The 56,362-nt window shown below is 62.4% G+C and carries 52 protein-coding genes, 2 pseudogenes and 1 riboswitch (2 of these 55 running past the window's edge); of the genes and pseudogenes, 20 read left to right on the top strand and 34 right to left on the bottom strand.

What is annotated here, in order from left to right; genetic code table 11:
- A protein-coding gene (locus ACN6NG_RS13680) for an aldo/keto reductase (protein ID WP_063424218.1) crosses the window boundary here: on the bottom strand, window positions 1–18 show its start. Its footprint begins 894 nt before the window's first position; the window shows 18 of its 912 coding nt (coding positions 1–18); the start codon lies at window positions 16–18; its stop codon lies beyond the left edge, outside the window.
- Between the two features lie 89 nt (window positions 19–107).
- On the bottom strand, window positions 108–968 hold the full coding sequence (locus ACN6NG_RS13675; protein ID WP_063424217.1) for a Dyp-type peroxidase: 861 nt from the start codon (window positions 966–968) through the stop codon (window positions 108–110).
- Between the two features lie 184 nt (window positions 969–1,152).
- On the opposite strand from ACN6NG_RS13675, the gene ACN6NG_RS13670 reads away from it, so the two are divergent.
- The gene (locus ACN6NG_RS13670) at window positions 1,153–2,046 is read left to right on the top strand and encodes a bile acid:sodium symporter family protein (protein WP_063424216.1); all 894 of its coding nucleotides are present in this window, start codon (window positions 1,153–1,155) and stop codon (window positions 2,044–2,046) included.
- Between the two features lie 116 nt (window positions 2,047–2,162).
- On the opposite strand, the gene ACN6NG_RS13665 is transcribed toward ACN6NG_RS13670, so the two are convergent.
- Complete coding sequence (locus tag ACN6NG_RS13665) at window positions 2,163–2,627, bottom strand: sterol desaturase family protein (RefSeq protein ID WP_063424215.1); 465 nt, start codon at window positions 2,625–2,627, stop codon at window positions 2,163–2,165.
- Window positions 2,628–3,025: 398 nt separating this feature from the next.
- On the opposite strand from ACN6NG_RS13665, the gene ACN6NG_RS13660 reads away from it, so the two are divergent.
- Together ACN6NG_RS13660 and ACN6NG_RS13655 are read left to right on the top strand one after the other, a co-directional pair.
- On the top strand, window positions 3,026–3,739 hold the full coding sequence (locus ACN6NG_RS13660; RefSeq protein WP_016499648.1) for an MgtC/SapB family protein: 714 nt from the start codon (window positions 3,026–3,028) through the stop codon (window positions 3,737–3,739).
- A gap of 17 nt (window positions 3,740–3,756) precedes the next feature.
- A complete protein-coding gene (locus ACN6NG_RS13655; RefSeq protein WP_353455392.1) occupies window positions 3,757–4,266 on the top strand; it encodes a GNAT family N-acetyltransferase in 510 nt (169 codons plus the stop codon).
- A 22-nt stretch (window positions 4,267–4,288) separates the two neighbouring features.
- Here the strand turns inward: ACN6NG_RS13655 and ACN6NG_RS13650 are convergent, their stop codons facing one another.
- Window positions 4,289–5,857 (bottom strand): sensor domain-containing diguanylate cyclase, encoded by a 1,569-nt coding sequence (locus ACN6NG_RS13650; RefSeq protein ID WP_474314456.1) that lies wholly within the window; start codon window positions 5,855–5,857, stop codon window positions 4,289–4,291.
- A gap of 152 nt (window positions 5,858–6,009) precedes the next feature.
- Between ACN6NG_RS13650 and ACN6NG_RS13645 the strand changes: the two genes are divergently transcribed.
- Together ACN6NG_RS13645 and ACN6NG_RS13640 are read left to right on the top strand one after the other, a co-directional pair.
- Entirely contained in the window at window positions 6,010–6,510 is a 501-nt protein-coding gene (locus ACN6NG_RS13645; RefSeq protein ID WP_028614005.1) for a DUF4142 domain-containing protein, read from the top strand.
- Between the two features lie 8 nt (window positions 6,511–6,518).
- The gene (locus ACN6NG_RS13640; RefSeq protein ID WP_063424211.1) at window positions 6,519–6,770 is read left to right on the top strand and encodes a hypothetical protein; all 252 of its coding nucleotides are present in this window, start codon (window positions 6,519–6,521) and stop codon (window positions 6,768–6,770) included.
- 95 nt (window positions 6,771–6,865) lie between these two features.
- On the opposite strand, the gene ACN6NG_RS13635 is transcribed toward ACN6NG_RS13640, so the two are convergent.
- Window positions 6,866–7,030, bottom strand: coding sequence for a DUF6021 family protein (locus tag ACN6NG_RS13635; protein WP_172439592.1), 165 nt, complete (start codon window positions 7,028–7,030; stop codon window positions 6,866–6,868).
- 55 nt (window positions 7,031–7,085) lie between these two features.
- Window positions 7,086–8,072, bottom strand: coding sequence for a DNA-binding protein (locus tag ACN6NG_RS13630; RefSeq protein ID WP_474314453.1), 987 nt, complete (start codon window positions 8,070–8,072; stop codon window positions 7,086–7,088).
- Window positions 8,073–8,311: 239 nt separating this feature from the next.
- On the opposite strand from ACN6NG_RS13630, the gene ACN6NG_RS13625 reads away from it, so the two are divergent.
- The 3 genes from ACN6NG_RS13625 (at window position 8,312) to ACN6NG_RS13615 (ending at window position 10,969) form a co-directional block, all read left to right on the top strand.
- Entirely contained in the window at window positions 8,312–8,917 is a 606-nt protein-coding gene (locus ACN6NG_RS13625) for a helix-turn-helix transcriptional regulator (protein WP_063424209.1), read from the top strand.
- 106 nt (window positions 8,918–9,023) lie between these two features.
- Window positions 9,024–10,025, top strand: a complete 1,002-nt coding sequence (locus ACN6NG_RS13620) for a threonine/serine dehydratase (RefSeq protein ID WP_474314450.1) — start codon at window positions 9,024–9,026, stop codon at window positions 10,023–10,025.
- Window positions 10,022–10,969: an ornithine cyclodeaminase family protein gene (locus ACN6NG_RS13615; protein ID WP_474314448.1), complete on the top strand. Its 948-nt coding sequence runs from the start codon at window positions 10,022–10,024 to the stop codon at window positions 10,967–10,969. The genes ACN6NG_RS13620 and ACN6NG_RS13615 overlap by 4 nt, the downstream gene beginning before the upstream one ends.
- Window positions 10,970–10,982: 13 nt before the next feature.
- Here ACN6NG_RS13615 and codA read toward each other — a convergent pair whose 3' ends face one another.
- The 5 genes from codA to ACN6NG_RS13590 form a co-directional block, all read right to left on the bottom strand.
- Window positions 10,983–12,224: a cytosine deaminase gene (gene codA, locus ACN6NG_RS13610; RefSeq protein ID WP_474314446.1), complete on the bottom strand. Its 1,242-nt coding sequence runs from the start codon at window positions 12,222–12,224 to the stop codon at window positions 10,983–10,985.
- Window positions 12,225–12,228: 4 nt separating this feature from the next.
- On the bottom strand, window positions 12,229–13,446 hold the full coding sequence (locus ACN6NG_RS13605; protein WP_474314443.1) for a PucR family transcriptional regulator: 1,218 nt from the start codon (window positions 13,444–13,446) through the stop codon (window positions 12,229–12,231).
- Window positions 13,443–14,708, bottom strand: a complete 1,266-nt coding sequence (codB, locus tag ACN6NG_RS13600) for a cytosine permease (RefSeq protein ID WP_474314441.1) — start codon at window positions 14,706–14,708, stop codon at window positions 13,443–13,445. Before codB ends, ACN6NG_RS13605 begins: the two co-directional genes overlap by 4 nt.
- Window positions 14,709–15,068: 360 nt before the next feature.
- Entirely contained in the window at window positions 15,069–15,734 is a 666-nt protein-coding gene (gene tenA, locus ACN6NG_RS13595) for a thiaminase II (RefSeq protein WP_368974563.1), read from the bottom strand.
- Window positions 15,731–16,378 carry a TenA family protein gene (locus tag ACN6NG_RS13590; protein WP_474314439.1) on the bottom strand — a complete coding sequence of 216 codons (648 nt, stop codon included), beginning with the start codon at window positions 16,376–16,378 and terminating at the stop codon, window positions 15,731–15,733. The genes tenA and ACN6NG_RS13590 overlap by 4 nt, the downstream gene beginning before the upstream one ends.
- 78 nt (window positions 16,379–16,456) lie before the next feature.
- A riboswitch (TPP riboswitch) is annotated at window positions 16,457–16,571 on the bottom strand.
- A 250-nt stretch (window positions 16,572–16,821) separates the two neighbouring features.
- On the opposite strand from ACN6NG_RS13590, the gene ACN6NG_RS13585 reads away from it, so the two are divergent.
- The 4 genes from ACN6NG_RS13585 (at window position 16,822) to ACN6NG_RS13570 (ending at window position 24,814) form a co-directional block, all read left to right on the top strand.
- Window positions 16,822–20,217, top strand: a complete 3,396-nt coding sequence (locus ACN6NG_RS13585; protein ID WP_474314438.1) for an Ig-like domain-containing protein — start codon at window positions 16,822–16,824, stop codon at window positions 20,215–20,217.
- A 100-nt stretch (window positions 20,218–20,317) separates the two neighbouring features.
- The gene (locus tag ACN6NG_RS13580) at window positions 20,318–21,301 is read left to right on the top strand and encodes an SCO family protein (RefSeq protein WP_353455378.1); all 984 of its coding nucleotides are present in this window, start codon (window positions 20,318–20,320) and stop codon (window positions 21,299–21,301) included.
- Between the two features lie 81 nt (window positions 21,302–21,382).
- Window positions 21,383–23,707, top strand: a complete 2,325-nt coding sequence (locus tag ACN6NG_RS13575; RefSeq protein WP_474314435.1) for a putative bifunctional diguanylate cyclase/phosphodiesterase — start codon at window positions 21,383–21,385, stop codon at window positions 23,705–23,707.
- Between the two features lie 156 nt (window positions 23,708–23,863).
- Window positions 23,864–24,814, top strand: coding sequence for a site-specific integrase (locus ACN6NG_RS13570; RefSeq protein WP_041168023.1), 951 nt, complete (start codon window positions 23,864–23,866; stop codon window positions 24,812–24,814).
- Here the strand turns inward: ACN6NG_RS13570 and ACN6NG_RS13565 are convergent.
- Window positions 24,804–25,913: an SMP-30/gluconolactonase/LRE family protein gene (locus tag ACN6NG_RS13565; protein WP_229608984.1), complete on the bottom strand. Its 1,110-nt coding sequence runs from the start codon at window positions 25,911–25,913 to the stop codon at window positions 24,804–24,806. The genes ACN6NG_RS13570 and ACN6NG_RS13565 overlap by 11 nt on opposite strands.
- Before the next feature lie 45 nt (window positions 25,914–25,958).
- Window positions 25,959–26,450 (bottom strand): annotated as a pseudogene (locus ACN6NG_RS13560) (SDR family NAD(P)-dependent oxidoreductase); the annotation flags it as partial.
- A 203-nt stretch (window positions 26,451–26,653) separates the two neighbouring features.
- Between ACN6NG_RS13560 and ACN6NG_RS13555 the strand changes: the two are divergent.
- On the top strand, window positions 26,654–27,562 hold the full coding sequence (locus ACN6NG_RS13555; RefSeq protein WP_474314431.1) for a LysR family transcriptional regulator: 909 nt from the start codon (window positions 26,654–26,656) through the stop codon (window positions 27,560–27,562).
- 45 nt (window positions 27,563–27,607) lie between these two features.
- Here ACN6NG_RS13555 and ACN6NG_RS13550 read toward each other — a convergent pair whose 3' ends face one another.
- Window positions 27,608–28,747, bottom strand: coding sequence for a glycerate kinase (locus ACN6NG_RS13550; protein WP_063424196.1), 1,140 nt, complete (start codon window positions 28,745–28,747; stop codon window positions 27,608–27,610).
- A 224-nt stretch (window positions 28,748–28,971) separates the two neighbouring features.
- Window positions 28,972–30,069 (bottom strand): sugar diacid recognition domain-containing protein, encoded by a 1,098-nt coding sequence (locus ACN6NG_RS13545; protein ID WP_063424195.1) that lies wholly within the window; start codon window positions 30,067–30,069, stop codon window positions 28,972–28,974.
- Window positions 30,070–30,232: 163 nt separating this feature from the next.
- Here ACN6NG_RS13545 and ACN6NG_RS13540 point away from each other — a divergent pair, with 163 nt between their 5' ends.
- From ACN6NG_RS13540 to nemA, 4 genes are all read left to right on the top strand, one after another.
- Window positions 30,233–31,561 carry an MFS transporter gene (locus ACN6NG_RS13540; protein ID WP_063424194.1) on the top strand — a complete coding sequence of 443 codons (1,329 nt, stop codon included), beginning with the start codon at window positions 30,233–30,235 and terminating at the stop codon, window positions 31,559–31,561.
- Window positions 31,562–31,757: 196 nt separating this feature from the next.
- Window positions 31,758–33,278, top strand: coding sequence for an FAD-dependent oxidoreductase (locus tag ACN6NG_RS13535; protein ID WP_474314428.1), 1,521 nt, complete (start codon window positions 31,758–31,760; stop codon window positions 33,276–33,278).
- Window positions 33,279–33,350: 72 nt separating this feature from the next.
- Window positions 33,351–34,361 (top strand): aldo/keto reductase, encoded by a 1,011-nt coding sequence (locus ACN6NG_RS13530; protein WP_474314425.1) that lies wholly within the window; start codon window positions 33,351–33,353, stop codon window positions 34,359–34,361.
- Window positions 34,362–34,531: 170 nt separating this feature from the next.
- Window positions 34,532–35,659: an alkene reductase gene (gene nemA / locus ACN6NG_RS13525; RefSeq protein WP_197897440.1), complete on the top strand. Its 1,128-nt coding sequence runs from the start codon at window positions 34,532–34,534 to the stop codon at window positions 35,657–35,659.
- Window positions 35,660–35,785: 126 nt separating this feature from the next.
- Here the strand turns inward: nemA and ACN6NG_RS13520 are convergent, their stop codons facing one another.
- The 13 genes from ACN6NG_RS13520 to benR form a co-directional block, all read right to left on the bottom strand.
- Complete coding sequence (locus tag ACN6NG_RS13520; RefSeq protein WP_086979498.1) at window positions 35,786–35,998, bottom strand: cold-shock protein; 213 nt, start codon at window positions 35,996–35,998, stop codon at window positions 35,786–35,788.
- Window positions 35,999–36,203: 205 nt separating this feature from the next.
- The gene (locus ACN6NG_RS13515; protein WP_197897439.1) at window positions 36,204–37,109 is read right to left on the bottom strand and encodes a LysR family transcriptional regulator; all 906 of its coding nucleotides are present in this window, start codon (window positions 37,107–37,109) and stop codon (window positions 36,204–36,206) included.
- Window positions 37,110–37,186: 77 nt separating this feature from the next.
- Entirely contained in the window at window positions 37,187–37,879 is a 693-nt protein-coding gene (locus tag ACN6NG_RS13510) for a TraX family protein (RefSeq protein WP_061202834.1), read from the bottom strand.
- A gap of 3 nt (window positions 37,880–37,882) precedes the next feature.
- The gene (locus ACN6NG_RS13505; protein WP_474314421.1) at window positions 37,883–38,959 is read right to left on the bottom strand and encodes a metal-dependent hydrolase; all 1,077 of its coding nucleotides are present in this window, start codon (window positions 38,957–38,959) and stop codon (window positions 37,883–37,885) included.
- Between the two features lie 105 nt (window positions 38,960–39,064).
- On the bottom strand, window positions 39,065–40,315 hold the full coding sequence (locus ACN6NG_RS13500; protein WP_474314420.1) for an OprD family porin: 1,251 nt from the start codon (window positions 40,313–40,315) through the stop codon (window positions 39,065–39,067).
- Window positions 40,316–40,369: 54 nt separating this feature from the next.
- Window positions 40,370–41,569, bottom strand: a complete 1,200-nt coding sequence (locus ACN6NG_RS13495) for a benzoate/H(+) symporter BenE family transporter (RefSeq protein ID WP_197897436.1) — start codon at window positions 41,567–41,569, stop codon at window positions 40,370–40,372.
- A 181-nt stretch (window positions 41,570–41,750) separates the two neighbouring features.
- Entirely contained in the window at window positions 41,751–43,082 is a 1,332-nt protein-coding gene (locus ACN6NG_RS13490) for an MFS transporter (RefSeq protein WP_063424187.1), read from the bottom strand.
- Window positions 43,083–43,138: 56 nt separating this feature from the next.
- The gene (locus ACN6NG_RS13485) at window positions 43,139–43,900 is read right to left on the bottom strand and encodes a 1,6-dihydroxycyclohexa-2,4-diene-1-carboxylate dehydrogenase (RefSeq protein ID WP_028613974.1); all 762 of its coding nucleotides are present in this window, start codon (window positions 43,898–43,900) and stop codon (window positions 43,139–43,141) included.
- Window positions 43,901–44,045: 145 nt separating this feature from the next.
- Window positions 44,046–45,056 carry a benzoate 1,2-dioxygenase electron transfer component BenC gene (gene benC, locus ACN6NG_RS13480; RefSeq protein WP_059394918.1) on the bottom strand — a complete coding sequence of 337 codons (1,011 nt, stop codon included), beginning with the start codon at window positions 45,054–45,056 and terminating at the stop codon, window positions 44,046–44,048.
- Window positions 45,057–45,128: 72 nt separating this feature from the next.
- Entirely contained in the window at window positions 45,129–45,614 is a 486-nt protein-coding gene (gene benB / locus ACN6NG_RS13475) for a benzoate 1,2-dioxygenase small subunit (protein ID WP_004374327.1), read from the bottom strand.
- Complete coding sequence (gene benA, locus ACN6NG_RS13470) at window positions 45,611–46,969, bottom strand: benzoate 1,2-dioxygenase large subunit (protein ID WP_041168021.1); 1,359 nt, start codon at window positions 46,967–46,969, stop codon at window positions 45,611–45,613. The genes benB and benA overlap by 4 nt, the downstream gene beginning before the upstream one ends.
- A gap of 83 nt (window positions 46,970–47,052) precedes the next feature.
- Complete coding sequence (locus ACN6NG_RS13465) at window positions 47,053–47,778, bottom strand: RHS repeat-associated core domain-containing protein (protein ID WP_081237937.1); 726 nt, start codon at window positions 47,776–47,778, stop codon at window positions 47,053–47,055.
- A gap of 94 nt (window positions 47,779–47,872) precedes the next feature.
- A complete protein-coding gene (gene benR, locus ACN6NG_RS13460; protein ID WP_063424186.1) occupies window positions 47,873–48,829 on the bottom strand; it encodes a benABC operon transcriptional activator BenR in 957 nt (318 codons plus the stop codon).
- Between the two features lie 380 nt (window positions 48,830–49,209).
- On the opposite strand from benR, the gene ACN6NG_RS13455 reads away from it, so the two are divergent.
- Window positions 49,210–50,094: an alpha/beta hydrolase gene (locus tag ACN6NG_RS13455; RefSeq protein WP_063424185.1), complete on the top strand. Its 885-nt coding sequence runs from the start codon at window positions 49,210–49,212 to the stop codon at window positions 50,092–50,094.
- Between the two features lie 99 nt (window positions 50,095–50,193).
- On the opposite strand, the gene ACN6NG_RS13450 is transcribed toward ACN6NG_RS13455, so the two are convergent.
- Both ACN6NG_RS13450 and hisN read right to left on the bottom strand, forming a co-directional pair.
- The gene (locus tag ACN6NG_RS13450; RefSeq protein WP_063424366.1) at window positions 50,194–50,925 is read right to left on the bottom strand and encodes a hypothetical protein; all 732 of its coding nucleotides are present in this window, start codon (window positions 50,923–50,925) and stop codon (window positions 50,194–50,196) included.
- Between the two features lie 103 nt (window positions 50,926–51,028).
- Window positions 51,029–51,820: a histidinol-phosphatase gene (gene hisN, locus ACN6NG_RS13445; RefSeq protein ID WP_063424184.1), complete on the bottom strand. Its 792-nt coding sequence runs from the start codon at window positions 51,818–51,820 to the stop codon at window positions 51,029–51,031.
- Between the two features lie 169 nt (window positions 51,821–51,989).
- Here hisN and ACN6NG_RS13440 point away from each other — a divergent pair, with 169 nt between their 5' ends.
- Window positions 51,990–52,880, top strand: coding sequence for a universal stress protein (locus tag ACN6NG_RS13440; protein WP_474314414.1), 891 nt, complete (start codon window positions 51,990–51,992; stop codon window positions 52,878–52,880).
- Window positions 52,881–53,036: 156 nt separating this feature from the next.
- Here the strand turns inward: ACN6NG_RS13440 and ACN6NG_RS13435 are convergent, their stop codons facing one another.
- The 4 genes and pseudogenes from ACN6NG_RS13435 to ptrR all read right to left on the bottom strand — a co-directional run bounded on the left by ACN6NG_RS13435 (window position 53,037) and on the right by ptrR (window position 55,673).
- Window positions 53,037–53,558, bottom strand: coding sequence for an acyloxyacyl hydrolase (locus tag ACN6NG_RS13435; RefSeq protein WP_474314412.1), 522 nt, complete (start codon window positions 53,556–53,558; stop codon window positions 53,037–53,039).
- Between the two features lie 196 nt (window positions 53,559–53,754).
- Window positions 53,755–53,973, bottom strand: a pseudogene (locus ACN6NG_RS13430) (phytanoyl-CoA dioxygenase family protein); the annotation flags it as partial.
- Between the two features lie 253 nt (window positions 53,974–54,226).
- On the bottom strand, window positions 54,227–54,670 hold the full coding sequence (locus ACN6NG_RS13425) for a carboxypeptidase regulatory-like domain-containing protein (protein WP_229608909.1): 444 nt from the start codon (window positions 54,668–54,670) through the stop codon (window positions 54,227–54,229).
- A gap of 133 nt (window positions 54,671–54,803) precedes the next feature.
- Entirely contained in the window at window positions 54,804–55,673 is an 870-nt protein-coding gene (ptrR, locus tag ACN6NG_RS13420) for a putrescine utilization regulator PtrR (RefSeq protein WP_474314409.1), read from the bottom strand.
- Window positions 55,674–55,780: 107 nt separating this feature from the next.
- On the opposite strand from ptrR, the gene ACN6NG_RS13415 reads away from it, so the two are divergent.
- On the top strand, window positions 55,781–56,362 hold the 5' end (the start) of the coding sequence (locus ACN6NG_RS13415) for an aldehyde dehydrogenase family protein (protein WP_474314407.1). It continues 804 nt past the right edge of the window; 582 of the gene's 1,386 nt are visible here — the first part of the coding sequence; its start codon is at window positions 55,781–55,783; the stop codon falls past the right edge of the window.

The following is a 56,362-nucleotide window of genomic DNA, read 5'->3' as shown; positions in this document are numbered from 1 at the left end:
ATCACGACGTGCGTACATGGAAAAGCTCCCGTCATGAATCGGAAACTTTCAATGCTAGCCGCACTATCCCGTGCCGGCAGGTGTTTCTGTATCTGGATGTTTAGTGATCAGGCCAGCAGCAGGCTCAGGTCAACACCCGTCTCGCCCATCGGCGGGCACCAGTAATAGCCACCGGTCAGTGGCCGGCTGAAGCGGTACAGGCCGTCGATGATGCCGTCCTCCAGGCCGCTCATGCGCCGCAGCTGTACTTCAAATGCATCGAAGCTGTGGCCCAGGGCAACGAAGGCAAGGCCGGCGCCACGCTGGTCTGCCCAGGCCACCGAGCGACGGACCATGAATGCTTCGGGCTCAAAGCTTTCCTGGGCGGTGCGTTTGACGTGCGCAGACTCGGGCGCATCATCCAGCTCTTCGTTGTCGCTCAGGCGGCGGCCGATGATGTTGTCCTGGTCAGCCTGGGGCAGCGACTTGAAGTACTCCAGGTCGTGCTTCCACAGCTGAAACGCCGCAAAGCTGGCGCCGTCGGCAGCAATGGCCGCCTGCACAGCGTCTTCGTCCACCGGGTTTTCGGTGCCGTCTTCATAGCCGGTCAGGTCATGGCCGCCACGGTGCAGGAAGCCGTCAACGCTGTCCGTCAGGCGCAGGGCTGGTGCCAGCGCGTGCTCCAGGGCCTGGGCGCGCAGTAGCAGATCGCCGCGCTCGTTACCGCGCAGCCACAGCCACAGCGCGTGCTGGGTGCTGGGGTTCTCCACGGCGGCGTCCAGCATCGGGAAAGCTCGCAGGCCAGGCACGGCACGGCCCAGGGCCTTGGCCAGCGGTGCACCGACACCCAGGATCAGCTGGTCGCCATCGACCAGTGGCAGCAAGGCATCCAGAGCGGCAGGCAGCGCCTCGGGCGATTGCAGGGTGAAAAACAGGTGACGGGCATGGGCCGGCACCGGGGTGGCAAGCAGCCCTTTCTGGAACGGCATGACAGGCTAATCCTCGGATAAAAGCGGAATGCTACTGCGCCTGCAGGCCTGCTGCAATGCGGCATGCAGCCTCGCCAATTGCCGCAGTTGGTAACAAACGGTTACCAATAGCTGGCCCTTTGCGATTAGCTATCAATCAGGGCCGACCTACACTGCTCGAGATCCTTCGCCCGAGAGACTGCCCATGACCGCCTCGCCCTTGCTCACCGCCTTTCTGCCGCTTGCCTTGGGCATCATCATGCTCGGCCTTGGGCTGTCGCTGACCCTGGCCGACTTCGCTCGCGTGGTGAAGTACCCCAAGCCAGTGGTGGTGGGCCTGGCCTGCCAGATTCTGCTGCTTCCGCTGGTGTGCTTCCTGATCGCCAACGGCTTTGGCCTGGAGTCGGCCCTGGCGGTGGGGCTGATGCTGCTGGCCGCTTCGCCGGGTGGTACCACGGCCAACCTGTTCAGCCATCTGGCCCATGGCGATGTGGCGTTGAACATCACGCTCACGGCCGTCAACTCGCTGATCGCGATTTTGACCATGCCGTTGCTGGTGAACTTGTCGCTGAGCTGGTTCATGGCCTCGGACCAGGCCATTCCACTGCAGTTTGCCAAGGTCTTGCAGGTATTTGCGATTGTCCTGCTGCCGGTCGCCCTGGGTATGCTGATTCGCCGTTACGCCCCTGCTTTTGCCACACGCATGCAGAAGCCTATGAAACTGGTGGCGGCACTGTTCCTGGCCTTTACCATTGTCCTGGCGCTGGCCAAGGATTGGCAGACCGTGGTCGAGTACGCACCAGTGGTGGGCCTGGCGGCGCTGTTGTTCAACCTGCTGAGCCTGGCCGTGGGCTACTGGGTGCCGCGCCTGTTGAACATCCCCAAACGTCAGGCAATTGCCATCGGCATGGAGATTGGTATTCACAACGGCACGCTGGCGATTGCCTTGGCACTGAGCCCGTCATTGCTGAACAACCCGACCATGGCGGTGCCGGCGGCACTTTACAGCCTGATCATGTTCTTCACGGCGGCAGGGTTTGGCTGGTGGGTCAGCCGCGGGCATGTGGCGGCAGAGCCCAAAGGGGAAACGGTTAATTAAAGATGTGATAGCCGCTTCGCGGGTAAACCCGCTCCCACAGGACGGCGGTGCTGTTGGGAGCTGCGCCGAACCTGTGGGAGCGGGTTTACCCGCGAAGCGGCCCGTTCAGGTTGTCACTACTGGCTGCGCTTGCTGCGTAATTGCTGCTTCAACACCTTCAGAGGCGGCGCATAGAAAAACCCGAACGACACACTCCCCGTGCGCCCCTTCACCGCGTGGTGCAACTGGTGCGCACGGTGCAGCCGCTTGAGGTAACGGTTGACCGGCCGCGGCGCGCGCGGCCAATGCCGGTGAAAGAACCCGTCGTGGGCCACGACATACAACATGCCGTACCCCGCCACCCCGCCACCAATCCACTGCAAAGGGGCATAACCACTCTTGCCCAGGGCGACCAGCGCTGTGGCGATCAGCCCCAGCGCCACCAGGTACAGGTCGTTGGTTTCGAGCATGCCCAGGTGTGGCTCATGGTGCGAGCGGTGCAGCCACCAGCCCCAGCCATGCATGATGTACTTGTGAGCCAGCGTGCCAACGCCCTCCATGGCCACCAGGGTGCCGAACAATACGGCGAGATTGAACAGCATGGAACGGTCCGGTGGATGGCAAAGGGAGGCGCAAGGGTACCGGCTGCCCAGGTTTTTTTCCATGCGGGCGTGTCGGGTTGCAGGCCACCCACGGATGAAGCCATTGTCATGTTTTCACCCTTGACCTGCTCTGCCACGCGGCGTATGGTCCGCGACGCAATTTTGCCTTCCTCAACAGGAGACCTGCCTTGGACAGTAGCCCCAGTCGCTTGCGACAGGCCCACGTGGCGCGCTAGCCCGGCAGTGTCCTGCACTGTCTGGCCGCTCTGGCAAGACGGTGGTTTCCTGTAACCCCCGCTTCTTCTCCCCTCCTCGTGGTCCTGCGCATTTTTCTGGTTTTTTAAACCGCGCCAACTGATGGCGTTCATGCGGGCGTGTGCCTGCGGAAGAGGTTTGCTATGGATTGGAAAGTATTTCTGCTGCGCGTCAGCATTGCCCTGCTACTGGGGGCACTGATCGGTGCCGAACGGCAATTGCGCCAACGCCTGACCGGGCTGCGCACCAATGCGCTGGTAAGCACCGGTGCCTGTCTGTTCGTGCTGATGACCCAGGCGGTGCCAGGCATGGCGCCTGCCGATGCGTCGCGCGTCGCCGCCTATGTCGTGTCGGGCATCGGCTTTCTTGGTGGCGGTGTGATCATGCGTGATGGTTTCAACGTGCGTGGCCTGAACACCGCGGCCACCTTGTGGTGCACTGCTGCGGTCGGCGTGCTGTGCAGCTTGGGGCTGTTGCTGGAGGCTGCATTGGGTAGCCTGGTGGTGCTATGCGCCAATATCCTGTTGCGTGACATCGCCCAGCGCCTGGACCGTCAGGACGTGGTGCCGGCCAGCGAAGTGGAACAGCACTTCGAAGTGCGCATCGTCTGCCGCGCCGAGGACGAAATCCAGGTGCGCAGCCTGATGCTGCATAGCCTGGGCGATCCGCAGCTGCGCTTGCAGTCACTGCAAAGCGAAGACCTGGACACCCCTGCGCGCCTGGAAGTGCGCGCCGAACTGCTGGGCACCGCACAGGCACCGGCGCAACTGGAACGGCTGGTCAGCCGGGTCAGCCTGGAAAAAGGCGTAAGCTCGGTACGCTGGCAATTGCAGCCGCAGGTGTTGGCGGCGGACTAGAACGACTGGAGTGATTCATGCTTATCCGCCTTACCCTTGAACACGATGTTCAATCCCTGCCGGACATCGAGCGTTCCGCAGCCCAGGCTTTTGTCGGTTGGCCGGCACTGGCCTGGCTGGCCGAGGGTGACGTGATGGATTGCGCTGAACACAGGGCTTTCGTCGAGGCAGGTGGTAGCTGGGTGGCTGAGGATCCCGCTGGGCGCATTGTGGGGTTTGCATGTGCCCGGCTTGTGGGCCAGGCACTGCACCTTCATGAGATATCGGTGCGCCAAGAGGCCCAAGGGCAAGGTGTCGGGCGCCGATTGCTGCAGCAGGTGGAAAATGCCGCGCGCTGCGCCGGTGTGCGCGAGCTGACGTTGACCACCTTTGTCGATGTGCCCTGGAATGCGCCGTTTTATGCACGGTTCGGATTTGAAATTATCGATGAGGGGCTGCTGGGCGAACGACTCCGGGGCATTCTTGCCAGTGAGCACGTTCACGGTCTGCAAGGGCGATGTGCAATGCGGCTCTGCCTTGCTCGTTAGCCGTTGGGGGCGCAAAGCCAGATCACGAATCCACGCCCAGCACCACACTCCCCGCCACGCAATACCTGTCGCGCCCCTGCTGTTTGGCCTGGTACAACGCCCGATCTGCCGCCGCGACCAGCGCCTCGGCAGTCACGCCCTCCCGCGCCAGGTCGCCCACTGCGATCCCCGCACTGAACGATACCCGTCCCAACGGGCTGGCCGCATGCTCCAGCATCTGCCGGCGTAACAGTTGCTGCAGCTCCTGCACCAGCGCCTCTGCCCCACGGCGATCGGTGTCTGGCAACAACAGCGTGAACTCCTCGCCACCATAACGCACAGCCAGGTCGGCCGGCCGCTTCAAGGCCTGTTTCAGCACTTCGGCAAAGCGCCGCAGGCACTGGTCGCCTGCGGGGTGACCGTAGTGGTCGTTATAGGGTTTGAAGTAATCCAGGTCGAGCATGACCAGCGCCAGGGAATACCCTTGGCGGCGAGCCCGGCGCAGCTCTGATTCGAACACCGCATCCAGCCGGCGTCGGTTACCCAGCCCGGTCAGGCTGTCGGTCAAGGCCAGCGCTTTGAGTGTCTGATGTGCCTGGAGCAGCGCCCGCTCTATGGCAATGCGCTCGCGCAACTGGCGCAGCACCACAGCTGCGAACGCGGCCAGCCCGACCAGTAATAGCAACAGTACCGCCACCGATTTGATTGCATCATGCCGCCAGGGCGCGATGATCGATTCACGCGACAAGCCCGCCTCCACTACCAGCGGGTAGCTGGACAACGCGCGATAGCCATACAGCCGCGGCGTGCCATCGATCACCGCGACCGCCTCGGCTACCCCTTCTGCGGCATACGGCAGGTGGTTTCGGAAAATCTCGCTGTTGGCCAGGCTGCGGCCTACCACCTGCGCCACGAACGGGCGCCGTACCAGGATGGTACCGTCGCGCTTGGCCAGCACCAGCGCACCGCGTTCGTCGATCTTGAAGTCGCCGTAGTAGCGCACGAACCATTCCACTTTGATGGTGCCCAGCAATACACCGGCGAAGCTGCCGTCGGCATATTCCAGGCGCCTGGAAATAGGAATGATCAGATCGCCGGTCGAACGGCTGCGTACCACCGAACCGATACGTACCCCCCGGTCGGTGTGGTTGCGATGGTAAGCAAAGTAGTCGCGGTCGGCGTTATTGGCGTTGGGCGGGATTGCCGGCTGGTCGGTAACGATCCAGCTACCGTCCGGGCCGTAAACGAACAGCCCGTGCAACTGCGGCATGATGCGTTTGTGCTGCACCAGCAAGGCATGCAGGCGCGGCCGGTCGATGTGCTCGAAACCGTCGCCTTCCAGGCGTTCGGCCAAGGCAGCGGTAATGGCGTCGACCTGGCGGATAGCGTCCTCGGCATGCTGCGCCGTGGCCCGGGCCAGGTTGCTGACCATGTTCTCGGCATTGCTGTAGGCGTATCGGTAGTCACGCCAGATGCGCCAGCCTTCCACCAGCACAAATGCCAGCATCACTACCAACATGAACGCCAGTACCAGGCGGAACAGCGCCACGGCGCGGCCCTCGCCTGTTAGCGCGAAAAGTCCTTCGTCATCCTGTTTCCTGGCTGCGCACATTGGAGTCCCTGGCCATACCGCGTTCGCCGCCTTTCACTATAGTTCAGCGTCGTACAGACAAAACCGGCGGCGAAAAAGATTAAACCTTTGCCTCACCCTCACCCTCAACTGTACGCGACACTGAGGTCGCGCCACGGTTTAAGGAGTGAAGCATGAGCAATCTCTTCATCAAGCGCGTTGGTTTCTCCATGGTGTTGGGCCTGGCATCGGTGCACGCACTGGCGGCGAGCTCCGACGACTTCGTCGATGCGGCCACCGAGGCCGGCATTGCTGAAGTGGTCACCGGCAACCTGGCCAAGGAAAAAAGCCAGAATGCCGAGATCAAGACCTTCGCCCAGCAAATGGTCACTGACCACACCCAGGCCAACCAGAAACTCGGCGACATTGCCCGCAAGCTGGACATATCCGTTCCGGACGAGGCAGCCATGACCGACAAGGTCAAGAAGATGATCCTGGAATGGCGTGATGAGTCGTTCGACAAGTCGTACCTCAACAATCAGGTTGACGCTCACGAAAAAGCGGTGGAACTGTTCAAGAAAGAGGCTGCATCCTCCGACAAGGCCGAGCTGAAGGCCTTTGCCAGCGAAACCCTGCCCAAACTCGAACAGCACCTGGAGCATGCCAAGGCGCTTCAGGCCAAGCACGCCAAGTGAGGTCCGCCATGAGTAACGATGCATTGAAAACCGAAGTGCTTACCCGCCTGCTGCATGCGCACCCTGAAGGGCTGGGCAAGGAAGTGCTGGACAACTACCGCGGTGAGAAAGCTGTGGCGGGCATGCTGAAGACATTGCAGGAAGCAGGCCTGATCCACGACGGCAGCGTGGTAGTGGGTAGTGACCACCAGATCAGCGTGCACTACCCGATCAAGCTGTCGGCGTCGGGGGTCGAAGCGGCGCGAAAAGCCGAAGCCTGAATACTCGCCCGTCGGGCCATAAGGCTGCTCTTACGGCAAACCTGCTAGCTCACTGAGCTAGCAGGGCGCTGCTGGAGCGCTGGGCATAGCCGCACTCACTTGTCCTTTTCAATGTCTCTGGGCGCCTTGGCCGGCCCTTGCGGGTCCACCTGTGGGTCGTCAACATCCGGGGAATCAGGGTCGAAACCAAGGTCGTCCGGTTTATCCGACTGCTCCGTCGAGTGAGGCCCCTCTTTGCGTACTGGTTCAGAATCATGCATGGTGTTTTCTCCCGTGAGTGTCAAAGGAAGAACACGCCAGCCACGGAAAGTTTGATTAATCTCCAGCGGGTGCCAGCTGTGCGCGACATTGCGCCAGCGCCTCGTCCCGGTCCTTCAACTGTTCCTCAAAGCGCTGCAATTGCCGCGCTTGTTCGGCGCACAGGTCTCGTCTGGCCTCCAGGCTTTGCGCCTGCACATCCAGCTGCCGGCGCATTTCTTCGCTGGCGCCCTGAGCCTGGGCCAGGATCGTGCGCAAGCCCTGGATCTGCGCATCGCGTTGCTCCAACAACTCGTCCTGCGCCCGGCACTCGCTGGCCGCCTGGCGGTGTTCGCCCAGCAAGCGCTCGTTGTCGCGGTGCAGGCGGGTCAGTTCATCCTGCTTGACGATCATGCCCTGCTGCAACTGGCGCACTTCCACCTGCATCTGCTGCAACTGCGCTTCGTGGCGGCGCTGCTCCTGCTCGCGCTGCTCACGGCTGGCATTGCGGTAGTGCTCCAGAGCATCGCGGGCATGGCGATGCTTGTCTTCCAGCGATTTGACCTGTTCGTCCTTGTCGGCCAGACGCACCTGCATCTCGCCCAGTGACTGGTTGAGGCTGGCACTGCGCAGCTGTTCGGCCTGCAGGGTGCTTTGTGTGGACAGCAGCTTTTCCGTCTCGGCGGCCAATGCCGCTGCATCGATCTTGTGTTGCTGATGCGCTGCCGCCAGCGCCTGCTGGGCAATCTCCAGCTGCGCTTCAAGCGTTTCCCGCTGTTGAGTGAAGGTGCTTTCGGCCTGCTCGATCCTCAGGTCGGCCTCATCCTGCAACTGGGTTGCCAGTTGCCCGACCAGGCGGCTCAGCACATCGCTCAGCGCGGCGCCGCCTTCGGAAGCCACCGGCTGCTGGCCGTTCAACTCCTTCAGGTAACGGTGAATGGTGGTCTTGGAGCCGGTATTACCCAGCTCGATACGTATGGCATCGATGCTGGGGTTCTCGCCCCGTGCAATCAGCGCCTGACGCGCCTGCTGCACTACCACCTTGTTGATACCGCCCCGGGCCATGCTTGCTCCTACGATTTTGTACTGTGTTATGTACCATGTAATTACGTACCAATTATGGCGATATCCAAACGCTCCTGCAAACAGTTCCTGACATGGAATAATCACGGCTTATCGCATGTGATAAGTAAAATGCTGTTGTTTTCGACGTTGGCAGCCGTACAGAACCCGCAGGCGCACGACCTTGTGCCGGTTACGCTTTGCCGCCACCATGGTCGTCCAGCACTGATCACCGATAGAAAATGAACCTGGAAAACTACAAGGCAATCGCCGACAGCATCGCCCTGCTGCTGTACCCGCACGCTGAAATCATCGTCCATGACCTGCGCAGCCAGACGGTGGTGCACATCGCCAACAACTTCTCCCAACGCAAGCTGGGCGATGATTCGGCGATCGATCACGAATTGGGCGATGTGCTTGACGGCGCCAACCTGGGCCCGTACGAGAAGCTCAACTGGAACGGCCAGAAGGTCCGGTCTATCAGTACCGTCCTGCGCAACGCAGAGGGCGAAGCCGAGCACTTGATGTGCATCAATCTGAACGTGTCGGTACTGGAGCAAGCCCGTGTGGCGCTCGATGCGTTCTTCCAGATGGGCCGGCTGGTACCGCAACCTGACTCGTTGTTCCGCAACGATTGGCAGGAACGTATCAACACCTTCCTGCACGCGTGGCTGCAAGCACGCAACCTGTCGCTGCAGACACTGCAGATGAAGGACAAGCGCAGCCTCGTGCAGGCACTGCACGCCGAAGGCGCGTTCGAAGGGCGAAGTGGTGCTGACTATGTCGCCAATGTGCTGAGCATGGGCCGGGCCACCGTGTACAAGTACCTGAAAGAGCTGAAGCCCTAGCAGCGCGACGTTGACCTACAGGGGGTCGCCAAGCGGGCCTGCCCGTGCACTTGTCTGTAATGGATAATTATTCTACTGTGGACAAATATTCCATAAGGAGCACAGCATGCCAGCCATTACAGCTTCACCGACCTTTGCCGACAGCCTTTACCTCGATGCACTCTACGAATCCATCAAGGAAGCACACAGCGCACTGCGCCCAGCCGTCTGCATTACACCACTCACCTACAGCGCTCGGTTGTCGGCATTGAGCGGCTGCGAAGTCTTGCTGAAATGCGAACATCTGCAGCACACGGGGTCGTTCAAGTTCCGTGGCGCCAGCAACAAGATCCGCCTCCTGCCGACCGAAGCACGCAAGCGCGGGGTAATCGCTGCCTCTTCCGGCAACCACGGGCAGGCACTTGCACTGGCCGGCAAAACGGCTGGCGTGCCAGTGACTGTCTACACCGCCACTTCCGCCTCGCCATACAAACTGGAGGCGATGCGGGCGCTGGGCGCCGAAGTGCTTTGCCTGCCCACGGACCCGCTAAGTGCAGAGCTGGAGGCAGCCAGGCAGGCCAAGGCTCATGGTGTACCGTTCGTGTCCCCCTACAACGACCTGCAAGTCATTGCCGGCCAGGGCACCATCGGCATGGAGTTGTTCGAGCAGGCACCCGACCTGGACGCGGTGTTTGTCGCCGTCGGCGGTGGCGGGATGATTGCCGGCATCGGTGCCGCCCTGCGCGTACTCAAGCCGGGTACCGAGATAATCGGCTGCTGGCCGGCGAATGACCCTGCACTGGAGCAATCTCTCAAGGCCGGAGCGATTGTCGAGGTGGACGCCCGCGAAACGCTGTCGGACGGCACAGCTGGCGGCGTCGAGCCCGGCGCTGTCACCTTGCCGCTGTGCCAGGCGTTGCTCACCGATACCGTACTGGTCAGCGAAGACGAGATTCGCGCCGCCATGCGCGTTATCGCCAGCACTGAACGCTGGATCATCGAAGGCGCTGCAGCGGTTGCGGTCGCCGGCATGCAAAAGCTCGCCGAGCGCTATCAGGGCAAGCGTGTCGTAGTGATCCTGTGCGGCCGTAACATCGTGCTGGAAAAATTCCTCGAGGCCGTTCAATGAAAGTCTTCAGCAAGGCGCAGATCACCGCCAGCTTCAACCCGGAGCTGGCGGTTAGCCTGCTGGAAGAAGGCTTCATCGCCTACTCCAGCGGCAAGGTCCAGGTACCGCCCGTGCAGGCCTTCGCATTTCAAGCGGCGAACGGTGACTGCTGCGTGAAATCGGCCTACATCGAAGGCAGCCCTACCTTCACCGTCAAGCTTTCAACCGGTTTTTATGACAACCCTTCCAAGGGCCTGCCGAGCAACGATGGCCTGATGCTGGTCCTCTCGGCGCTCACCGGGCAGCCGCTGGCACTGCTGCAGGACCAGGGCTGGCTGACCGCCATGCGCACCGCGCTGGCCGGGCGTATCGCTGCACGGCTGCTGGCACCGGCCGCGGTCAAGGCCATTGGCATCCTCGGCACCGGCATGCAGGCGCAGATGCAGCTTGAACAGCTGCGCGCCGTTACCCATTGCCGCCAGGTCATTGTCTGGGGCCGGCATGAAAACGGGCTTGCGGCCTATGCAGCATTTGCCCGTGAACTGGGCTTTGAGGTTCGCACCACACGGGATGCGGCAGAGGTCGCAGGCGCGGCAAACCTGATTGTCTGCACCACCCCTTCCCGCCAGGCGCTGCTGCACAGCGAGTGGGTCCGACCGGGTACGCATATCACTGCCGTCGGCGCCGATGCACCCGGCAAGCAGGAGCTGGACCCGGCACTGGTGGCCAGGGCAGACCGCATCATCGTCGACTCGGTCGCCCAGTGCAGCCAGTACGGCGAAGTGGCTCACGCGCTCGAGAGCGGTCAGCTACACGCCAACCAGCTGATCGAGTTGGGTGCGCTGCTGGCCGGGCGCGCCAAAGGGCGCGAGCACGACGGCCAGATCACCCTGGCAGACCTGACCGGCGTGGCTGTGCAGGATGCTCAAGTTGCGAGCTGCGCCCTGGCTGCACTGAGCACCTGAACCCACAGCGAAGTCAGAACAGACGCTGCACCTGCGCCGGCGTACGCTGCATCAGCACCTTGCCATTGCGTACCGACACCAGTGCATGCCCCTGGGTGCGCACCATTTCGTAATCGTCAGGCGCCGACAACAGCAACAGGTTTGCCGGCCGCCCCACCTCGATGCCGTAGCGCTCGCCCAGGTTCAAGGTGCGGGCGCTGTTATCGGTGATCAGGTCAAGGCAACGCTGCAGGTCTTCGTAGCCGAGCATGTGGCAGATGTGCAGGCCGGCCTCAAGAATGCGCAGGATGTTGCCGTTGCCCAGCGGGTACCACGGGTCGACGATGGAGTCCTGGCCAAAGCACACGTTCATCCCGGCACGGTCGATCTCGGCAACACGGGTGACGCCACGGCGTTTGGGGTAGTTGTCAAAGCGCCCCTGTAGGTGAATGCTCTCGGTCGGGCACGACACGAAGTTGATGCCCGACAGCTTGAGCAGGCGGAACAGCTTGTAGCAGTACGCATTGTCATACGAGCCCATGGCCACGGTATGGCTGGCCGTCACCCGGGCACCCATGCCGCGCACCCGGGCCTCTTCGGCCAACACTTCAAGAAAACGTGATTGCGGGTCATCGGTCTCGTCGCAGTGCACGTCCACCAGACAACCGGTACGCTCGGCCAGGTCCATCAGGAACTTCACCGACGACACGCCCTGGTCGCGGGTGTTCTCGAAATGCGGAATGCCGCCGACCACATCGGCGCCGATGGCCACCGCTTCGGTCATCAGCGCCCGGCCGTTGGCGTACGACTCGATCCCCTCCTGCGGGAAGGCGACAATCTGCAGGTCGACCAGCTCGCGTACTTCGTCACGCACCTCGACCATGGCCTTGAGCGCGGTGAGTTTCGGGTCGGTCACATCGACGTGGGTGCGCACATACTGGATTCCGTGGTCCACCAGCATGCCGATGGTCCTTTTCGCCCGTATCTTGATGTCTTCATGGGTGGTGATTTCCTTGCGCTCAGCCCAGCATTCGATGCCTTCGAACAGGGTACCGCTCATGTTCCACCGGGGTTCGCCGGCAGTCAGTGTGGCGTCGAGGTGGATATGCGGCTCGACAAAGGGCGCCACCACCAGGTTTTGCCCTGCGTCCAAGTCATGGGCAGCAACGGGCGCCACCACCTCGGTCTGCGGCACGATGGCGGCAATGCACTCGCCGTTCAGTTCGATGCGGAACAGACCAGGCTTGCCGCGCAGCCGTGCGTTGATGATGTTCATGCTGTTACTCCTTGTCGTGGGCTTCACTCATGCGCCATACCAGCATGGCGACCGAAGCATTCATGCGAAAAAGCGGGTCATCAATGGACTGCCCGCTTAGTTGTTCGATGCGCTGGATGCGCTGATTGATGGTATTGCGGTGCAGCCCCAGGCGCTGTGCGGCCTTTTGCCCGTTGCCGTTTTCCATAATCAAGGCGTCGAGGGTGTGCACCAAGGCATTGGCCTGCTTGCGCCCAGGGGCGATCAACGGGCCGAGCGTACGGCTGACGAAATCGTCGACCAGCGAGCGGTCGATGATGCCTTGCAGCAGGCGCAGCACGCCAAGTTCACTGAAGTTGCAATAGCCGTTGGCTGGGCGCAGGTGCTGCGCGACGTCCAGGGCCTGACGAGCCTCGTTGAGGGCCTGGCGATAGTGCGCGCAATCGTCGGCGACGCTCGACAAACCCATGTGCAAACTCAGTTCAGACGTCGTGGCCTGCAACTGCCGGTAAAGCACAGCCAACGTCCCAGGCAAGTCGTGCGTATCTGCCAGCAGTACCACGAACAGATCACCTGGCAGCTGCGCCATCACGCTGCCTGCCCGTTGGCGGCACCAGGCTTCAAGCTGGTCTTCCAGGGCCTGACAGGTAGCTTGCCAGGTACGCTCGCCGTGGGTCAGCCCATGGCGCTCGAACAAGCCATCCACGCCCGCTAGGCGCAAAGCCAGCAAGCGCCGCGGTTCGTCCAGTGCCAGATGCAGGTGCGCTGCCCGCTGCCGGGCAATGGCCAGGCTCGGGTAGTCACCCGTGAGCAGCTGGCCAAGGATATCGTGACGCGAGCGGCGTACCTGGCTCATCTGCACCAGCGCCGTGCCGATCAGGTGGGTCACCACCACCATCTTCAGCGCATAGGGCTGCTCGATCAGCGGCAGGCCAAGTTGCTCGGCTCGCGCAATGACAGACGCAGGCACGCTCTGGATAAAGCTGCCGCCAGTGAGAATCACCATGCCGGCGATGCCCACTGCGTCGCCATCTTCCACCAGGCTCAGCAGGTTGGCCTCACCGCGCGGGTGGTTGATGCCAGTGACGAACACCAGTTCACCGCCCATTACCCATTCGGCAATGCCTTCGTTTTCCGCCACATACGGCCAGCGCACCCGCCGCTGAAGGTTACGTGCCCCGGCCAGCACACGCATCTCGTGCAGGCCAGGCAAATGCAGGATCTCGTCCAGCGCCAGGCTCACGGCTCCACGCCCGCCTGGCCTGGTGCCCTGTGGCGTGCGCCCAGTTCGAGCAGGGCGATGTAGCACAGGGCCGAGGCGCCGATACCCACCAGCGGCGCGACCCACGGCGAGGCATAGGCCAGCACCGCGCCCACGGCATAGGCAAACAGCCCGATAAGGTTGTAGCGTGGCAGGCGTACCGTGGCCAGTGGCGGGTACTTGCCGCGGTGGCGATACCAGAAGTCAGCCATGATCACCCCGCCCACCGGGGGAATGATCGACCCCAGCAGCACCAGAAACGGGATCAGCATTTCGTACATGCCACCAATCGCCAGCACAATGCCAACCCCGGCCGCCAGCAGGGTTGCCGTGCGCCTGCGCTCGCTGCGCAGCAAATGGCAGGCGGCGGCCGACACGTTGTAGATGGTCGGCCCCTGAATGGTCCACAGGTTCAGGCACAGCATCACCACCGCCGCGAACGACAAGCCCTGCAACATCATCACTTCGACGATGTCGGCCTGCTGGTAAACCATCGCGCACCAGGCACCGGCCACCACCATCAGGCCGTTGCCAAGCAAGAATGCCACCACGCTGGCGATCACCGCCACCCGGCCGCTACGCGACAGCCGTGTCCAGTTGGTGGCTTGGGTGGCTCCACTGGCGAAGGTGCCGAACACCATGGTCACTGCGGCCGAAAAGGTCATGGTTTCGTGCGGTACTACTGCGGCCAGGCCGGCAAAGCCACCGACATCGCGGGTGGCAATGTACATCGAGACCAACAGCAGCACGAACATCAACGGCACCGAGACTCGCGACAGCACGTCCAGGCCCTTGAAGCCGATGATGGCAGTAATGCTGAAGCCCAGGCCAAACAACACCATCAACGGTACGCTGAAACCTTCTGCCAGCCCCAGCAGCTTGACCAGCACGATGGCCACGGTGGCTGTGCCCCAGGCGTACCAGCCCAGTTCAGCAAAACCCAGCAGAAAGTCCGAGAGCCGGCTACCTGCCTCACCGAAACAGAAACGCCCCATCAGTACGGTATTCAGCCCGCTGCGCGAAGCGATGAATGCCAACGCTGCGGCATACATCGCCAGCAAGCTGTTGCCGACGGTGGCCACCCACAACATGTCGACAAAATTGAAAGCCATGCCCAGCTTGCCACCGGCGAACATCGTGCCGGTGAAAAAGGTAAAGCTGAACAAGACCATGGCAATCGGCAGCAGGCCCTTGCGGGCGGATTGCGGGGCTTCGCTGAGGGGGAATTCGCTGGGTGAGCTCATTGCACGGGGCTCCGGGTGGTAGTTGGGAGCTGGAAGAGCAATATGCGGGCCGCTTTTTCGAGGGCCGAAACCCGGAATCAAATCGGGCAGGCAGCCCAGGAGGTGATGTGCACTGTGAACATTAAAGTCGCATTTCGGCGTTATGAAGGTGTGCTGAACGACTTATTTTGAGGCATTCATGCACCAAAGCGGGCTTGGGCTAGGTAGGATTCACCCAGTCGACCAAGCACTTTGGGCCTGCTGCGCAGCCCATCGCCGGCAAGCCGAGCTCCCACAGGTACGGTGCAACCCTTCAATCATTACGCGGTCCCTGTGGGAGCCCGGCTTGCCGGCGATGGGGCGCAAAGCGGCCCCGGGTGGCTACGCCACCCCGTCCAGGCCCATCTGCCAGAAGTCCGCCTCCAGGCTGGACGCCTGGCCAAAAATCCCCACCAACTCGGCAAACCGCTGCTCGGTCATGCTCCGCGCCGCCAGCTCATCCAGGTGCTTGCGCGCAGCTGCCGCCACACCCTGATAGCCTTCCCCGGCATATTCGCCAATCCACTCGCGGTACGGGTGGTTGCTCAAATCGCCAACCCGGTCGGCCAGGGTCCGGCCGATCTCGGCATAGCCGATCACGCAGGGTGCCAGTGCCACGTGCAGCTCCAGCAGGTCGCCGGCAGCGCCGCAGTCCAGCACGTAGCGGGTGTATGCCACCGTGGCCTGATGCTCTGGCGCGGCCTCGATATCGCCCTGGGTCAGCCCCCAGCGGGCGCACAGGCGCAAGTGCAGTTCGGTTTCATCCAGAATCGCCGCCAGCCCGGCCTGTGCCGCGCGGATGTCGGCCGGGCGACGGCTCTTGTAGGCCGCCAGTGCCCAGGCACGGGCGAACTGGATGAGGAACAGGTAATCCTGTACCAGGTAAGTGCGGAACGCTGCCTCACTCAGCGTGCCCTCACCCATCTGCCGCACGAAGTCATGGTCTACGTAGCTGTGCCACTGTGGCGTGGCTGCAGACTTGAGGCGATCGAAGATATCCATGCTCATTTGCCCTCCGGGTAAACGGCATCGAAGAAGGCCAGCTCCAGCGCAACAGTGCGCTGGTAGAAGTCACTGGCCAGTGCGGCGTGCTGCGGGCCGACACGGTCCAGCTCTGCCTGCAGGAATGCAACGAAGCTCTGGAATGCGGGGTTGTCGTGCAGGGTGATCCACTCGGCATGGACAAAGTTGTCCGGCATCGGTTTTGGCGCCTTCAGCGCCCAGTCCAGGTACAGGCCTTCGGCAACGTTGAGTACCGCCAAGGCCGCGGCGTATGAGCGGGTGGCTGCCGCTTCGCGCATGATCGCCTTGAAACCTGCGGTTGGCGCGGTATCAGCCGGCTCAATGCGTTGCGCCGGGCTTACATCCAGGGCTTCGAAAGCGCGCAGGAAGTAGGTGTTCTCATCGCTTGAAATCATCCCGGCAAAGCGGCCAAAGCGCAGGCGCGCCTCGAACGTATCGGCGGTGGCGATGGCCGCGCCGAGCAGGGTCAGGAAGCTGTCGAGAAAGCGATGGTCCTGCACCAGATAGTCGACCATGATCGGGTCCGGTAGGCTGCCGTCGCACAATTGGGTCACGAAACGGTGGCCAACGGCCGCCGACCAGGTCGGCTCGCTTTGGCGGCGCTGGGACTGGCTGAAACGTTCGGTCATGTTGCTGTCCTTGATGAAGGTGACAGCGAGACCTTGGCAGTTGACATGGACGGGCCTCGCAGTGAGGCCGGCAAAAAGGCAGGTAACAAGCCCCATCCCTTCGCCGGCATGATCCGGATCAGGTTCGAAGGGTCACCGCGCTGCAGCCTTCAGCGGTTTCTCAGCCCTCTGCTGGGCTCCCCTTGGTGGCCAACAGATATACCCCAGCGCGCCAGGGGTGTCACGCCCCAATCCCCCCAACCAATGGGCATTGGGTACCCGCTAGTGGGGACTTATACCCATTTTTGACGCCCCGTCATTTCGCGGGCATCAGGCGCCACAAGGATTTGTTTAACAAAGCATTACCGAAATAACTGTTGGCACAGCCGTTGCTCAGGGCCTTTTAACGGGCAAAACGCCATTGATGGCTTGGAGCCATAGAGCCGCGAGCGAGGCACAAGGCAATGAAAAAACCTGCCGTGATCCACCCTACAGGGCACGCATGGATGCTGTCTTCCGTCACTGCGCTAATGGTCAGCCTCGGACTGATCACGGCCATGGCCTCACCCATGGACGACAACAGTCAACCGTCGCCGACCGACCCATCGGCCTACACCGATCAGCCTGCCGACCCGACCCCGGCCTTGCTCAACCTCAACACCTTGCCAGAAGCCAACCAGGGCTCGCTTGAACTGATCAATGGCGCATACGGCGACCGCAATACGGTGCGCATCGACAACGTGCTGCCGCCCGCCCTGCAAACCTCGGACAGGTACCCCACCAACGGCAAGCCCAGCCCGTTGTTCGGTGCGCAGCCCTTCACCCAGCAATTGCTGCTGTTCGAAGAATTCGGGCCAGAGAAGCTGGACCCGACCACGCCGGCGCCCGAGCTGACCTTCCCTGTACCCACCCTCGGCGCGGCCCCCGCCCAAGACCCCAACGTAGTCGCGCGCAGCGGGCCAAGTGGCACGGCACTTGAGGCGTTTCTCAAGCAACCCGGCCTTTACCCGTTCCCGGCCCAGTACGCCAATGTGCTGGACCGCAACCCCTGGAAGGCGCAGATCGAGATGTTCCTCAACCGCCAGCCGGTCGGCTCGCCTGCCGAAGGCCGGCCGCCAGGAAAAGCCTGGTCGCACCAGCGCTGGAACGAGTTCTACCCACAGGCGGCGTTCAAGACCGCCCAAGCCGGTGCGCGCATCAACCTCGGTCTGCGTGACCGTAAACAGCTGCACAATTATGCGGTTGGCGAGTTCGCGCCTGGCGGCCTGTATTACCAGACCTCCGACATCCCGACCACCCTGGGCACCACCAAGGGCATCGACACGCGGTTTCACCCGAACATGCCCTTGCAGAACCATAAATCACTGTGGACATTCGACGGCACCTTCCCGGCCAAGCTGCTGATGGTGCGCTATGGTCAGCCGATCCTGATGCGCCATTACAACGCCTTGCCTATCGACCCCTCTGCCAACGGCGGCTTTGGCCTGCACACCATCTCGACCCACGAGCATAATGGCCACTCCCCGGCTGAGAGCGATGGTTTTGCCAACGCTTACTTCTTCCCCGGCCAGTACTACGACTACCGTTGGCCGGTGCAACTGGCCGGCTACGACACCATCAACACCCGTGCCCAGGATCCGCGTGCGGCCTTCCCCTGCTCGCCGGGTGAAACCTTGTTCGTCAACGACGCCACGCCGGGCCTCAAAACCTGCCAGAACGGCAGTATCAAGATCCGCGGTGACTGGCGTGAAACCATGAGCACGCACTGGTTCCACGACCACATGATGGATTTCACGGCGCAGAACGTCTACAAGGGCAACGCCGTGATGATGAACTACTACAGTGCGCTGGACCGCGGTAACGAGGCCCTGCAGGATGGCGTAAACCTGCGTTTCCCCAGCGGCTCGGGCATGCCGTGGGGCAACCGTGACTATGACGTCAACCTGATGATTGCCGACAAGGCCTGGGATGCCAACGGCCAGCTGTGGTTCAACCCGTTCAACACCGATGGCTTCCTCGGCGACCAGATTCTGGTCAACTGGCAGTATCAGCCCAAGCTAAAGGTACGTGCGCGCAGCTACCGCTTCCGTATCCTCAACGGCTCGGTATCGCGCTACTTCAAGTTTGCCGTGGTGCGGGAAATTGCCGGGACCAGCGGTGAGTTCAAAGGCCCCTCCGGTTCCAACCTTTCATATGCGCGGGTGCCGTTCCACATGATCGCCAACGACGGCAACATCATGGAACACGCCGTGCCATTCGACGGCACCCTGGACCTCAACGGCGACGGCAACCTGCAAGACAACAATGGCATCCTGCCGCTGCAAGCCATCGCCGAGCGCTACGACATCATCATCAACTTTGCCAAGAACGGCATCAAGGCCGGCGACAAGTTGTACTTCGTCAACCTCCAGGAGCACCGCACCGGCAAGGGCCCGGAAGCTGCCATTTCACTGGCCGATGTGCTGTCGGGCAAATACAAGGCGGTGATCAAGCAGACCAGCAAAGGCCCGCAGTGGGACAACGGCGACCCCGCAGTCGGCAAGTTCCTGCAATTGCTGGTGCAGCCTTACACCGGCCAGGACCTGAGCATGGACCCGGTGGCCTACGAGCCAGCCAAGCCAGGCAAGGCCGCAGGCCTGAAAATGCTGCCGCTGCCCATTGACCGCAACTCTGCCGCCGACCTGGCCAAGCTCAAGGATGCCCGCCACCGCGAATTCATCTTTGGCCGCTCCGACGGTACCGACACCAAGCCGTGGACCATCAAGACCGATGGTGGCTTCGGTTACAGCATGGACCCACGACGCATCACTGCTGCACCGCAATTGGCCAATCAGTCTACTGACGGTGGTTTCAGCGGGGACGGCACCCTGGAAGTGTGGAAAATCGTCAACGGTGGCGATGGCTGGAGCCACCCAGTACACGTGCACTTCGAGGAAGGCGTGATTCTCAGCCGCGACGGCAAGGCACCACCTGAATGGGAAAAATGGGCGCGCAAGGACGTGTACCGCATCGGGCCGGAGACTGATTCGTCGGAAGAAGTGGAAATGGCCATTCGCTTCCGCGAGTTCGCGGGTACCTACATGGAGCACTGCCACAACACCCAGCATGAGGACTCGTCGATGCTGCTGCGCTGGGACATTGAGCACCCGGGGCAGTTCCAGGTAATGCCGACCCCGCTGCCAGGGTGGGATGGCGTGCAATACATGGCTTCGGTGGGCCTGCCAACCTTCCGTACCAAAGGCCATGACGACAACGACGACCCGGCCAACAAGCCCCCCGTCGCGGCCAATGACAGTGCAGCAACGACTGCTGGCAAGGCAATTACGCTGAACGTGCTCGCCAACGACACCGACCCGGACGGCAACGTACCGCTAACCGTGACCGGCCTCAGCCAGCCGGACTCCGGCCTGGGCAGCGTCAGCACGGACGGCACCACGGTGACTTACACCCCACCTGCCACGGTCGCCACGCCGTTCACTGCCAGCTTCAACTACACGGCGCGTGATGCCAAGGGGGCCGAGTCGGTGACCCCGGCAACGGTCAGCATCGCTGTGAGCGCGGCGGCGGCGGTCGACCAGATCCAGGTCACCAGTGCCACGGTGCAGGTGCGCAGCGGCAACCGCTTCACCTGGGATGTGCAGGGGACGACCACGGTGGCCACCGGCAACAGCATCAGTGTGACTGCGGCAACCACCGGGGGCCCGGTAAGCCTGGGGAACGCCACGCTGACTGCCGCTACCACAGGTGCCCGCTGGCGGGTCTCGGTGACCACCACCGGCTTCGGCCCGGCCACGCCAGCCACGGTCACGGTGAAATCGACGCTGGGGCAGACGGTGACAGCGCCAGTCAGATATCAGTGAGTGCACCGCTCCCACAGAAATCGCGCAGCTGCGAGCTCTGTGAAGTTCCTGTGGGAGCGGGCGTGCCCGCGAAGGGCTGCACACCATAGAGGACCCTATCATGCCTGGCTCATGGCGTTTCCTGCTGGTACTCGCGGTATTTGCCGCCAGCATCCCGTACTGGCCACTGCAGCCGAAGCAACCGGTGGCCGAGGAAACCGCAAGCCCTTGGGGCGCCGACTACTTCCCCAACATCCCCCTGCTCACCCAGGACGGCGACAAGGTGCGTTTCTTCGACGACCTGATCAAGGACAAGGTGGTCGCCATCAACTTCATCTTCACCGGCTGCACTGACTCATGCCCGGTGGAAACCGCGCGGTTGCGCCAGGTGCAAAAGATTCTCGGTGACCGGGTCGGCAAGGACATATTCCTCTACTCCATCAGCATCGACCCCTACAACGACACCCCCGCCACCCTGAAACGCTACGCCGAAAAGTTCGGCATCGGCCCTGGCTGGACGCTGCTCACCGGCGAGCCCGACGACATCGAGCAATTGCGCCGTAGCCTGGGCTTGTGGATAGACGGCCTGGAAAACGGCCGCTCCAAAGACCACAACCTGAGCCTTATCATCGGCAACCAGGCCACCGGCCGCTGGATGAAGGCCTCGCCCTTCGAAAGCCCGTACATCCTCGCTGACCGGCTGGGCAACAGCTTGCACAACTGGAAGCAGGCCAGCGCCATGAACAATGATTATGCCCAGGCCCCCGAGATACGTTCCCCCAGCAGTGGCGAGCAGATTTTCCGTACGCGTTGCTCTTCCTGCCACACCCTTGGCAACACCGAGCCAGGCCAGCCAGGTATTGGCCCCGACCTCCTGGGCGTAACCCGTCAGCGTGACGCCAGCTGGCTGACCCGCTGGCTGAAGGAGCCCGACCAGATGCTGGCCGAGAAAGACCCACTGGCCATGCTGCTGTATGAGCAATACAACCGCCTGGCCATGCCCAACATGCGCCTGGGCGATGCCGAAGTCAGCGCATTGATGAGCTATATCGAGGAAGAAACCGCGCGCCTGCAAACACCCGTCGCGAATAGGGAAAACCCTTAGAGGCGATTAGCCATTAGTCATCAGCCTGTCATCTCCTTGTCGTATTTTTTGAGCATCACCCAGGGTCGGGAACTGTCAGCAGTGATACGCCGTTCGCTTTCATCCGCCAGCCTCCTGCGACTGCTGATCCTGATGCTCTGTGCGGCCACCCTGGCCTTTCTCTGGGGGCTGCACATCACGCAGAAAGCCGCCGCCCGCCAGGACGCGCTGTCGGCCAAGGCCGCCGAGCACCTGAACCTGGCCAGCATCGTCGGTGAAAGCCTGCGCCAGCTGGTCGACCGCGCCCAGGCCGTTGGCCGGGTCACCCAGGACGACATGAAGGTGCTACGCCAGGGCAACATCAGCCTGGCGCGGATACTGGCCGAGGACCCGGTGTTCAAACGCATGAGCCTGTACGACCGGCAAGGCCGGCTGTTGTCAGCCAGCCATACCGACGAAGCTTCCGCACTGCCCGAGGACTGGTTACGCCAGCTGCAATGGCACGTTGCCCGCTATGGGTTCAAGCCCTTTCTGCCCAGCGTGCAGGCGCCGGACCAGCAGGCCACCCTGCCCAACTGGCGCCTGCCGTTTCTGCTGCCGTTGACCGACCTGCCAGGCCGCGACATCGAAAACATCCTGGTGGTGCAACTGGACATCGGCTACCTCGCGGTACTGTTCCAGCATATCGACCTGGGCAGCAGCGGGCTGGTGCGCCTGCTGCAGGATGACGGGCTGGAGCGGCTGCGCATAGACACCAGCGGCGTGGTGGTGGCCGGCGATGGGTTGCAGCCTGAACTGCCGGATACCGGCAGCGACGCGGGCATGCTGACCCAATACGTGGCCGGCGACGCGTACCAGAGCCTGTACCGACATGTTCCAGAGCGCGGGTTCAGCGTAGTGGTCAGCCAGCGCCAGGATGAAATCCTCGCGCCTTCGACCCTGGCCTATTCCCGGCAATTCTGGTTGAACCTGAGCATGACGCTGATGATCATCGCCAGCCTGCTGTGGACCTTGCGTCTGCTGCGCAAGCGGCAAGAGGCCTTCAGCGCCCTTGAACATGCCCAGCAGGTCAACCAGCAGCTTATCGGCCGCCTTGAGGACGAACACCGGCGCAGCAGCCATGCCGCCGCCACCGACCACCTCAGCGGGCTGCACAACCGCCGCCAGTTCGTCGAGGTGGCCGCCCAGGCGCTGACCCGCCAGCGTGGCAAGCGCCGGTTGATGGCGATTCTGTTCATCGACATGGACCGCTTCAAGTCAATCAACGATTCGCTCGGGCACAAGATCGGCGATCTGCTGTTGCAGGCCGTGGCCGGCCGCATCCAGCGTTTGCTGGAGGCCGGTGACGAGGCTTCGCGCTTTGGCGGCGACGAATTCGTGGTGCTGCTGGCGGGCGAGCGCAGCGAAGACCAGATCAATGCCTGGGTCCATGAACTGGTCCAGCGCTTGTCGGCCACTTATGCCCTGGACGGCCAGGAGGTCAACACCAGCCCGAGTGTGGGCGTGAGCATCTGTCCACGCGACGGCCAGGACATCGACAGCCTGATCCGCAGTGCCGATGCCGCAATGTATTCGGCCAAGCAGGCCGGCCGGGCCCAGTATCGCTTCTTCGACCCCTCGCTAAACACGGCCGACATCCAGGCCTTTACCCTTGAACAGGCGTTCGGCAGCGCCTTGGCCGAGCGCCAGTTCGTGCTGCACTACCAGCCGCAGATCCGCCTCGACACCCAGCAGGTACTGGGCTACGAAGCGCTGGTACGCTGGGACCACCCCGAGTTCGGCCTGCTGTACCCGGACCGCTTCATCGACCTGGCAGAGCGCAGCGGCTTCATTGTCGATCTGGGCTGGGAGGTGTTGCGCCTGGCCTGTGAAGCCTTGGCGGGCTGGGACGTGCAGGGCCGGGAAACGCGGTTGGCCGTGAATGTATCCGCCCTGCAACTGCGCCAAGGCGACTTCGCCATGCGGCTGCTGAACGAACTGCAAAGGTATGCCATCGCCCCGCAGCGGCTGGAGCTGGAAATTACCGAAACCACCATCCTCGACCCCGAAGGCACGGCCGTGGAGCACCTGCATACCCTGCGCGGCGCTGGCCTGGGCATCAGCCTGGATGATTTCGGCCGTGGCTACGCCGGCTTCGCCCATCTGCATTCGCTGCCATTGAGCAAGCTGAAGATCGACCGCTCGCTGATCGCCCCGCTGTCCAACAGCCCTGATGACAGCCCGATCGTGTCCTCCACCATCATCCTGGCCAAACGCCTGGGCCTGGAAGTGGTTGCCGAAGGCGTGGAAACCCGCGAACAGGTGGTGTGCCTAAAGCTTGCCGGTTGTGATATCGCCCAGGGCTACCACTTCAGTCGGCCACTGTCGCCGGCGCAGTTACGCGAGTACCCGCCGTTCAATGGTGTCGAGGAGAAAGCATGCGTGTAATGCGGACACTGGCGCTGCCCCACTGCCCCCCAGCTGACAACCTGGGCCCGCTTCGCGCGCCATCGCGACGCAAGGCCGCTCTACAGAGACCGCGCTGGCATGCAATATCCCTTGATTCGGTTTATGGTGTGCCCATTACCCATCGACACCCGTACCATGACCGATATCGAGCGCTACCTTCGCGCCGCCACCCGTGACAACACCCGGCGCAGCTACCAGGCTGCCATCGAGCACTTCGAAACCCACTGGGGCGGTTTTCTCCCTGCCACTGCCGAGAGCATTGCCCGCTACCTGGCCGACCACGCCGACCAGCATGCCGTCAGCACCCTGCGCCAGCGCCTGGCTGCGCTCAGCCAATGGCACGTCGCCCAAGGCTTCCCCGATCCGACCAAGGCGCCGCTGGTGCGCCAGGTGCTCCGCGGTATCCGCACCCTGCACCCGACGCCGCCCAAGCAGGCAGCCCCGCTGTTGTTGCAGCACCTGCAAACTGCGGTGACCTGTTTTGAAGAGGAGGCCCGCCAGGCACGTGAACATCACGACCTGGCCGCCCTGCGCCGGGCCCGCCGTGACAGTGCGCTGCTGTTGCTGGGTTTCTGGCGTGGCTTTCGTGGTGATGAACTGGCGCGCCTGCGCATCGAACATATCAAGGCCGAAGCGGGTGTCGGTATCACGTTGTTCCTGCCGCGCAGCAAGGGCGACCGAGAAGCCCTGGGCGTGCAACATCGCACCCCTGCCCTGAAAGCCTTGTGCCCGGTCACGGCCTACCTGCAATGGCTGGAGGTTGCCGGCATTGCCCATGGGCCGGTGTTCCGCAAGCTCGACCGCTGGGGCAACCTCGGTGACAGCGCCCTCAACAGCAACAGCCTGGTCGGCCTGCTGCGGCGCATGCTGGAGCGTGCCGGGGTACCGGCCGCGCTCTATACCGGCCACTCGCTACGGCGTGGCTTCGCCACCTGGGCAACCGCCAATGGCTGGGAACTGAAATCGCTGATGAGCTACGTGGGTTGGAAAGACGCCAAGTCGGCCTTGCGCTATATCGACTCGGCGCAGCGCTTTGGCGAATTGGCCGTTTTACCGGCCAGCCAGATGCAACGGCTTATTCCTTGAAGCTGTGCCGGGCAACGCCGCCAGTTTCCGGGCGGATGGCATACAGGTCGCCAGCATCGGGGTAATGGTGCAGCTCTTCAGGGCTCATGTCGAAGCGCGCGGTGCTGATGTACAAGGTGTTCAAGCCCGGCCCACCAAAGCAGCAACTGGTGGGGCACGGTACCGGCATCAACACCTGGTCGGTCAGGTGGCCGTGGCGGTCGTAACGCAGCAGGCAGCTGCCATGGTACTGGCACACCCACAGCCCGCCTTCGCGGTCCAGCGCCAGGCCATCCGGCCGCCCCAGTTCGGCGGGGGTTTCGGCAAACAGCGTCACCGCACCCAGTCGGCCTTCGACGAGATACTCCGCGCGGTAGATGGCGCGCGCCGCCGAATCGACGAAGTACACCGTATGGCCGTCCTGCGACCAGGCAAGGCCGGTGGGCAAGGCCATGTCGTCGTGGATCACCTGGTCGTTCAACTGCCCGTCGAAGCGGAACAGCGCCCCGGTATTGCCGCTCAAGGCTTCGTCCATCAGCCCGGTAACGAAGCGTCCTTGCGGGTCGCAGGCGCCGTCGTTGAAGCGGTAGGTTGAACGTGGGTGGACAGATGCAGAATGCTGGAGCACCTTGCGCGCCGGCACATCGAAGATGGCCACGCTGGCATCTTCTGTGAAAATCAGGTTGCCCCGGTCGGTCAGCGCCAAGGCGCCAATGCGCGCGGCTGACGCGTAAAGGCTGTGAACTTCGCCATCCGGCGTCAGGCAGTTGATGCGCCCGCCAGAAATATCGACGAAGTACAACGCGCCGCTGCGCTCATCCCAGACCAGGCTTTCACCCAGGTCCGCGCGCGTGTTGGCGACTTTGACCGGCACGTAGTTGCATTCCTTGATGCGGTTCCAGCGCTCGGCCACTTCGGCCAGGTCGGCGGCCTGCACACGGCCCAGGTCCCGGGGGTAGCTGACGCCGCTGTTTTCGTTGAAGCGTGTGGCGGTGAACTGGCCGTTGCTGGCGCGCAAGATGTAGCCGGTGTCATGGCACAGCGCACTGGCCAGGTACAGCACGCCAGGCGTAACCCACTCGGGCTTCAGCTCTTCTGGCGGTTGGCTGATGCCCCACATGCGGGTCTTGGCCACCGGCGATATGGCATTGACCAGGATGCCGTGCTCCTGGCCCTCCATGCTCAGGGCGTTCATGATGCCGACCTGGGCCATCTTGCCGGCGGCATAGGCCACCAGCCCAGGCTGCGCATAGCGCTGGTACATGGCACGGTCCGAGGTGGTCAGTACTACCCGTGGCGCTGCGGAGCGCTTGAGATGGGGCCAGGCATGCTTGGCCAGCCACACGGGCGCATGCACATTGATGCCCAGCGCGCGTTGCAGGAAGGCGGATTCATGATCTTCGATACGCTGGTAATCGACCCAGCCGGCATTGTGGATGAGGATATCCAGCGCGCCAAACTGCTCGATGGCCAGCTCGACCAGTTGCTTGCAGGCGCCCTCGTCCTCCAGTTGCCCGGCGTGCCCAACCACCGCAAAGCCTTTGCCACGCATGGCCGTCAGTGCGTGTTCGAGTGCCGAAGCGTCCTGCCCTTGCCCCGATCGGTCGGTGCCCAGGTCGCTGATGACGACCTGCGCACCACGTTCGGCCAACGCCATGGCATAGGCCAGGCCCAGGCCTTGTGCGGCACCGGTGATGACCGCAACTTTATTGTGAAAAGGGTCTGTAACGGGCATTTCTGGCTACCTTCAATTCTCCTTTTTACGATATCAACAAACAAATCTATGACTTAATATTAAAAGCATGCACCTTTGATATCTCAGGGATATCACCGACGAGTAGCCACGCTGCAGGAATAGGGATGATCGAAACACGTTTGCTCAGGCAGTTCATCGCTGTGGCCGAAGAATTGCACTTTCACAAGGCCGCCGAGCGCCTGCACATGGCGCAACCACCGCTGAGCCAGGCGATCAACCGCCTTGAAGAAAAACTGGGCTTCAGCCTGCTGCTGCGCAACAAGCGCGGGGTGCGCCTGACCGCAGCGGGTGCGGCGTTTCTCGACACGGCCTACCGCACGCTGGCTGAGCTGGAACAGGGGATCGAGTACGCCCGCAGTGTGTCTGCAGGGGTCAGCGGCAAGCTGACCATCACGGCCATTTCCATCGCCTATTACGACTCGCTGCTCAGCAGCTTGCGCCGTTTTCGCGAGACTTATCCGAACGTGCAGTTAACCATCCGCGAGATGCCATCGGCGTCACAGGCCAAGGCTTTGCTGGCCGGTGAGGCAGATATCGGTTTCATGCGCAGGCTGCCGCTGCCGGCTGGCACCCTTGAAGCACGGTTGTTGCTTGATGAACAGATCGTCATGGCCTTGCCCGCCAGCCACGCGAAAGCGCAACAGGGGGAAGTCGACCTGCGCGAGTTTGCCGATGAGGATTTCGTATTCACCCCGCAAGCCTTGGGCGGTGGCTATCACGCGCAGTTGCTTGCGCTGTGTGAGGCGGCGGGTTTTTACCCCCGGGTGGTGCAGGAAGCTGCGCAGATTCACACTTTGCTGGGCCTGGTGGCATGTGGTTTTGGCGTGGCCCTGGTGCCGGCCTCGTTCGTCGGTTCCACTGCGCGTGAGCGGGTGCAGTTTTGCCCGATCCGGCCGATCGATAAGCAACCCGCACCCGGGATCGGCCTGTACATGAAATGGAACGCCCAGAACGCTTCGCCAGCACTGGCCAACTTCATTGCCATGTTCGATTCCCAGCCCACCATCAGGTAACCCTGTGGGAGCGGGCACGCCCGCTCCCACAGGGTTCAGCTCAGGTCAGGTTCGCTTTGCAACGCGCCATAGCCGACCAATGTCACAAGCCCGCGCCTGCAGCAACTGCGCAGCATTGGCACAAGCCTGCTCCAGGCTCATCGGCCCGCTGGCCAACGCAAATGCAGCATCGACCCCATGGGCATACAACTGCTGATAACCCTCACCCAAGGTCCCGGCCAGCACCACCGCTGGCACGCCATGACGCTTGGCTACCCGGGCCACACCCATCGGTGTCTTGCCACGGAGTGTCTGGGCATCGAAACGGCCTTCACCAGTCACCACCAGATGTGCCCCCTGCACCAATTCATCGAGGCCGGCCAACTCGGCCACTACCTCCACCCCAGGGCGGAACTGTGCGCCCATGAAGGCCCGGGCAGCGAAGCCCATGCCACCGGCAGCGCCGCAACCTGGGTAGTCGCGCACATCCTTAGCCAGCACCTGAGCACAGATATCGGCAAAATGCCCCAGTGCCTGGTCCAGCGCCTGCACTTGCTGCGGGTTGGCCCCCTTCTGCGGGCCGAAGATCGCCGAAGCACCATTGGCGCCACACAGCGGGTTGTCGACGTCAGCCGCCACTTCAAATTGCACTTCGGCGAGCCGTGGGTCGAGGTCGCTGGCGTCGATGCGGGCCAGCTTGGCCAGGGCCAGGCCGCCCTCCTCCAGCGCTTGCCCGTCAGCGTCCAGCAGGCGCAGGCCAAGTGCGCGCAACATGCCGCTGCCGGCATCGTTGGTGGCGCTGCCACCGATGGCCAGTACTACCCGCTGCGCACCGGCGGCCAAGGCGGCTGCAATCAGCTCGCCTGTGCCCCAGGTGCTGCTGCGGCAAGCGTCGCGCTGGCCGGTCGGTACCAGTTGCAGGCCACTGGCCTGGGCCATTTCGATGATTGCCGTACGGCTTTGTGGCAACCAGCCCCACCCGGCCTCCACGCTCTGCCCCAGCGGCCCGCGCACGGTCTGGCGGCGCAATTCGCCGTGGCTGGCGGCAAGGATCGCCTCCATGGTGCCTTCGCCGCCGTCGGCCATCGGGCACTCTACCAGTTCAGCGTCCGGCCACGCCTCGCGCAGGCCCGCGGCGATAGCGCGGGCGACACCGGCAGCGTCGAGGCTGTCCTTGAACGAGTCGGGGGCAATGACGATCTTCATGGGGATTCTCCTGTCCTGATGAGCGGCATGCTGACAGCTGTTCGCCAACGGGGCCTCGGTCAAATGCACAAAACGCCGGACGGGTTGTTTGGGCGGATGCCTTTTTGCCTGCACTGGCCCTATCGCCGGCAAGCCAGCTCCCACAGGTGTGATACAGCCCTGAGGGCAGCATGCATCCTGTGGGAGCTGGCTTGCCGGCGATAGGGCCAGTGCAGGTGAATACTTCAGGCTGCTGGCAACAGCTGCAACCCCAAGTACAAACTGAGCATTCCTTCCATGCGTAGCGGGTCGACCTCGCCCAGTTCGGCAATCCGCTCCAGGCGATAGCGCAGGCTGTTGCGGTGGATGCCCAGGGCATCGGCACAGGCCTGGCTCTGGCCGTCATGGGCACACCAGGCGCGCAGCGTGGTGAGCAGCTGGCCGCTGTTGTCCCTGGCGCGAATGCGCTGCAGCGGCTCCAGCAGCTCATCCAGCGCATCATCATTGCGGTGGCGCCACAGCAGCGCCGGCAGCCGGTAGCGCTGCAGGCTGAGCAAGCGTTCGGTAGGCAATACCTCGCGGCCATAGGCCAGCAAATCGCGTACCCGGCGGTAACCCCGGCGCAACTGCTCCAGGCTCTGCGCGGCACTGCCCAGGGCCAGCCGCTCCACTTCCCAACCGTGACGTTGCAGGCGCTCCAGCAGGCGCGGCTCATCCAGTGCCACGCTGGCCGGCCGGCACCACAGCAATGACTGGCGGGCCGGGCTGACACACCAGCTGTCCGGGTACCGGCTCATCAACCACGCCGACAACGCCTCGGCGGGTGGCCCCGAGGCCAGTTCGAACAGGCAAGGTACCCGCGGCAGCTGAGGCTTGAGGCCCAATTGCCGGGCTTCGTCGAGCAGCCGAGGTGAATCACCGCTGCCGCCCAGCAACAGTGCCAGCAAATCATCACAGCGCTGCCGTCGCCATTGCTGGTCGGCCTGTAGATGGCGCTGGGCCAACAGCATCTCGGCAGTCATGCGTACCAGCTCACCATAGGTGCGCACCTGCTGCGGGTCCCCGGTCAGGCCCAGTACACCCATCAGCCGGCCATCAAGCATCAGTGGCAGGTTCACCCCGGGCTGCACACCCTTCAGGCACTTGGCCGCGTCAGTATCCAGTTCGACGATCCGGCCATTGGCCAAAACCAGTTGCGCCCCCTCGTGACGGGTGTTGATGCGCTCCGGCTCGCCGCTGCCCAGGATCAAGCCCTGGCTGTCCATGACATTGACGTTGCACGGCAGAATGGCCATGGCCCGGTCAACGATATCCTGTGCCAGGTCATGGTCGAGTTCGAACATTGCGTGGTCCTTTAGGTGTTAGGCTTTTGGGCTCGGGCACAGCAGCCTGGGCCGAGCGCTGTGCAAAAGCACAAAGACAGGCTAGCCGCAGTCCCCGAGACTCGTCAGGGCGAGCGCCGGAACAGGCGACGCGGCAAAAACCATAACAAAAGAGAACCCGATCATGGCACACAGCCCCGCCCCTGACCAAGGCTCGGACACCACCCGCAACGCGCTGTACCGGCGCATCACCCTGCGGCTGATTCCGTTCATTTTCATCTGCTACCTGTTCAACTACCTGGACCGCGTCAACGTCGGCTTTGCCAAGCTGCAAATGCTCGACGCCCTGAAATTCAGCGAAACGGTGTACGGCCTTGGTGCCGGCATCTTCTTCATCGGTTACGTGCTCTGCGGCCTGCCGAGCAACCTGGCACTGAACCGCTTCGGCCCGCGGCGCTGGATTGCGCTGATGATGATTGCCTGGGGCAGCCTGTCCACCTGCCTGCTGTTCGTCACAACCCCCACCGAGTTCTACGCCCTGCGGCTGCTTACCGGCGCTGCCGAAGCCGGCTTCTTCCCGGGCGTGGTGCTGTACCTTTCGCGCTGGTTCCCGGCCGCCCGTCGCGGCCGCATCATGGCCCTGTTCATGTCGGCAATCCCGGTGTCGGGCCTGCTCGGCGGGCCGTTTTCCGGCTGGATCCTCCAGCACTTTGCCGCCGGCCAGCACGGCCTGGCCGGCTGGCAATGGATGTTCCTGATCCAGGGCCTGCCCACAGTTGCCTTGGGTGTGCTGGCGGTGTTCCTGCTCAGCGACGGTTACCAGAAAGCCGCCTGGCTGAGCCCGGCCGAGCGCCAGCTGATCGCCAACGACCTCGAAGCCGACGCTGCGGGCAAGCCGAAAACCACGGGCGATGGCGTGCTCGCAGTGTTGACCAACCCGCTTATCTGGACCTTTGGCTTCATCTACTTCTGCATCCAGAGTGGCGTGTACGCGATCAACTTCTGGTTGCCGTCGATCATCAAGAACATGGGCTTCGACAATCCACTGCTGATCGGCTGGCTCAGCGCCATCCCGTACCTGCTGGCCGGTGTGTTCATGATCCTTTGCGGCCGCTCGGCAGACCTGCGCAACGAGCGCCGCTGGCACCTTGTGGTGCCGATGCTGATGGGCGCCGTTGGCCTGCTGATTGCGGTGAACTTCGCCGGCAACCCAGCCATTGCCATTCTGGGCCTGTCGATCGCCACCATGGGCGCGCTGACCGGGCTGCCGATGTTCTGGCCGATGCCAACCGCCCTGCTCAGCGCCGGTACAGCAGTTGCCGGGCTGGCGATCATCAACTCCGTGGGCCAGATGGCCGGTTTCCTCAGCCCGTACCTGGTGGGGTTCATCAAGGACCAGACCGGTTCCACCGATGCCGCGCTGTATTCGCTGGCGGCGTTGATCGTGCTGGGTAGCCTGGTGGCCCTGCGTGTCACGCGGTCGGGTGCGCTGAGTTCTGCACGTGCCAGTTGAGCCTGTTCGCGGGTAAACCCGTTCCCACAGGCATGCCACAGCCTTCGAGGCTGTGGTGATCCTGTGGGAGCGGTTTCACCCGCGAAGAGGCCCGCCAGGCTACCCTACATTTTCCTCCTCCACCGATCGTCGGTTCAACGCATCCCCTCCCTACCCCAGGCGTCAAATGGTTCCAAAGGCCCCTTTGGAGAACCCCATGACCCAGCACGCCGTGGCCTGTCTGGCCCAGCTCGACGAACATCGCCCCTTGCGCGTCCAGGCCGGCAATGAAGAGCTCATCCTCATTCGCCAGGGCGATCAGGTGCATGCCTACCAGGGTAACTGCCCCCACGCAGGTGCCCCACTGGATGAAGGCCTGGTCTGCGGCGGCCTGCTGGTTTGCCCTTGGCACAAGGCTGCATTTGCCGTCGATGACGGAGTGGTCTGCGAACCCCCGGCGCTGGCTGACCTGCGCCGCTACAAGGCCTGGGTGAAGGACGATGAAGTCTGGGTCGACGACCAACCGCTGCCCGCCATCGCACCACCCAGGCACAGCGATGCCCGCTGCTTCGTTGTGGTGGGCGCTGGTGCGGCCGGCAGCGCCGCAGTAGCCACCTTGCTGGCCCATGGCTTCGCTGGCCGGCTGGTGTGGATCGACCAGGAGCGCCAGCCGGCCTACGACCGCACCGCGCTGAGCAAATTCGTGATTGCAGGGCAGATGACGCCCGATGAAGTACCTGCGTTGCTCGAAGCCGACGCCCTGCGCAAGGGCCAGTTGGAGCGCAAGCACGGCAAGGTGCGCACCCTGAACAGCCAGAAACGCCAGATTACGCTGGCCGATGGCCAGCAGATCGGTTACGACGCCTGCCTGCTGGCCAGCGGCGCCAAGGCACTACGCCCTGATATCCCCGGCGCCGACTTGCCCGGCGTGTTCACCTTGCGCTCGCGGGTGGATGCCGCACAGCTGCTCGACGCAGCCGAACCCGGCCAGCCGGCGGTGATCGTAGGCGACGGCTTCATCGGCCTGGAGGCGGCCTCGGCCCTGCGCAGGTACGGCGTTCAGGTGCACGTGGTGACTCGCCATGAAGTCCCGCTTGCCAGGCAGTTAGGTGATCGCATCGGGCGCAGTATCCGCGAACTGCATGAGCGCAAAGGGGTCACCTTCCACGGCCCTACGCAAGTCCAGCGGTTCGAAGGCCGGGACAAGGTCGAAGCGGTGCTGCTGGCCAACGGTGAACGCCTGGAGACGCCACTGGTATTGCTTGGCACCGGCGTGATACCGGCCACCGCTTTCCTGCAGGGCGTGCAGTTGAACGAGGACAAGTCGCTGCGGGTCGATGCAGAAATGCGCGCCGCTGACGGTTTGTGGGCAGCAGGCGACATCGCCACGTTCCCGCTCTCGGGTCGCCCTGTACGCATCGAGCACTGGCGCCTGGCCCAGCAACACGGGGTGATCGCCGCCGCCAACATGCTCGGCGAGCAGCGCCGCTACGCCGATGTGCCATTCTTCTGGACCTACCAGCACGGCCGCACCTATGAAGTGCTGGGCCACGCACGGGAGTGGAACCGGATCGAGTTTGTCGGTGAGCCGGAAAAAGGCGATTTCATTGCCTTTCAGTGTGTGGGTGAACAGGTCGAGGCCGTCATCGCCAAAGGTTACTCTGATGCCATGGCGGCGCTGTCGCAGCGCCTGAAACGCCCATTGAACCTGCAGGAGGCGATCACGCTGCTTGGCTGACAGCCGCCTTTAAAAGCGCCCCGGTTGTGTGTAAAACAGGTGGATCAGCCGACTGCAAAAGGAACCACGCGCATGATCTACCGCCCCCTCGGCCACAGTGGCCTGCAGGTTTCCGCCCTTACCCTGGGCAGCATGATGTTCGGCGAGCAGACCAGCACCGAGGACGCCCTGCGCATCATCGACAAGGCCTGGGACCAGGGTATCAACTTCATCGACACCGCCGACGTGTACAACGCCGGGCGCTCGGAAGAAATCGTCGGAGAAGCAGTGGCGCGCCATCGCCAGGACTGGATCGTTGCCAGCAAGGTCGGCTTCGGCCCGGCCGACGGCCTGCCGAACCGCAGCGGGCTGTCACGCAAGCACATCTTCAACGCGCTGGAAGCCACCCTGACGCGCATGGGCATGGACTATCTGGATATCTACTACCTGCACCGCGAAGACCAGAAGGTGCCGCTGGAAGAGACCGTACAGGCCATTGGCGACCTGCTGCGCCAGGGCAAGATCCGCTACTGGGGCGTGTCCAACTTCCGTGGCTGGCGCATTGCCGAGGTCTGCCACGTTGCCGAGCGACTGGGTGTGCCCAAGCCGGTGGTCAGTCAGCCGCTGTACAACATCGTCAACCGCCAGGCCGAACCGGAGCAGCTCGCTGCAGCCGCCGCACAGGGTCTGGGCGTGGTGCCCTTCAGCCCATTGGCCCGGGGCGTACTCAGTGGCAAGTATGCGCCGGGTGCCGTGCCCGATGCCGGCAGCCGCGCCGGGCGCCAGGACAAGCGCATCATGGAGGTGGAGTGGCGCCAGGAGTCGTTGGCCATCGCCCGGCAGATCCAGGCTTATGTAGAGGCAAAGGGTATAGGCATTGTCGAGTTTGCCATTGCCTGGGTGTTGAACAACCAGTGGGTGAGTTCGGCGATTGTCGGGCCGCGTACCGAGGAACAGTGGGATACCTATGGTGGTGCATTGGGGGTGAAGATAACGACGGAGGATGAAGCGTTCATCGATTCGCTGGTGACGCCGGGGCATGCGTCGACGCCAGGGTTCAATGATGTGGCCCACTATGTGAGCGGGCGGTTGGCCCGTAGCTGATTATTCGAAGACAATCTTTAGCCTTACCGGCCTCTTCGCAGCACAAGGCTGCTCCTACAGGGCCGGTACTGACAACGGAATTGGGGAGCCCTGCGCCGGGCTTCCGGTCCCCCCTTTCCCCAATCATCTCGGTATCGTGCGCACCATTGGTTTTCACCTCTGGAGCTGCAATGAAACTCTTCCAACCCCTGCAAATCGGCCCGCTCACCTTGGCCAATCGGGTGTTCATGGCCCCCCTCACCCGCCTGCGCAGCCTCGAGCCGGGCGATGTGCCAACCCCCATGATGGCCGAGTATTACCGCCAGCGTGCCAGCGCCGGGCTGATCATCACCGAAGCCACCCAGATCTCCTTCCAGGCCAAGGGCTATTCCGGCTCGCCCGGCATTCATAGCGCCGAGCAGATTGCCGCCTGGAGGCACATCAACGAAGGCATTCATGCCGAAGGTGGCCACAGCGCCGTGCAGGTGTGGCACACCGGCCGGGTGTCGCACACCTCGTTGCAACCCGGCGGCGAAGCGCCTGTGGCGCCCTCGGCGCTGCCGGCCGGCGCACGTACCACCCTGCGTGACGAGCAAGGCAACCTGGTACGTGTAGAAACCTCCGCACCGCGCGCCCTGAACGAGAACGAGATTGCAGGCATCGTCGCCGACTTCGGCCAGGCAGCGGTGAACGCCCGCGAAGCCGGCTTCGACTTCATCGAACTGCACGCTGCCCACGGGTATTTGCTGCACCAGTTCCTTACCCCGAGCGCCAACCAGCGCGAGGACCGCTACGGCGGTAGCGTCGAAAACAGGGCGCGCATCGTGCTTGAAGCAGTGGACGCGGCAATTGCCAACTGGAGTGCCGAGCGCGTGGGTATCCGCGTGTTCCCGCTGGGCGGGTTCAATGGCGTGGACAATGGCGAAGACCAGGAGGCCGCAGGGCTATACCTGATCCGCGAACTGGCCAAGCGCAACCTCGCCTACCTGCACCTGTCCGAGCCGGACTGGGCCGGCGGCAAGCCGCTGCGTGACGAGTTCCGCCAGGCGATCCGCGATGCCTATCCGGGGGTTATCATTGCTGCGGGTGCCTACACCGCCGAGAAAGGCGAAGACTTGATTGGGCGCGGTTTGATCGATGCCGTAGCGTTCGGGCGCAGTTACATTGCCAACCCGGACCTGGTACAGCGGCTGCGGGTGCAGGCGCCTCTGAACGAACATCGGGCACAGTTCGATTACGCCAATGGGCCCGAAGGCTATACAGATTATCCGTTTCTGCACCAGGCCATGGGCGCTGGTGAAGCTTGGGTTCACCGATAATCAGGGTATTCACCGGATACAGACGGCCATCCTGCCCCTGGATCTGAAAGACAAAAAACGGAGCCCTCCAGGGGCTCCGTCTTCCAGTGGCCGGGCACGCCTTAGCGTACCAGTCACTCAGGCATCTTACTCGGCGCGCACTTGCGCAGCCTGCATGCCCTTCTGGCCCTTTTCGGCAACGAAAGACACTTTCTGGCCTTCTTTCAGCGACTTGAAGCCGTCCGATTCAATGGCTTTGAAGTGGACGAAAAGGTCGTCGCCACCGCCGTCGGGAGTGATGAAACCGAACCCCTTCTCATCGTTGAACCACTTGACCGTTCCGTTTTGTCTGTTGGACATACTCTAATCCCTCAAATGCTGGCTGGTGCGTTTACATGGATAGTTGAGCCGCCAGTCGATCGACTGGCATCTTCATACTCCATCTTGGGCGATATGAAGCCAACTAGCCACTCACACTTTTACCAGTACACAAAAAAAGTCGCCGATGCCAGCGATAAACCCAGATACAGGCTCGGCATGGGGGCCTGATAATCCCCAATCAGTGCTACCAAGGCCCGCCCGATTCCCAGCTGGCGACCAACAAGTCGATGAAACCGCGTACCCGAGGGGACAGGTGGCGCTTGCTCGGGTACACGATGCGAATCGGGTCCGCCGGTGGCCGGTAGGCGTGCAGTACTTCCACCAGGGCGCCAGCGCGCAGGTCGTCACCGGTGATGTAGGTGGGCAGGTGAATCAGCCCGAAGCCGGCCCGGGCGCCGTCGAGCATCGCCTCCGAGCTGTCGATGTTCAACCGGCCAGGGTCTTCGCACAGGTGCAGGCCTGCTTCAGTGTCAAAGCGCCAAGGCATGGCTTTCTCGCCCGCGAGGAAGGCGATCTTGTCGTGACCATAAAGGTCGGCAGGCACCAAGGGAATACCTCGCGCTTCGAGGTACGCGGGCGAAGCGCAGGTGACAAACTGCTGCCAGGCCACCGTGCGGGTCAACAGCTGCGAGTCTTCCTTGGGTGCGCCGATACGCACCGCAACGTCCACGCCCTCCTCGACCAAGTCGACGAAACGGTCGGTGAAGCGGATGTCTGCGCGCAGTTCAGGCCACTGCTTGAGGTACTGGTCCAGCACCGGCAGCACATGGCGCTGGCCGAGCGACAGCGGCGCAGTCAGGCGCAAGGTACCGGTGGGCTTACCGCGGCGCTGGGCCATGGCACTTTCCACCTCGTCCAGGTCATCCAGTATCTGTCGCCAGCGATCGAATGCCACCAGGCCTTCATCGGTCAGGCTCAGCTTGCGCGTGGTGCGATTGAGCAAACGCACCGCCATGCGGGCCTCCAGCCGAGCAATGCTCTTGCCCACCGCCGACCGGGTCAGGCCCAGGCTTGCGGCGGCGGCAGTGAAGCTGCCGGCCTTGGCGGCGCTGACGAAGGCGGCGATATCGCCGAAGCGGTTGGGTTCCATGGACGGTTCCTGAGTGTGATGCGGCCGGTTTAGATGGGTCTGGATCTGTGAATTGCAAGCGCCAGGAACGGCAAGCCTCACGACAAGCCTTTGATCACGAGCAGATGCACGGGATAGAACAGGTATCCCCACCGCCCTACGGCAGGTACCTGCCAAGCATCATGGCGTAACAACAGCCACCCGACAGGCACTGCCAGCACAGCAGCAACCAGCGTCAGTAGGGTAATGGGTGCCAGAAAGTGCTCGCGCAGCCAGTTGTTGGTCAGGTTGCCACCAATGGCCATCAGGCAGGGTAGCAACCAGGCCAATCCGCCCTGCCTGCGTGCCACCAGCCAGGCGCCAGGTAGCAACACCCCCGCCAGCCCATACATCAATTGATCACTGAACAACCACCCCGCCAGCAGGCCTGCAAGGCCAAGCACTCGCGCCGACCGCAATGGGTGGTGCACACCCCAGGCAACCAGCAATCCCAGTACCAGTGTCGGCATTACACTGAACGTCTGCGAACCACTGTCCAGCCAACGATAGGCAGGCTCCGAGAGCACCGCGAACAGCAGCATCAGCGACAGATAGCGCAGATTGGCGCGGGTATGGAACAGCTCTGCCCTGGCGCGCCCCACATTCACCGCAATGGCCAGGCAAAACAGCGGAAACGCCAGGCGGCCGAGCACGAACAAACCCTCGGCCTCAGGCCATATGAAGCGCAGGTGGTCGGCAACCATGGTCAGCATCGCTGTCCATTTGACCAGGTCCAGCCCGGCCGAACGCATGCCTCAGTGCCCGCGGTCGACCGCACCTGCCCCCAGGTACCGGTCGGTCCAGGCAGCCAGGGGCAAAGGTGGCTGCTGGTCGACGATACGACGCCAGATCAACACCAGGTCATTGCCGTTGAACATTGACCCGGGCCCGGCGCCGTCCCACGCCGAAGGCATATCGACAATCCAGTGGCCCTGGGTGTCGCGGTGCGCCATGTTGAAACGGAAGGTATAGTTGCCCGGGATGCCCATGCGCAGGTCGGTGACCACCAGCGCATCGCCTATCTGGTCATACCGCAGCCAGTCGCCGGTGAACCAGCGCAAGCGCTGGTGCAAAGGGTCGCCTGCCAGCGCGTTTGCCAGTTCCAGGTTACGCGGCAAGCGTTGCATTTCCGGCGCCTGCCGGTCGAACCCGCTGCTGATGCCTTCGTAGTAGTCACCATGTTGGGTCTTGGCCATTACCCGCCAGACCAGGCTGTTGAACGCGATAGGCACGGCGCGAACCTCGCTCACGACGATGCCTTGCTGGTCCAGTGCCGCCTGGAAGCGTTGCTCGGCTGCCATGCGCCCGGCAAGGCCGAAACCCAGGTAAGCGGTACTGAACACCAGTGCAAGGGTCAACAGGCGTGTAGCCCGGCCGGTAACGCCCTTGATGCTTGTGTAGATGACCGCCGCCAGTAGTGGCAAGGTATAGACCGGATCAATAATGAACACTGCGGCCCAGCTTTGGGGGGTGGGTTGCAGTGGCCAGAACAGTTGCGTGCCATACACGGTAAAGGCATCCAGCAACGGGTGGGTGACGAGTACCAGCCAGAAAGCAAGGAACAGCCTGGGCAAGGTGTAGCCTTCGCCGGGCCAGCATTTATTGACCAGCCAGGCCAGCAGCAAAGCCAGCCCGGTGAGCACGAACAGCGAGTGCGAGAAGCCGCGATGGTAGGTCATCTGCGACACAGGGTCTGCATAGCGGATGATCACATCGAGGTCGGGCAGCGTGCCCAGGGCGGCGCCATACAACAGCGAGCGGCGGCCCTGGATGCGGCCAAGCACGGTGCCTTGCAGGGCAGCGCCGAGTACGGCCTGGGTAATGGAGTCCACGGATAGCATCCCTGAAAGGTGGTTCCTGAAAGCTACCCCCAACCTGTGCCGATACGCAATTCCTGTGTAGTAGCGGCGAAATGCTCGTGATTTTGTGTATACCTTTCAGAACAACTGCCAGGTGTACACCAGGGTCAGCCGGTTCTCGTCGATATCGCTGCGGTAATTGGAACGTGCCATGGCGTTTCTCACCCGAATCCCCAGCCCTTTCAGTACCCCGCTCTGTACCGCATAACCGATGTCCAGGTCGCGCTCGCGATCACGGCCTTCATAGCCCAGCCCGGTATCGACATTGTTACCGGTGATGTAGCGCACGGTCGCCGTCAGGCCTGGCACGCCCATGGCGGCGAAGTTGTAGTCGTAGCGCACCTGGTACGAGCGTTCGTCTGTGTAAGCGAATTCATACGTCGGCACCTCGTTACCCAGCGGCGAAATATTGGCGAACACCCGTGGGAACGGGCTGTCGCCATAGATGCCCTGGTAGCCCGCATGGAAGCTGTGTCCGCCATGCCGGGCGGTGAACATCGAGAAGAACGCCTGGTTGTCGATGTTGCCCAGCAACGCCTCGCCATCCTCACGCGCGGTGAAGTAGCCCAGATTGGCACTGAGCACCCAATCGCCCACAGGCTTGCTGTGCTTGAGGCCGACAAAGCCCTGTTCGTAGATATCCTCCAGTTGCCCGTACCACAGGCTGACGCTGCTCTGGTTGGCATTGAACGCATAGTCCCCGCCCACGTAGTTAAAGGCATCGCTCTCGGCCTGGCGCATCGGCACATGGCCGAGCATCGCGTTCATCTTGCCGTCGCCGCCTTCGTTGCGCAGGTGGGTGCTTTTCAGATGCCCGGCCTGCACGGTCAGCCCGTCAATTTCAGACGAGCTCACGCTGGCGCCCTGGTAGGTCGGCGGCAGCAGGCGGATGTCGCTGAAGGTCAGCACTGGCAGGTTCGGTTGGAGTTCACCGACGCGCAGTTCGGTCTTCGACAGGCGGGCCTTGAAGGTGGGCGCAAGTCGGCTGTACTCGTCGGCAGCACGGCCGTCGCCATGCACCGGCAGCAGGCCGGTGTTGACGCGGTCGGGGCTGCTGTCCAGCTTTATGCCCAAAAGCCCCAGCGTATCGACGCCAAAGCCGACCGTACCCGGGGTGTAGCCGCTCTTGAAGTCGAGGATGAAGCCCTGGGCCCACTCCTCTGCCTTGGACTGCCTGTTGGCCCCGACAATATCGGAGAAATCGCGGCTGAAGTAATAGTTGCGGGCGCTCACGGTGGCCTTCGAATCCTCGAAGAAACCGCCTTCGGCGGCCAGTAATGGTTGGCTGAGCAAAGTCAGGCCCAGGGCTACGCAAGGGGTGTTGTTCATTCCGAAGCTCTCTTGATCTTGTTTTTATGGATAAAGCGTTGGGAACACGGCAGTTCATCTGGTGCGGCGCAGCACCTCCCCGGCACGCGGCTGGCGCAGCCTGAGCAGTGCATGGGTCAGCAGGCCGAACAGCAGCCCCCAGAACGCTGCCGACAGGCCAAGGAAGGCCACCCCCGAAGCGGTGACCAGGAAGGTGAACAGGCCTGCATCGCGCTCGGCCGGTTCTGCCAGGCTGCGGGCCAGCGCCTCGCTGATGGCGCCGTACAGGGCCAGCCCGGCCAGGGCCGCGATCAGTGCGGCGGGAAAGGCTGCGAACAGCGACATCAATGTGGCACCGGCAATGCCCAGCAGCAGGTACAGCGTGCTGCCAGCCACTGCCGCCACATAGCGCCGTCGTGGGTTTTCGTGGGCCTCATGGCCCGTGCACAGGCTGGCGGTAACCGCCGCCAGGTTCAGCCCGTGGCAGCCGAATGGCGCCAGCACGGTACCGGCCAGGGCACTGGCGCTGATCAACGGGCTGGCCGGTGTGGCGTAACCCGCATTGCGCAGCACCGCCATGCCCGGCATGAACTGCCCGGTCAGCGCCACCAGCACCATCGGCAGCGCCAGGCTGAATACCGCTGGCAGGCTGAACTGAGGGGTGATCCACTGCGGCGAAGCCAGTTCCAGTACCAGCGCCTCGCTACGGAACGCACCACTGGCCACGGTCACCAGGGAGCCCACGCACAGCACCGCAGCCACTGCGTAACGGGGCTGAACCCGGCGCATCAGCACGTAGGTGACGAACATCGCCAGTACCAGCAACGGCTGCACTGGCAAGGCGCGGAACACTTCGATACCAAAACCGAACAGGATGCCAGCCTGCATGCCAGCGGCGATGGACCCCGGCAAGCGCGCGATGATGCGGTCGAAGGCCCCGCTGATGCCGATCAGCAGCAGGACCAGGTTGGCCACCAGGTAGGCACCTACGGCCTGTTCCAGGCCGAGTTGCGGCAAGGCAGTGACCAGCAGCGCGGAGCCGGGGATCGACCAGGCGATCACTACCGGCACGCGGTAGCGCAAACTGAGCAGCGCACCAAGCACCGCACTGCCCATGGACACGGCCCAGACCCAGGATGACAACTGCTGGTGAGACAGCCCGGCCGCTTCGGCGGCGTGGAAAATGATCACCAGCGGGCCGGCGTAAGAGATCATCGTGGCGATGCAGCCCGCGACAATGGCGGACAGTGAGCTGTCATTGATCAGGGTTTTCATGGCGCATCCCGCAAGGCAGTGGCCGGTCTTTGTGGCTGGCTCTTGTTCTGTGTTGGCTTCTTCGCGGGCGTGCCCGCTCCCACAGGTCCAGTGCAGTGCACCGACTGCGCGCAATCCTTGTGGGAGCGGGCAAGCCCGCGAAGAAGCCAACGCGGTGTAGCCTGGCCTTGTTCTTTTCGGGTCATGCCTGCGCCGCGATGGCCTGGGCTTGCCGACGGCCGCTGGCCAGGTGCACGGCCATGGCCAGTGCGGCAATCGCGCCAGGGATGGCGAAGGCGATGAAGTTGAGTTGCAGGGGCAGGTTGATGCCCATCAGTGCGCCGCCCAGCAAGGGGCCGACGATGGCGCCGTTGCGGCCGATACCCGAGGCCCAGCCAAGCCCCGTGGAACGCACCGACAGCCCATACATTTGCGCGGCGCCGGCATACAGCAGGATCTGCGTACCAATGGTTGTGGCGCCGGCAATGAAGATCAGCAGATACAGCACCGGCATCGGGCTATTGACGCCCAGCAAGCTGATCGACAGCGCGGCGGCAATGAAGAACGCCACCTTTACCTTGACCAGGTTGTAGCGATCACCCAGCCAGCCGCCGAGGATGGCCCCAGCCATGCCGCCGAAGTTCAACGCCAGCAGGAACGACAGGCTGGAACCCAGGCTGTAGCCAGCGTTGGCCATCAGTTTTGGCAGCCAGGAGCTGAGTGCATAAACCATCAGCAGGCAGCAGAAGAACGCCAGCCACAGTGCCAGGGTGCGGATGGCGAGGCCGTTGCGGAATAGCTCCAGCACTGACGCCCCGCCACCCGCTTTACGGTCAGCCGCCTGCAGCATGTCATCGGCCTGCACGTCGCATTGCGGGTCGAGTCGTTTGAGCAACGCCCGCGCTTCCTCGGTACGCCCCTTGCGCACCAGAAAACCAATGGACTCTGGCAGGTAGTAGAGGATCACCGGCAACACCAGCAGTGGTACAGCAGCTGCGAAGAACATCGACTCCCAGCCGAAACGCGGCAGCATGAAAATACCGACGCCCGCCGACAGCATGCCGCCCAGCGAATAGCCGCTGAACATGATCGCCACCAGCGTACTGCGCAGGCGCTTGGGCGCGTACTCGTTCATCAGCGCCACAGCGTTGGGCATCAGGCCGCCACAGCCCAGGCCGGCAATGAAGCGGTAGATGCCAAACTCGCTCGGGCTTGTGGCGAAGCCATTGAGGATGGTCGCCACCGAGAACAAGGCGAAACAGATGGCAATGCCCTTCTTGCGCCCGATGCGGTCGGCCAGGCTACCGAACGCCAGGGCGCCGAACATCATGCCGAACAGCGCGTAACTGCCCAGCGCACCGGCCTGCAAAGGGGTCAGGCCCCACTCTTTCATGATGACCGGCAGTACCACGCCGTAGATGAACAGGTCATAGCCGTCGAAGATCAGCAGCAGGCCGCACCAGGCCATGACCATCCAGTGGAACGGGGTGAAACGCGCGTTATCGATGATCGGGTGTACGTCAAGGGTTCGCATGGCATCTGTCGCTCTTGTTTTTGTTGTGATGGAAAGCTGTTGCCTTGGGGTGTTGCTCAGCCGAGGTCGCCGCCCCCTACCGGCAAGGTCACGCCGGTGATGTAAGAGGCCTCGTCGGAAGCGAGGAACAGGATCGCCCCCACCTGCTCGTCGATGCTGCCGTAGCGGTGCATCAGGCTGCTGTCGAGGGTCTGGTCGACGATCTGCTGGTACCAGTGTTTTTCCTGTTCGCTTTGCTCGGCGCTGTTGCGTGGCACGCGCCGGGGTGGCGCTTCGGTGCCGCCGGGCGCAGTGGCGTTGACGCGGATGCCGCGCCCTGCAGTTTCGAAGGCCAGGCATGCGGTAAGCGCGTTGACGCCGCCCTTGGCTGCGCCATAAGGCACCCGGTTGACGCCACGGGTGGCGATGGAAGAAACGTTGACGATGGCGCCGCTGCCGCGCTCAAGCATGTACGGCAGCGCGGCATGGCAGCACCACAGGGTGGGGAACAGCGAACGGCGCACTTCGGCCTCGATCTGCTCGACTTCGTAGTGCTCGAAAGGCTTGGCCCAGATGGTGCCGCCAACGTTGTTGACCAGGATGTCGAGGCGGCCGAAGGTTTCCACCGCACTGGCCATGACCCGGGCGCAATCGGTGTGTTGCTCCAGGTCGGCGGTGAGGGTGAGCATGCCTTCGCCGGCCAGCTCGTGGACCAGTTCGGAACGGTCTACAGCCACCACTTGCGCGCCTTCGGCCTTCAGCCGCCAGCACACGCCCCGGCCGATGCCTTGAGCGGCACCGGTGACCAGGGCAACCTTGCCTTGGAATCTGTTGTTCATATGTTTTTCCTGCATGACCCGGTTAATGGCAATTGGGAGGGCTGCGGCCTCCATCGCGACGCAAGGCCGCTCCCACATGGATCGCGTTTCCCTGTAGGAGCGGCCTTGTGCCGCGAAAGGGCCGCGAAGCGGCCCCGACGGGCTGTCAGGCCGCCGCGGCAAACTTTTCGTAGTAGAAGTTGGCCGGGGTAATACCCTGCTCGCGCACGTACTGGCTGACCGCCTCGACCATCGGCGGTGGCCCGCACAGGTACAGGTCCACATCGCCGTCATTGAGGTGACGTGGCTCGATGTGCTGGGTCACGTAGCCCTTTTGTGGGTACTGGCTGTCCGGGTTGGCCACACAAGCGCTGTAGGTAAAGTTGGGGATGCGCGCCGCCAGCGCTTGCAGGCGGTCGAGCTCGACCAGGTCGAAGTCGTTGGTCACGCCATAGATCAGGTGCAGCGGGTGCTCACTGCCCTGCTCGGCAATTTTCTCCAGCATCGCGGTGAACGGCGCCAGGCCGGTACCGCCAGCCAAAAGCAACAGCGGGCGCTGGATCGGCCGCAGGTAAAAGCTGCCCAGCGGCCCTGCCAGGCTCATGCTGTCGCCGGCTTTGGCCAGGTTGGTCAGGAAGCTGCTCATCAACCCACCCGGTACGTTGCGGATCAGGAAGCTGACTTCGCCGCCCTTCTGCAACGAACTGAACGAATAGGCGCGGCTCTGCTCGCTGCCCGGCACCTTGAGGTTGACGTACTGCCCCGGCAGGAAGGCCAGGCGGCTTAACGCTTCACCCTTGATCGACAGGGCAATGGTGCTGGCCGACAGTTGGCGCACATCGCTGATGGCGGCCTCGAAGCTGGCCTGTTCGGTCTTGCACAACTGCGACGAAGCAGGGATGCGGATGACGCAGTCGCTTTCAGCCCGCATCTGGCAGGTCAGTACGTAGCCTTCGGCAATTTCGTCTTCGTTCAGGGCATCTTCGATGAAGTTGTCGCCCAGGTCATAGCGGCCGGATTCGGCCTTGCACTTGCACGTACCGCAGGCGCCGTCGCGGCAGTCCAGCGGGATGTTGATGCCCTGGCGGTAGGCAGCGTCAGCCACGGTTTCATGGCCGGCAGCCTCGATGAAGCGGGTAACCCCGTCTTCGAAATTCAGTGCGATCTGGTAGCTCATGTTGCACCTCGCAGGCGAGCCGGCCCACGGCGCGTCGCAGGACGCACCGGGCAGTACTCGCAAAAACCTGTATCAGATGTGGTAGATGTCGATGACCTGGCGCACGTAGTCGTTCTTCAGCACCACCTTCTTGGCCTTGATCAGCGGCTGTTCGCCGCGCAGGTCGAGGGTGTAGAAGCTGGTGCCGAAGTAACTGTCCGTGGTCTTGTAGCGGAAGCTCAGGGTGTGCCAGTTGAAACGCACCTGGCAGCTGCCCTCGCCCTGCTCGACGATCTCGATGTTGCTGATGTTGTGCGAAGTACGGGTGTCGGGCACGGTCGCACTGGAGCGCTCGGTCTTGATGCGGAACACGCGGTCTTCCAAGCCGCCACGGTTGCCGTACCAGATCAGCGAGATTTCGCTTTGTGGGTCTTCGGTGAGGGTGTCGTCATCGTCCCAGCTCGGCATCCAGAAGCTGGCATCGCTGGCGTACAGTTCCAGCCACTGGTCCCACTGGGCGTCGTCCAGGTAGCGCGCTTCGCGGTAGAGGAAGTCGCGCACGGTTTCATACAGGCTCATTGCACGGCCTCCACAGGGATCAGCTGCTGTTCGTCCTTGAGGGCCTGGATCATGGTGTCCTGCCAGTACTTGTGCTGCAGCACGAACAGGCCTTCGTCTTCGGTACGCACGCCAGACAGCAGGGGTTCGAGGTCAATCTCCCTGGCTGCCTCATCGGCGCCTTCGACCCAGTGCTTGGCGCCACGGGACATGTCGTTCCAGCCAGTGCCGCCGCCATAGCCGGTCTGGCACGAGCGGAACTCTTCCAGGTCGTCCGGGGTGGCCATGCCGCTGACGTTGAAGAAGTCTTCGTACTGGCGGATGCGCTTGGCACGGGCATCGGCGCTCTCACCTTTGGGGGCGATGCAGTAGATGGTGATTTCAGTCTTGTTCACTGAAATCGGCCGGGCAACGCGGATCTGCGAGCTGAACTGGTCCATCAGGTACACGTTCGGGTACAGGCACAGGTTGCGCGAGTTCTCGATCATCCAGTCGGCACGCGCCTGGCCGTAGTCGGCAGCCAGCTGGTCGCGGCGCTCATAGGCCGGGCGGTCTTCCGGGTTGGCCCAACGGGTCCACAGCAGCAAGTGGCCGTGGTCGAAGGAGTAGAAGCCGCCACCCTGCTTGGCCCAGGCACCGGCGCTCATGGTCTTGATCTCGTCGCCCGCCTCGCGCTGCTTGCGCTGGTTCTGAGTAGCGGCGTAGTTCCAGTGCACGGAGCTGACGTGGTACCCGTCGGCTCCGTTTTCGGCGGTGAGCTTCCAGTTGCCTTCATAGATGTACGAGCTGGCACCGCGCAGCACTTCCAGGCCTTCCGGCGACTGGTCGACGATCATGTCGATGATCTTGGCCGATTCGCCCAGGTGCTCCACCAGCGGTTTCACATCGGCGTTCAGGCTGCCGAACAAAAAGCCCCGGTACGACTCGAAGCGCGCCACCTTGGTCAGGTCGTGGGAGCCGTCGCAGTTGAAGCTGTCGGGATAGCCGGCGTTGCTCGGGTCTTTCACCTTCAGCAGCTTGCCGCTGTTGTTGAACGTCCAGCCGTGGAACGGGCAGGTGTAGCTGGAGCGATTGCCGCGCTTGTGCCGGCACAGCATGGCACCGCGATGGCTGCAGGCGTTGAGGAAGGCATTGAGCTCACCGTCCTTGTTGCGCGCGATGAAAATCGGCTGGCGCCCCATGGTCAGGGTGAGGAAGTCGTTTTTCTCGGGGATCTGGCTTTCGTGGGCCAGGTAGATCCAGTTGCCCTCGAAGATGTGTTTCATTTCCAGGTCGAACAGGCGTGGGTCAGTGAACATCTCGCGCTTGCAGCGGTAGATGCCCTTTTCACGGTCGTCCTCGAGCATGGCATTGAGGTAGTCGAATCCCAGGGACATGGCCAGGGTCTCCCTTGTTATTGTTAAGACCTGGTCAGGTTAGGGAGACGACTGGCGGGGGACTATCCGTATTGTGCAGAGTGCTATCCACCGTTACGTACTTTGGGGATTTGCTCAGTGGGTTCAGAAAATGGCAAAGTGTCGAACAGGCGTTTTTTGAACACATCATTAGCTTTCACGAATTGTTTCTCAACCCATTGTTTGATAACTAAAATCTCCTTGCGTGTCTCATGAGCTGCTTGTGCTTCCAATGGGAAACCTTCAGCCGCAAAGTATTTCTCAGCGAACTCGAAGCGATACGCTCTGCCTTGCAGCCAAACCCAAGCATTCTCTAGTCGCTTTACATCACTCTGCCCCCAGGACTGATTTTTTTCGGCATGTTTTACCCTAGCCGGCAAAGCAGGATCTACTTCAGATAGAGCCTTCTTCACACCAAGGGTTTTTAGCCTTGGTGCTTTTGGACCCAGCACATAGGATGCAGCCGACCGTAGTCCCCATCGTGTTGTAAATAGGCCGCCATTGAGGAAAAACCCGAAGTGACCACTTGGGTCCACATTGTTCACGGGGTCATTACTGCAGTAGCAGTACGCATTGAGACCCCCTTCATCAAACGGGCTCAAGCTATCTGGCGCATTGAAACGCATCAGGACAGAATTGAAAGCGCGATATCCGTTTCCAAGCAAGTAGTGTCCTGTAACAGGGTCTTTTCTATTCCCGTTGAAGCGCAGCACTGATGAGCAATCCTCGCCTCCATCATGCCCGTAAACCGTGTACTGCAGTAAACGAAAGGAAATCCGCGACGTTGACATGGTTGCCACCTTTTACCCGAAATAAAGCAAATGGTGGGTTGCACATGAAATATAAACAACTGGCAGAAATACCAGGTCGCCAAGCTGGAGGGCGTCACCCCCGCCGCTTGAACGTCTGCGAAGGCAGCTCACCAAACTGCTGCCGATACACCTCGGAGAACCGGCCCAAATGCAGGAAGCCGTAATCCAGCGCAAGCTCTGTCACGCTACGCACGCCACAGGTCGGATCGTTGAGACAGGCATGCACCCGCTCCAGCTTTCGCTGGCGCACGTAATGCTTGGGCGTGGTGCTCAGGTGCTGTTCAAACAGCGCATACAGCGAACGCAAACTCATACAGGCCTGCTCCGCCAGCACTTCTGCGGACAGCTCCAGTTTCAGGTTGCGTTCGATGTAATCAAGAATGCGCTCAAGGCCGGCCTGCGGTGCGCTGAGGCTCTCGCGGCGGATGTTGGTGCTCATCAGGGTCAGCAGCTTGCTGGCGACGATCTGGCTGTAATGGCCCTGCACCCTGGGCAGTGAATCGCCCACTTCCGCCTCGTGGCAAACCATGGCCAGCAGGTTCACGAAGCCATCCAGCTCATCCAGCCGGTAATGATTGCGCAAGAACCGCACGCCCCCATCTGGCCGGTGCCAGCGCTGTTCGTCGCAGATCGAGTCCAACAGCCGGGTGGGCACTTTAAGGATGAACTTCTCGCAGTCTTCCGAGTAAGTCAGGTCAACCGGGTCATCCGGGTTGATCAGCAGCAGCTCGCCCGGCACCAGGTGCTGCTCGCGCTTGTGCCCGCGCCACAGGCAATTGCCGTTCAGCAGCACTTGCAGGTGGTAGATGGTTTCCAGCGCCGGTGAGGTAACGCGCACGCTGCCGCCATAGCTGATGCGGCACAGGTCGAGCTCGGCAAACTTGCGGTGGCTGAGGCTGGCCTGGGGATGGGTGGTGCGTGACAGTCCGATGCAATGCTGGCCTACATGCTGGTTCACATAATCGGACACAGCATAAGGGTCGGCGTGGTGAAACACGCTACTGCGCTCGCTCAGCAGGCGGCTTTCCATAGGCAAGGCACTCGGTATCGTTATTGTTCTGGTCGCCGCTTCCTACGGCCTTGTGAGCGGTGGTCGCGGTCATCACGGTCATTCTATCGGGTCGGTTGCGGATAGCGGGGGCAGGCGACAACCGGTGAATGGCCACACTACAGCAAAAAGGCCGCGGTTGAGCAATGCGGCGATGGGATTGGATGGGCGGATAGCGGACAAGCCAGATGCAGCTGGCGTTCGTTTATCGAACAGTATTTTCCTGTACCGGCCGCTTCGGGAGTACACGCGCGCGAGGCCGGTAATATTCCATTTCTACCAGAAACAGCTTGCAACCAAACCACCCTGCCATTCGGTCACTTTTTCAACACCCGGCGCAGTGCATCTGCTAGAAAGCGCACATGCCTACCCTCTTCCTTACCCACCTGCGCCGCCGCTGGCTCACCTGGTTGTGTGCCACCTTGCTGGTTATTGGCTTACCCTCCAGCTGCGCCATGCTGCAGCACAAGGAGCGCGAACTGGTGTTCCGCATCGAGCCTGGCCAAGCCAGCTGGTTCCGCGGTTTGCCCAGCGAGGTGCAAGAGCTCGACCTGCGCCCGCGCAGCTTCAGCGATAACCAGAGCCTGCACGCGTGGTGGTGGCCGGCCAAACGCGCCAATGCCCCGGCGGTGCTCTACCTGCACGGCGTGCGCTGGAACCTTACCGGCCAATTGTTCCGCATCGAGCAGCTGCATGCCATGGGCTACTCGGTGCTGGCCGTGGATTACCGTGGCTTTGGCCAGAGCCGGGGCGACCTGCCATCCGAGGCCACGGTGTACGAAGATGCCCGCATTGCGTGGGAACGCTTTACCCAGCTGCAGCCCGATGCCGGCAAACGCCTGATATTCGGTCATTCGCTGGGCGGCGCGGTGGCGGTGGAACTGGCCAGTGAACTGACACGTGAAGCGCAGCGAAGCGGTGTTGGGGCGCCGGCACGCGGGCTGATCCTTGAGTCGACCTTCACCTCCCTGGGCGATGTCGCGGCAGCGGTGGCCAATACCTCCCTCCCGGTGCGCTGGTTGATGTCGCAGAAGTTCGACTCGCTGGACAAGATCGGCAACATCGGCCTGCCAGTGCTGCTGGTGCATGGAACGGATGACCGTTTTGTACCCCCTCGCTTCAGCCAGCAGCTGTTCGACGCAGCCCGGCAGCCCAAGACATTGCTGCTGGTGCCGGGGGCCACCCATAACAACAGCATGAGCCTGGCCGGGCAGCGTTACAGGCAGGCAATACAGGCGCTGCTCTGAAACTACCAATGGCCTTGGGTGGCTGAAAACCTGGAGCCGCTACGCGCCCCTTTCGCGACACAAGGCCACTCCTACAAGGGCCTGCGCAACGGCTACGGTTCACTGCACCGGCAAAAAATTCATTAGCAACAGGCTTTGGGCGTAATTCAAACCAATCCGCCGATAACGTTCATCCAGCAACTCGGCTAACAGGTCCAGCCGCGCAACGATCTTGCCAAACTCCACGGCAAAACTCAGGTTGCTGCCCTCTTCCGAAATCTCGTTGGAGAACAGCAGCAACACCCCATTGGCGTCCTGCCGCTGGCTAAGCATCCAGGTGGCCTTTTCGATATTGCGCGCCGCATTGTTGATAAACAACGGGTCGATGGTATCGGTCATGTAGAACTCGGTACGCCCACCGTGCGCGGTAATCAGCATGCTGCCGATGGCGTAGATGAAAGCCCCTACCCGATCACCACGAAACTCCGGGCTCAGGGCGTAGCTCAATGCCGCCAGGTCACGGCGGTTGCCCAGTTGCGGCAGGGGCTGACGATGTTCGATGGCCATGCGGATCTGCCGCTCGGCCGTGGCAGCGTCCACATAGCCCGACATCTTCCACTGGTTGGGGTTGCGCAGGTACAGCTTGTTCATCAGCAGGTACAGGCTTTGCAAGTTGTCGCGCATCGATAGCGTGGCCAGGCGGTCGACGCTGGTCTGGAACAACTCGCTGGGTTTGCCGTTGCCGAACTGGCTGACAATATCGCGGCCTTGCTCCTGGGTGCAGGCGCACAGGCATGTGAGGGCGCCTGCCAGCAGCAGGCGTGGGAGGAAATTCTGGGAGCTTGCAACCATCGGCACCGGGTCGATATTCGGCGGCCGCACCGGGGGTCAGTGCAGCCTGGCCAAGCATAGAGCCCGGAAATCGTAAAAAGTGCAGTGATCGGGGATAGGTGGCTCACATGGCGTGGCGCAACATCTCTACCATCTGCGCATGCAGCGCCGCGTCACCACAGGCCACAACGCACCCGCCATTCTGTGCACTGCTGCCATCCCAGGCAGTGATCACCCCACCCGCCCCTTCGATGATCGGCATCAGTGCCTGTACGTCATACGGCTGCAGGCTCGCTTCGACAATCACGTCGACAAAGCCCGAGGCCAGCATGCAGTAGGCATAGCAATCGCCGCCGTAGCGCATCAGGCGCGCCTTGCCGGCAACGGCCTCGAACGCGGCTTTGCGCTCGGCGGTATCGAACATGTCCGGCGTGGTGCACATCAGCGTGGCCGAAGCCAGGTCGGCACAGGCACGGGTTTTCAGTGGCGTACCGCTGCGCCAGGCACCTTCAGGGGTACCGACAAAGCGTTCACCGGTGAATGGCTGGTTCATCACGCCAACCACAGGGCGCGTGCCATCGTTCAGGGCAATCAACGTGCCCCACAACGGCAGGCCGGTGATGAAGGCACGGGTACCGTCGATCGGGTCGAGCACCCAGGTCAACGGGCTGCTGCCGACGGCCACGCCCGCCTCTTCACCAAGAATACCGTGGTCCGGGTAGCGGGCCTGGATCAGCGCGCGCATGGCGTCCTCGGCCGCCTTGTCAGCCACGGTCACTGGGTCGTACAGGCGCCCGCCCTTGTCCTCGACATCCAGGCTGGCGCGAAAGTATGGCTTGATCGCCACTGCGGCAGCGTCGGCCAACTGCTCGGCGAAAGCGCAAAATTCGCCGATCTGTTCAGCGCTCAGGGACATGGGACAGGCCTCGTGACAATGATGGGGCACGCATCATACCCGACACATGACGCTAGCCGCACTCAGGCAGGCGCAGGTGAAAAAAGCCTGATCGGTTTGACCGGGCGCACACGGGTCTAGACTGAACAGAACCAGGTAACCGGGGGGCTGCCACACGTGGAGGTGTGAGATGAGCCAGTTCAAGCGCTTGTTTGTCATGCTCGGCCCGCAGATGCGCCATACGCCAGCGCTGCAACGCGCGGCGGCGCTGGCGGAGTCCAGCGGTGCACTGCTGGATATCAACGTTTTCGTCGACGATGTCGACACCTTTGGCTTGATGAGCGATGGCCGCGAGCGTGAGCGGCTGCTCAGTGACAACCGCCAGTGGCTGGCAGATGAGGCTGAACAGTTGGGCAATGCTGGCCTGGACGTGTCTACCGAACTGTTGTTGACTCGCGACCCGCTGGGCAGCGCGCTGGAGCGGGTCGAACGGCAAGGCTGCGATTTGCTGGTCAAGGACGTGCAGCACGAACCGGTGCTCAAACGCCTGCTGGTCACGCCACTGGATTGGCAGTTGCTCAAGGACAGCCCGGTTGCCGTGCATCTGGTCAGCGACATCCGCCTGCCCCTGCCCCGGCAGATTGCCGCGGCAGTAGACCTTAACAGCCACGGTGCTGGCGAGCACCTGGACGAGCAGGTGATCCACAGTGCCCGTGCCCTGGCCCTGCAGTGCAACGCCGAGTTGCACTTGCTGCATGTGTGCGACGCGTTCAAGACCCATATTGCCGACTTCGGTGCCGGTACGGTGACCATGCCCGGCTTCGACGGCAGCGTGCGCACTGCGCAGCGGGCGGCGTTCAACCGGCTGGGTGACCATCACCAGATCCCGCTGGAGCGTCGGCACTTCCTGGAAGGCCCAGCTATCAGGGCCATTGCCGAGTTTGTCGGCCACAGCCGGGCAGATGTGATCGTGATGGGCAGCCATCGGCATGACGCCATGCAGACATACCTGGGTGGGACCACTGCGCATGTGCTGGAACACCCGCTGTGCAATGTGCTGGCGATCAAGGCCGTTCGCTGAGCGTTGGCATGCCTTGGCCGGCCTCTAGGTGGTTTGATACGCGAGGAGGCTGGCAACGATCCAGCACCTACGCCGACCCGGCGGGTGCACCTCGGACGGTGCAGGCCGGGTTTCGTATACGTACTGAAAGGCTGGGGCCGCACAGCGGCCCCTACTTCAGAAACTTTTGCTGTAGAACAGCGAGTAGGACTCAATACCGTCGTTTGGCTGCTTGATTCCCGCATTGGAATAATGCATCGCGCGAATCCCGACTTTCCGCTCCCCAGGCAGCTTCAGGCCGAAACCGATGCGGTCTTCGAAGTTGACCGCCGATCCCATGCGCTGGTCACCCACGTCGGTCTTGGAAAACGCCGCCAGGCCAATACCGGCCTCGATGTACGGCGTGTAGGTAAAACCACTGAACTCGTAAGTGAACACCGGGCTGAAGGACAGCGAGTGCGCCCCACTGGCGTCACCGCCCTCCCAATAGGTGTAGGCAGCATCCCAGTAACCGGTCACATAGCCAGTGCTGCTCTCCAGCCACTTCTTGTCCCAATCGAAGGACAGGCCAATACGGTAGGTCATGTCGCCTTGACTGGTGGCGCCAACGGCGCCGGATACCTGCGCGGCCTGGGCCAGGTTGGCCCCTGCAAAGGCCAGCACTGCAGCGGCCAGCGACGCAGCGAGACGGGTTTTCATCAATGACTTCTCCTGATGGTCTACAAAGCAAGCGGGGGCTTTGGCCCCTCGATTTTTAGAGTGAACCGGTGCATCCAGACCGGTCACACGAAGTAATAGTTTTTTGATTATTGTCCAGATGATCAGAAAGTTGAAAGTGTATTGCCACTATTGGCTAAATCGCTTGCTCAAGATGTGCCTTCTCGTGCTCCGCGCCTCAGTCGTATTCCGCCTCTTCATGTTCGCCCAGCAAGCGCCTTTGCCGGGGCGTTGCCTCTTCCAGCACCTGAGGGTTGAAACGCCAGTTCAAGTACGGCGAGAACTTCTGCGCGACCATGCGCCTGCCGTAATGCACTTGCAGCATGTCGCGCTCGCGAGCCTGGCTGCGATTGGCTCCGCCGCTGTGCCAGACATCGCTGCGAAAGACCAGCGCATCTGTTGTGGTCGATGTCGCTGAGGTACAGCTCAGCAGTCAGTATTTGTGCAGGCTGGGTGAAATCGCCCTTCGCGCCTAGCCAGTCGGGCAGCTGCGATGGCGCAGCGCAACAGGGCGATACGCAGGGGTTCGAGCACACCGGGGAGTAACACATAGCCCCGCTCGTTCAACATCTCCAGCTGAAGATCCAGGCTCATGGCGATGCGCTCCTCTCAGGCAGGAGTACATCCGTACTCCTGCCGTATTTTTTTGATCAACGCCAGTTCAGGTTCACGGTCGCGGGGGCCTTGCCGTTCACGGTCACCAGTTGCTGCACCGTCTCACCTTGGGCATTGCCAGTGACCTTGTACTTGCCGGGAGGCAACTGCACATACAGCAGCGGCCCGGCATCTGTGACGCTGAGCACGGGCTGGCCTTGTGCATTCTGAATGTCGACTGTGGCACCACTCTGGAACTTGCCTTCTGGGCCAGTGGAAAGCTCCACGTGCAAGTCATAGCCGGTGGTTTTGCGCAGCGCATTGGCCTCATCCTGGCCAATACCACCTTGCAAATAGCGCACGCCGTTCTGCTCCTGCGGTTGCAACCGCACGGCCTGCATGTCGATGGGGGCATTGAGATCGGCAGCAGCAGCCAGGGTCCATGGCATGGCCAGGGTGATCAGCAACGCCGCGCCGAGGGCATAGTGATGGTTACGCATGGTACGACCCTCCTTTAGAGGATGGCTTACCTATTATCTGATCCTCCCGGGGTATTGGTGTTCTGGCTGATGCATGGTCGTCATCGTGACATTCGGCACTAACCCATCAATCGAATGTAAATTTAGATACTGATCAATAGGTTGTACGCCCTTCCTCAAGCAGTTTCACGAACATGCTCAAGCTGCGTGATACCGCGCCCCGCCGCCAGACCAGCCAGGTTTTCAGGTAGCGAAAATCTTCCGACATAGGCCAGGCACTGACCGTGCTGCACCCGGGCATATTGTCGAGCATGCTGCGCGGCATCATGGCCAGGCCTGCGCCAGCGCTGACGCACGCCAACATGCCATGGTACGACTCCATCTCGTGAATCTTGCCCGGCACTGCCTGGTCCTTGACGAACCAGTTCTCGAAGTGATGGCGATACGAGCAGTTGGCACGGAAGGCGTAGATGCTCTCACCGTTCACATCCTGGGCGCGCGTAACTGGCGCATGGTTGAGCGGCGCGATGACCATCATTTCCTCTTCAAACACCGGCATGCCTTCCAGTGTCGGGTGCAGCACCGGGCCGTCGACGAACGCGGCCACCAGCCGGCCAGACAACACGCCTTCGAGCATGGTCCCGGATGGCCCGGTGGACAGGTCAAGGTCTACCTTGGGGTAGCGCTGGTTGTACGCCGCCAGCAAAGCCGGGATGCGCACCGCTGCCGTGCTTTCCAGCGAACCGAGGGCAAAGGTGCCCTGCGGGTCTTCACCGGCCACGGTAAGGCGCGCCTCGTGCACCAGGTCGAGGATGCGCCGGGTGTATTCAAGAAAATTCCAGCCTGCAGGCGACAGGCGCAGGCGGCTTTTCTCGCGAATGAACAGCTCCACGCCCAGGTCTTCTTCCAGTTGCTTGATGCGCGTGGTCAGGTTGGACGGCACCCGATGGATGTGCTGCGCGGCGGCACTGATGCTGCCCTGCTCTGCCACGGCCTTGAAGATCTCCAGTTGCACCAGGTCCACAGCCTTTCTCCAAACGTGAATGTTTCGCTCATTATTATTCAGTTTTCATTAAAGCCATAGCCCACTAGTCTGGCGTCACTGATTAACAACAACGAGAGTGTCCCGCCATGAGCGCGATCAGCAGCCTGACCCACGCCATCTCCCTCGACCCGTACAGCGGCGAGCAGATCGGCGCCTACCCGTTCGACACCGACGCCGCACTGGAAGCGGCGCTGCAACGTGCCAAGGTTGGCTACGGCCAGTGGCGCCAAGTGTCGCTGGGTCAGCGCAGCGAGTACCTGCTCGCCCTGGCCAGCACCCTCGAAGCCAAGGCCGAAGCCTTTGCCCAGATGATCAGCCGCGAAATCGGCAAGCCGATTGCCCAGGCCCGTGGCGAAGTCAGCAAGTGCGTCGGCCTGTGCCGCTGGTATGCCGAACACGGCCCGGCCATGCTTGCCGCTGAGCCGACCCAGGTTGAAAAAGCCCGAATCGAATACCGCCCGCTCGGCCCGATCCTGGCCGTGATGCCGTGGAACTTCCCTGTCTGGCAGGTACTGCGCGGCGCCGTGCCAGCGATCCTGGCAGGCAATACCTACGTGCTCAAGCACGCGCCGAACGTGATGGGCAGCGCCTACCTGCTGGGCGAGCTGTTCAAGGATGCCGGCCTGCCGGATGGCGTGTTCGAAGTGCTGAACGTGACCCCGGATGGC

This window comes from Pseudomonas sp. TSO6, assembly GCF_056098905.1.
This window is presented reverse-complemented; position numbering and strand designations above follow the sequence as displayed.

Bases quoted from the DNA above. Each gene is read 5' to 3' on its own strand.
- ACN6NG_RS13645 (WP_028614005.1), top strand. From the start codon at position 6,010: ATGAGCAATCTCTTCATCAAGCGCGTTGGTTTCTCCATGGTGTTGGGC.
- ACN6NG_RS13675 (WP_063424217.1), bottom strand. From the start codon at position 968: ATGCCGTTCCAGAAAGGGCTGCTTGCCACCCCGGTGCCGGCCCATGCC.
- ACN6NG_RS13565 (WP_229608984.1), bottom strand. From the start codon at position 25,913: ATGTGGGGCATCAGCCAACCGCCAGAAGAGCTGAAGCCCGAGTGGGTT.
- ACN6NG_RS13670 (WP_063424216.1), top strand. From the start codon at position 1,153: ATGACCGCCTCGCCCTTGCTCACCGCCTTTCTGCCGCTTGCCTTGGGC.
- ACN6NG_RS13640 (WP_063424211.1), top strand. From the start codon at position 6,519: ATGAGTAACGATGCATTGAAAACCGAAGTGCTTACCCGCCTGCTGCAT.
- ACN6NG_RS13440 (WP_474314414.1), top strand. From the start codon at position 51,990: ATGAGCCAGTTCAAGCGCTTGTTTGTCATGCTCGGCCCGCAGATGCGC.
- benA (WP_041168021.1), bottom strand. From the start codon at position 46,969: ATGTCCCTGGGATTCGACTACCTCAATGCCATGCTCGAGGACGACCGT.
- ACN6NG_RS13585 (WP_474314438.1), top strand. From the start codon at position 16,822: ATGAAAAAACCTGCCGTGATCCACCCTACAGGGCACGCATGGATGCTG.
- ACN6NG_RS13635 (WP_172439592.1), bottom strand. From the start codon at position 7,030: ATGCATGATTCTGAACCAGTACGCAAAGAGGGGCCTCACTCGACGGAG.
- ACN6NG_RS13485 (WP_028613974.1), bottom strand. From the start codon at position 43,900: ATGAACAACAGATTCCAAGGCAAGGTTGCCCTGGTCACCGGTGCCGCT.
- hisN (WP_063424184.1), bottom strand. From the start codon at position 51,820: ATGTCCCTGAGCGCTGAACAGATCGGCGAATTTTGCGCTTTCGCCGAG.
- ACN6NG_RS13580 (WP_353455378.1), top strand. From the start codon at position 20,318: ATGCCTGGCTCATGGCGTTTCCTGCTGGTACTCGCGGTATTTGCCGCC.
- ACN6NG_RS13435 (WP_474314412.1), bottom strand. From the start codon at position 53,558: ATGAAAACCCGTCTCGCTGCGTCGCTGGCCGCTGCAGTGCTGGCCTTT.
- ACN6NG_RS13615 (WP_474314448.1), top strand. From the start codon at position 10,022: ATGAAAGTCTTCAGCAAGGCGCAGATCACCGCCAGCTTCAACCCGGAG.
- ACN6NG_RS13550 (WP_063424196.1), bottom strand. From the start codon at position 28,747: ATGAAGATCGTCATTGCCCCCGACTCGTTCAAGGACAGCCTCGACGCT.
- ACN6NG_RS13425 (WP_229608909.1), bottom strand. From the start codon at position 54,670: ATGCGTAACCATCACTATGCCCTCGGCGCGGCGTTGCTGATCACCCTG.
- benC (WP_059394918.1), bottom strand. From the start codon at position 45,056: ATGAGCTACCAGATCGCACTGAATTTCGAAGACGGGGTTACCCGCTTC.
- benB (WP_004374327.1), bottom strand. From the start codon at position 45,614: ATGAGCCTGTATGAAACCGTGCGCGACTTCCTCTACCGCGAAGCGCGC.
- ACN6NG_RS13630 (WP_474314453.1), bottom strand. From the start codon at position 8,072: ATGGCCCGGGGCGGTATCAACAAGGTGGTAGTGCAGCAGGCGCGTCAG.
- tenA (WP_368974563.1), bottom strand. From the start codon at position 15,734: ATGAGCATGGATATCTTCGATCGCCTCAAGTCTGCAGCCACGCCACAG.
- ACN6NG_RS13500 (WP_474314420.1), bottom strand. From the start codon at position 40,315: ATGAACAACACCCCTTGCGTAGCCCTGGGCCTGACTTTGCTCAGCCAA.
- ACN6NG_RS13590 (WP_474314439.1), bottom strand. From the start codon at position 16,378: ATGACCGAACGTTTCAGCCAGTCCCAGCGCCGCCAAAGCGAGCCGACC.
- ACN6NG_RS13465 (WP_081237937.1), bottom strand. From the start codon at position 47,778: ATGTCAACGTCGCGGATTTCCTTTCGTTTACTGCAGTACACGGTTTAC.
- ACN6NG_RS13625 (WP_063424209.1), top strand. From the start codon at position 8,312: ATGAACCTGGAAAACTACAAGGCAATCGCCGACAGCATCGCCCTGCTG.
- ACN6NG_RS13515 (WP_197897439.1), bottom strand. From the start codon at position 37,109: ATGGAACCCAACCGCTTCGGCGATATCGCCGCCTTCGTCAGCGCCGCC.
- codB (WP_474314441.1), bottom strand. From the start codon at position 14,708: ATGAGCTCACCCAGCGAATTCCCCCTCAGCGAAGCCCCGCAATCCGCC.
- ACN6NG_RS13455 (WP_063424185.1), top strand. From the start codon at position 49,210: ATGCCTACCCTCTTCCTTACCCACCTGCGCCGCCGCTGGCTCACCTGG.
- ACN6NG_RS13495 (WP_197897436.1), bottom strand. From the start codon at position 41,569: ATGAAAACCCTGATCAATGACAGCTCACTGTCCGCCATTGTCGCGGGC.
- benR (WP_063424186.1), bottom strand. From the start codon at position 48,829: ATGGAAAGCCGCCTGCTGAGCGAGCGCAGTAGCGTGTTTCACCACGCC.
- ACN6NG_RS13655 (WP_353455392.1), top strand. From the start codon at position 3,757: ATGCTTATCCGCCTTACCCTTGAACACGATGTTCAATCCCTGCCGGAC.
- ACN6NG_RS13520 (WP_086979498.1), bottom strand. From the start codon at position 35,998: ATGTCCAACAGACAAAACGGAACGGTCAAGTGGTTCAACGATGAGAAG.
- ACN6NG_RS13650 (WP_474314456.1), bottom strand. From the start codon at position 5,857: ATGTGCGCAGCCAGGAAACAGGATGACGAAGGACTTTTCGCGCTAACA.
- ACN6NG_RS13535 (WP_474314428.1), top strand. From the start codon at position 31,758: ATGACCCAGCACGCCGTGGCCTGTCTGGCCCAGCTCGACGAACATCGC.
- codA (WP_474314446.1), bottom strand. From the start codon at position 12,224: ATGAACATCATCAACGCACGGCTGCGCGGCAAGCCTGGTCTGTTCCGC.
- ACN6NG_RS13450 (WP_063424366.1), bottom strand. From the start codon at position 50,925: ATGGTTGCAAGCTCCCAGAATTTCCTCCCACGCCTGCTGCTGGCAGGC.
- ACN6NG_RS13555 (WP_474314431.1), top strand. From the start codon at position 26,654: ATGATCGAAACACGTTTGCTCAGGCAGTTCATCGCTGTGGCCGAAGAA.
- ACN6NG_RS13665 (WP_063424215.1), bottom strand. From the start codon at position 2,627: ATGCTGTTCAATCTCGCCGTATTGTTCGGCACCCTGGTGGCCATGGAG.
- nemA (WP_197897440.1), top strand. From the start codon at position 34,532: ATGAAACTCTTCCAACCCCTGCAAATCGGCCCGCTCACCTTGGCCAAT.
- ACN6NG_RS13510 (WP_061202834.1), bottom strand. From the start codon at position 37,879: ATGCGTTCGGCCGGGCTGGACCTGGTCAAATGGACAGCGATGCTGACC.
- ACN6NG_RS13490 (WP_063424187.1), bottom strand. From the start codon at position 43,082: ATGCGAACCCTTGACGTACACCCGATCATCGATAACGCGCGTTTCACC.
- ACN6NG_RS13545 (WP_063424195.1), bottom strand. From the start codon at position 30,069: ATGTTCGAACTCGACCATGACCTGGCACAGGATATCGTTGACCGGGCC.
- ACN6NG_RS13570 (WP_041168023.1), top strand. From the start codon at position 23,864: ATGACCGATATCGAGCGCTACCTTCGCGCCGCCACCCGTGACAACACC.
- ACN6NG_RS13660 (WP_016499648.1), top strand. From the start codon at position 3,026: ATGGATTGGAAAGTATTTCTGCTGCGCGTCAGCATTGCCCTGCTACTG.
- ACN6NG_RS13530 (WP_474314425.1), top strand. From the start codon at position 33,351: ATGATCTACCGCCCCCTCGGCCACAGTGGCCTGCAGGTTTCCGCCCTT.
- ACN6NG_RS13540 (WP_063424194.1), top strand. From the start codon at position 30,233: ATGGCACACAGCCCCGCCCCTGACCAAGGCTCGGACACCACCCGCAAC.
- ACN6NG_RS13620 (WP_474314450.1), top strand. From the start codon at position 9,024: ATGCCAGCCATTACAGCTTCACCGACCTTTGCCGACAGCCTTTACCTC.